Source organism: Streptomonospora sp. PA3 (assembly GCF_009728995.1).
GTDB lineage: Bacteria > Actinomycetota > Actinomycetes > Streptosporangiales > Streptosporangiaceae > Streptomonospora.
In genome coordinates this window covers 173,015-230,685 of the sequence record NZ_VTZW01000008.1, presented here as the reverse complement: position 1 = coordinate 230,685, position 57,671 = coordinate 173,015, and the positions used below count along the sequence as shown (strand labels likewise).

51 protein-coding genes and 2 riboswitches (2 of these 53 running past the window's edge) are annotated in these 57,671 nt (G+C 74.0%); of the genes, 35 read left to right on the top strand and 16 right to left on the bottom strand.

All coding sequences use genetic code 11. From position 1 onward, the window contains the following. Window positions 1–642, bottom strand: the 5' portion of a protein-coding gene (locus FZ103_RS06910) for a 6-phosphofructokinase (RefSeq protein WP_155999712.1). 384 nt of this gene lie to the left of the window's left edge; only the first 642 of its 1,026 coding nucleotides appear in the window; its start codon is at window positions 640–642; its stop codon lies off the left edge, out of view. A 279-nt stretch (window positions 643–921) separates the two neighbouring features. On the opposite strand from FZ103_RS06910, the gene glpK reads away from it, so the two are divergent. Further along, window positions 922–2,400: a glycerol kinase GlpK gene (gene glpK / locus FZ103_RS06905; RefSeq protein WP_155999710.1), complete on the top strand. Its 1,479-nt coding sequence runs from the start codon at window positions 922–924 to the stop codon at window positions 2,398–2,400. A gap of 80 nt (window positions 2,401–2,480) precedes the next feature. Here glpK and FZ103_RS06900 read toward each other — a convergent pair whose 3' ends face one another. From FZ103_RS06900 to thiO, 5 genes are all read right to left on the bottom strand, one after another. Then, window positions 2,481–3,185 (bottom strand): response regulator transcription factor, encoded by a 705-nt coding sequence (locus FZ103_RS06900; RefSeq protein WP_155999709.1) that lies wholly within the window; start codon window positions 3,183–3,185, stop codon window positions 2,481–2,483. 37 nt (window positions 3,186–3,222) lie between these two features. Then, on the bottom strand, window positions 3,223–5,178 hold the full coding sequence (gene pknB, locus FZ103_RS06895) for a Stk1 family PASTA domain-containing Ser/Thr kinase (RefSeq protein ID WP_186355931.1): 1,956 nt from the start codon (window positions 5,176–5,178) through the stop codon (window positions 3,223–3,225). 353 nt (window positions 5,179–5,531) lie between these two features. Beyond that, the gene (locus tag FZ103_RS06890; protein WP_155999708.1) at window positions 5,532–6,362 is read right to left on the bottom strand and encodes a thiazole synthase; all 831 of its coding nucleotides are present in this window, start codon (window positions 6,360–6,362) and stop codon (window positions 5,532–5,534) included. Between the two features lies 1 nt (window position 6,363). After that, window positions 6,364–6,564: a sulfur carrier protein ThiS gene (gene thiS / locus FZ103_RS06885; protein WP_186355930.1), complete on the bottom strand. Its 201-nt coding sequence runs from the start codon at window positions 6,562–6,564 to the stop codon at window positions 6,364–6,366. Continuing rightward, entirely contained in the window at window positions 6,555–7,772 is a 1,218-nt protein-coding gene (gene thiO / locus FZ103_RS06880) for a glycine oxidase ThiO (protein ID WP_186355929.1), read from the bottom strand. The genes thiS and thiO overlap by 10 nt, the downstream gene beginning before the upstream one ends. Then, a riboswitch (TPP riboswitch) is annotated at window positions 7,770–7,882 on the bottom strand. Its footprint overlaps the gene before it by 3 nt. 113 nt (window positions 7,883–7,995) lie before the next feature. Between thiO and FZ103_RS06875 the strand changes: the two genes are divergently transcribed. The 3 genes from FZ103_RS06875 (at window position 7,996) to FZ103_RS06865 (ending at window position 10,859) form a co-directional block, all read left to right on the top strand. Continuing rightward, window positions 7,996–8,355 carry a helix-turn-helix domain-containing protein gene (locus FZ103_RS06875; protein WP_186355928.1) on the top strand — a complete coding sequence of 120 codons (360 nt, stop codon included), beginning with the start codon at window positions 7,996–7,998 and terminating at the stop codon, window positions 8,353–8,355. Window positions 8,356–8,434: 79 nt separating this feature from the next. Further along, window positions 8,435–9,085: a thiamine phosphate synthase gene (gene thiE / locus FZ103_RS06870; RefSeq protein ID WP_186355927.1), complete on the top strand. Its 651-nt coding sequence runs from the start codon at window positions 8,435–8,437 to the stop codon at window positions 9,083–9,085. A 148-nt stretch (window positions 9,086–9,233) separates the two neighbouring features. Continuing rightward, window positions 9,234–10,859 carry a long-chain fatty acid--CoA ligase gene (locus tag FZ103_RS06865; RefSeq protein ID WP_155999707.1) on the top strand — a complete coding sequence of 542 codons (1,626 nt, stop codon included), beginning with the start codon at window positions 9,234–9,236 and terminating at the stop codon, window positions 10,857–10,859. A gap of 37 nt (window positions 10,860–10,896) precedes the next feature. Here FZ103_RS06865 and FZ103_RS25990 read toward each other — a convergent pair whose 3' ends face one another. Beyond that, window positions 10,897–12,171, bottom strand: a complete 1,275-nt coding sequence (locus tag FZ103_RS25990; protein ID WP_343233418.1) for a DUF418 domain-containing protein — start codon at window positions 12,169–12,171, stop codon at window positions 10,897–10,899. Window positions 12,172–12,325: 154 nt separating this feature from the next. After that, window positions 12,326–13,396 (bottom strand): polyprenyl synthetase family protein, encoded by a 1,071-nt coding sequence (locus FZ103_RS06855; protein WP_155999706.1) that lies wholly within the window; start codon window positions 13,394–13,396, stop codon window positions 12,326–12,328. Window positions 13,397–13,468: 72 nt separating this feature from the next. On the opposite strand from FZ103_RS06855, the gene metF reads away from it, so the two are divergent. After that, window positions 13,469–14,422: a methylenetetrahydrofolate reductase [NAD(P)H] gene (gene metF, locus FZ103_RS06850; protein ID WP_155999705.1), complete on the top strand. Its 954-nt coding sequence runs from the start codon at window positions 13,469–13,471 to the stop codon at window positions 14,420–14,422. On the opposite strand, the gene FZ103_RS06845 is transcribed toward metF, so the two are convergent. Then, window positions 14,340–14,954, bottom strand: coding sequence for a GNAT family N-acetyltransferase (locus FZ103_RS06845; RefSeq protein ID WP_343233417.1), 615 nt, complete (start codon window positions 14,952–14,954; stop codon window positions 14,340–14,342). The two genes, metF and FZ103_RS06845, sit on opposite strands and share 83 nt — an antisense overlap. Window positions 14,955–15,429: 475 nt before the next feature. Continuing rightward, a complete protein-coding gene (locus FZ103_RS06840; RefSeq protein WP_155999704.1) occupies window positions 15,430–15,924 on the bottom strand; it encodes a transcriptional regulator in 495 nt (164 codons plus the stop codon). Window positions 15,925–16,445: 521 nt separating this feature from the next. Between FZ103_RS06840 and pyrR the strand changes: the two genes are divergently transcribed. The 15 genes from pyrR (at window position 16,446) to FZ103_RS06765 (ending at window position 34,674) form a co-directional block, all read left to right on the top strand. Continuing rightward, window positions 16,446–17,090, top strand: coding sequence for a bifunctional pyr operon transcriptional regulator/uracil phosphoribosyltransferase PyrR (gene pyrR / locus FZ103_RS06835; protein WP_186355926.1), 645 nt, complete (start codon window positions 16,446–16,448; stop codon window positions 17,088–17,090). Then, the gene (locus tag FZ103_RS06830; RefSeq protein WP_155999702.1) at window positions 17,090–17,998 is read left to right on the top strand and encodes an aspartate carbamoyltransferase catalytic subunit; all 909 of its coding nucleotides are present in this window, start codon (window positions 17,090–17,092) and stop codon (window positions 17,996–17,998) included. Before pyrR ends, FZ103_RS06830 begins: the two co-directional genes overlap by 1 nt. Before the next feature lie 84 nt (window positions 17,999–18,082). Continuing rightward, window positions 18,083–19,381, top strand: coding sequence for a dihydroorotase (locus tag FZ103_RS06825; RefSeq protein WP_156000048.1), 1,299 nt, complete (start codon window positions 18,083–18,085; stop codon window positions 19,379–19,381). Beyond that, the gene (gene carA / locus FZ103_RS06820) at window positions 19,378–20,562 is read left to right on the top strand and encodes a glutamine-hydrolyzing carbamoyl-phosphate synthase small subunit (protein ID WP_186355925.1); all 1,185 of its coding nucleotides are present in this window, start codon (window positions 19,378–19,380) and stop codon (window positions 20,560–20,562) included. The genes FZ103_RS06825 and carA overlap by 4 nt, the downstream gene beginning before the upstream one ends. 15 nt (window positions 20,563–20,577) lie before the next feature. Continuing rightward, window positions 20,578–23,877 (top strand): carbamoyl-phosphate synthase large subunit, encoded by a 3,300-nt coding sequence (gene carB, locus FZ103_RS06815; protein WP_155999700.1) that lies wholly within the window; start codon window positions 20,578–20,580, stop codon window positions 23,875–23,877. Window positions 23,878–23,998: 121 nt separating this feature from the next. Then, window positions 23,999–24,910 carry a dihydroorotate dehydrogenase electron transfer subunit gene (locus FZ103_RS06810; protein WP_155999698.1) on the top strand — a complete coding sequence of 304 codons (912 nt, stop codon included), beginning with the start codon at window positions 23,999–24,001 and terminating at the stop codon, window positions 24,908–24,910. Next, on the top strand, window positions 24,907–25,854 hold the full coding sequence (locus tag FZ103_RS06805) for a dihydroorotate dehydrogenase (protein WP_186356009.1): 948 nt from the start codon (window positions 24,907–24,909) through the stop codon (window positions 25,852–25,854). The genes FZ103_RS06810 and FZ103_RS06805 overlap by 4 nt, the downstream gene beginning before the upstream one ends. 434 nt (window positions 25,855–26,288) lie before the next feature. Next, window positions 26,289–26,990 (top strand): orotidine-5'-phosphate decarboxylase, encoded by a 702-nt coding sequence (gene pyrF, locus FZ103_RS06800; protein ID WP_186355924.1) that lies wholly within the window; start codon window positions 26,289–26,291, stop codon window positions 26,988–26,990. 326 nt (window positions 26,991–27,316) lie between these two features. Beyond that, entirely contained in the window at window positions 27,317–27,637 is a 321-nt protein-coding gene (gene mihF / locus FZ103_RS06795; protein WP_131098131.1) for an integration host factor, actinobacterial type, read from the top strand. Between the two features lie 378 nt (window positions 27,638–28,015). Then, window positions 28,016–28,648 (top strand): guanylate kinase, encoded by a 633-nt coding sequence (gene gmk, locus FZ103_RS06790; RefSeq protein WP_186355923.1) that lies wholly within the window; start codon window positions 28,016–28,018, stop codon window positions 28,646–28,648. Window positions 28,649–28,772: 124 nt separating this feature from the next. Beyond that, window positions 28,773–29,039, top strand: a complete 267-nt coding sequence (gene rpoZ / locus FZ103_RS06785; RefSeq protein ID WP_186355922.1) for a DNA-directed RNA polymerase subunit omega — start codon at window positions 28,773–28,775, stop codon at window positions 29,037–29,039. A gap of 113 nt (window positions 29,040–29,152) precedes the next feature. Continuing rightward, complete coding sequence (coaBC, locus tag FZ103_RS06780) at window positions 29,153–30,379, top strand: bifunctional phosphopantothenoylcysteine decarboxylase/phosphopantothenate--cysteine ligase CoaBC (RefSeq protein ID WP_343233416.1); 1,227 nt, start codon at window positions 29,153–29,155, stop codon at window positions 30,377–30,379. 428 nt (window positions 30,380–30,807) lie between these two features. Next, window positions 30,808–32,001, top strand: coding sequence for a methionine adenosyltransferase (metK, locus tag FZ103_RS06775; RefSeq protein ID WP_186355921.1), 1,194 nt, complete (start codon window positions 30,808–30,810; stop codon window positions 31,999–32,001). Window positions 32,002–32,245: 244 nt separating this feature from the next. Further along, window positions 32,246–32,878 (top strand): Uma2 family endonuclease, encoded by a 633-nt coding sequence (locus FZ103_RS06770; protein WP_155999694.1) that lies wholly within the window; start codon window positions 32,246–32,248, stop codon window positions 32,876–32,878. Between the two features lie 224 nt (window positions 32,879–33,102). Next, complete coding sequence (locus FZ103_RS06765; protein WP_255429823.1) at window positions 33,103–34,674, top strand: OFA family MFS transporter; 1,572 nt, start codon at window positions 33,103–33,105, stop codon at window positions 34,672–34,674. Here FZ103_RS06765 and FZ103_RS06760 read toward each other — a convergent pair. From FZ103_RS06760 to FZ103_RS06745, 4 genes are all read right to left on the bottom strand, one after another. Beyond that, entirely contained in the window at window positions 34,671–35,933 is a 1,263-nt protein-coding gene (locus FZ103_RS06760; protein WP_155999690.1) for a DUF418 domain-containing protein, read from the bottom strand. The two genes, FZ103_RS06765 and FZ103_RS06760, sit on opposite strands and share 4 nt — an antisense overlap. Before the next feature lie 147 nt (window positions 35,934–36,080). Continuing rightward, a complete protein-coding gene (locus FZ103_RS06755; RefSeq protein ID WP_155999688.1) occupies window positions 36,081–36,545 on the bottom strand; it encodes a nitroreductase/quinone reductase family protein in 465 nt (154 codons plus the stop codon). Between the two features lie 95 nt (window positions 36,546–36,640). After that, a complete protein-coding gene (locus FZ103_RS06750; protein ID WP_186355920.1) occupies window positions 36,641–37,831 on the bottom strand; it encodes an acyl-CoA dehydrogenase family protein in 1,191 nt (396 codons plus the stop codon). A 91-nt stretch (window positions 37,832–37,922) separates the two neighbouring features. Next, window positions 37,923–39,200, bottom strand: coding sequence for a CoA transferase (locus FZ103_RS06745; protein ID WP_343233415.1), 1,278 nt, complete (start codon window positions 39,198–39,200; stop codon window positions 37,923–37,925). A 410-nt stretch (window positions 39,201–39,610) separates the two neighbouring features. Here FZ103_RS06745 and FZ103_RS06740 point away from each other — a divergent pair, with 410 nt between their 5' ends. The 3 genes from FZ103_RS06740 (at window position 39,611) to FZ103_RS06730 (ending at window position 42,459) form a co-directional block, all read left to right on the top strand. Then, window positions 39,611–40,423 (top strand): SAM-dependent methyltransferase, encoded by an 813-nt coding sequence (locus FZ103_RS06740; protein ID WP_155999686.1) that lies wholly within the window; start codon window positions 39,611–39,613, stop codon window positions 40,421–40,423. Between the two features lie 96 nt (window positions 40,424–40,519). Beyond that, the gene (locus tag FZ103_RS06735; RefSeq protein WP_155999684.1) at window positions 40,520–41,077 is read left to right on the top strand and encodes a DinB family protein; all 558 of its coding nucleotides are present in this window, start codon (window positions 40,520–40,522) and stop codon (window positions 41,075–41,077) included. Window positions 41,078–41,229: 152 nt separating this feature from the next. Then, window positions 41,230–42,459, top strand: a complete 1,230-nt coding sequence (locus FZ103_RS06730) for an aromatic acid exporter family protein (RefSeq protein WP_155999682.1) — start codon at window positions 41,230–41,232, stop codon at window positions 42,457–42,459. A 90-nt stretch (window positions 42,460–42,549) separates the two neighbouring features. Here FZ103_RS06730 and FZ103_RS06725 read toward each other — a convergent pair whose 3' ends face one another. Together FZ103_RS06725 and FZ103_RS06720 are read right to left on the bottom strand one after the other, a co-directional pair. Next, entirely contained in the window at window positions 42,550–43,164 is a 615-nt protein-coding gene (locus tag FZ103_RS06725; protein ID WP_186355919.1) for a Uma2 family endonuclease, read from the bottom strand. Between the two features lie 124 nt (window positions 43,165–43,288). Further along, window positions 43,289–45,724 carry a primosomal protein N' gene (locus FZ103_RS06720; protein ID WP_155999678.1) on the bottom strand — a complete coding sequence of 812 codons (2,436 nt, stop codon included), beginning with the start codon at window positions 45,722–45,724 and terminating at the stop codon, window positions 43,289–43,291. Between the two features lie 145 nt (window positions 45,725–45,869). Here FZ103_RS06720 and fmt point away from each other — a divergent pair, with 145 nt between their 5' ends. The 12 genes from fmt to FZ103_RS06665 form a co-directional block, all read left to right on the top strand. Then, the gene (fmt, locus tag FZ103_RS06715; protein WP_155999675.1) at window positions 45,870–46,802 is read left to right on the top strand and encodes a methionyl-tRNA formyltransferase; all 933 of its coding nucleotides are present in this window, start codon (window positions 45,870–45,872) and stop codon (window positions 46,800–46,802) included. A gap of 432 nt (window positions 46,803–47,234) precedes the next feature. After that, window positions 47,235–48,725 (top strand): transcription antitermination factor NusB, encoded by a 1,491-nt coding sequence (locus tag FZ103_RS06710; protein ID WP_186355918.1) that lies wholly within the window; start codon window positions 47,235–47,237, stop codon window positions 48,723–48,725. 97 nt (window positions 48,726–48,822) lie between these two features. Further along, the gene (gene rpe, locus FZ103_RS06705) at window positions 48,823–49,488 is read left to right on the top strand and encodes a ribulose-phosphate 3-epimerase (protein WP_186355917.1); all 666 of its coding nucleotides are present in this window, start codon (window positions 48,823–48,825) and stop codon (window positions 49,486–49,488) included. A gap of 298 nt (window positions 49,489–49,786) precedes the next feature. Next, on the top strand, window positions 49,787–50,815 hold the full coding sequence (locus FZ103_RS06700) for a phosphatase PAP2 family protein (RefSeq protein ID WP_155999672.1): 1,029 nt from the start codon (window positions 49,787–49,789) through the stop codon (window positions 50,813–50,815). 37 nt (window positions 50,816–50,852) lie between these two features. Then, window positions 50,853–50,983, top strand: a riboswitch (FMN riboswitch). Window positions 50,984–51,095: 112 nt separating this feature from the next. After that, on the top strand, window positions 51,096–51,710 hold the full coding sequence (locus tag FZ103_RS06695; RefSeq protein WP_186356007.1) for a riboflavin synthase: 615 nt from the start codon (window positions 51,096–51,098) through the stop codon (window positions 51,708–51,710). Window positions 51,711–51,817: 107 nt separating this feature from the next. After that, on the top strand, window positions 51,818–53,137 hold the full coding sequence (locus tag FZ103_RS06690) for a bifunctional 3,4-dihydroxy-2-butanone-4-phosphate synthase/GTP cyclohydrolase II (protein ID WP_155999667.1): 1,320 nt from the start codon (window positions 51,818–51,820) through the stop codon (window positions 53,135–53,137). A 75-nt stretch (window positions 53,138–53,212) separates the two neighbouring features. Further along, window positions 53,213–53,701, top strand: coding sequence for a 6,7-dimethyl-8-ribityllumazine synthase (gene ribH / locus FZ103_RS06685; RefSeq protein ID WP_155999664.1), 489 nt, complete (start codon window positions 53,213–53,215; stop codon window positions 53,699–53,701). Window positions 53,702–53,817: 116 nt separating this feature from the next. Further along, on the top strand, window positions 53,818–54,228 hold the full coding sequence (locus tag FZ103_RS06680; RefSeq protein ID WP_156000039.1) for a PH domain-containing protein: 411 nt from the start codon (window positions 53,818–53,820) through the stop codon (window positions 54,226–54,228). Window positions 54,229–54,286: 58 nt separating this feature from the next. Then, window positions 54,287–54,418, top strand: coding sequence for a hypothetical protein (locus FZ103_RS25370; RefSeq protein WP_255429802.1), 132 nt, complete (start codon window positions 54,287–54,289; stop codon window positions 54,416–54,418). A 194-nt stretch (window positions 54,419–54,612) separates the two neighbouring features. After that, window positions 54,613–55,554 carry a MoxR family ATPase gene (locus FZ103_RS06675; RefSeq protein WP_155999660.1) on the top strand — a complete coding sequence of 314 codons (942 nt, stop codon included), beginning with the start codon at window positions 54,613–54,615 and terminating at the stop codon, window positions 55,552–55,554. Between the two features lie 4 nt (window positions 55,555–55,558). Further along, complete coding sequence (locus FZ103_RS06670; RefSeq protein ID WP_186355916.1) at window positions 55,559–56,689, top strand: VWA domain-containing protein; 1,131 nt, start codon at window positions 55,559–55,561, stop codon at window positions 56,687–56,689. Continuing rightward, window positions 56,682–57,671, top strand: partial view of an XdhC/CoxI family protein gene (locus FZ103_RS06665; RefSeq protein ID WP_186355915.1) — the 5' portion only. 174 nt of this gene lie beyond the right edge of the window; 990 of the gene's 1,164 nt are visible here — the first part of the coding sequence; its start codon is at window positions 56,682–56,684; the stop codon falls past the right edge of the window. The genes FZ103_RS06670 and FZ103_RS06665 overlap by 8 nt, the downstream gene beginning before the upstream one ends.

Here is a 57,671-nt window from a genome sequence, read left to right as displayed (position 1 = left end):
CGCGTAGTTGGTGCGGAACCGGCTCTCGACGTGGGCGACGACCTCGTCGATGTCGAAGGGGCGCTCGGGGATGAGGATGACGTTGGCGCCGGCGGCCATGCCCGAGTGCAGCGCGATCCAGCCCGCGTGGCGGCCCATGACCTCGACGACCAGCGCGCGGTGGTGGGACTCGGCGGTGGTGTGCAGCCGGTCGATCGCCTCGGTGGCGATGTTGACGGCCGTGTCGAAGCCGAAGGTGTAGTCGGTGGCGTTGAGGTCGTTGTCGATGGTCTTGGGCACGCCCACGACGTTGACGCCGCGGTCGTGCAGCTGCGTGGCCACGCCCAGGGTGTCCTCGCCGCCGATGGCCACCAGCGCGTCGATGCCCAGTTCGGCCATGTTCTGCTTGACCCGCTCGACGCCGCCCTCGATCTTCATCAGGTTGGTGCGCGAGGACCCCAGGATCGTTCCGCCGCGCGGCAGGATCCCGCTGACGGCAGCCCGGTCCAGGGGCATCGTCTCGCCCTCCAGCGGTCCGCGCCAGCCGTCCCGGAACCCGACGAACTCGTAGCCGTAGTCCTTGATGCCCTTGCGGACCACTGCGCGGATGACCGCGTTCAGCCCTGGGCAGTCGCCGCCACCGGTCAGCACTCCGACTCGCATGCGTGCACTCCTCGAATTCCTGTGGACAAACTGACCGCCCGGACCGGCGCGGGTGGCGCCTCCGGGCGGTGCGGACCGGATGCGGACCGGCGGTCGTGCGCCGCCATGCCGGCAGGCGACAATGTGACCGGTGTCACCGAAGGCGCCTGCCGAGCGTTGGAAGCCGCTTGCCGGGGGGTAAGTCCCCCAGGGCGGATCGGAAGCTGGGGGCGGCGCCTTCAGTCCCACACCGTCCGCATGGTCTAGACCATAGTCGCCCAACGTGCTGGAGGCCAACCCATGTCCGTCCTCGCGCTCGACGCCGGCACAACCGGCGTGACCGCACTCGTCGTCGATGAGAACGGCGGAGTACTCTCCCGCGGTTACCAGGAGTTCGCCCAGCATTACCCCCAGACCGGCTGGGTCGAGCACGTCCCCGAAGAGATCTGGCAGGCGACCCTGGCCGCGTGCCAGACCGCCCTGGACGGCACCGACCAGCAGCCCACCTGCGTGGGCATCACCAACCAGCGCGAGACCGCGGTGCTGTGGAACCGCAAGCGCGGCAGCGCGCCGCGCAGAGCCATCGTCTGGCAGGACCGGCGCACCGCCGGGATCTGCTCGGAGCTGCGCGATGCCGGGCACGAGGACCGCGTCACCCGGCTCACCGGGCTGCGGCTGGATCCCTACTTCACCGGCACCAAGCTCACCTGGATGCGCCGCAACGACCAGCGGGCCTGGAGCGGCGTCGAGGCCGGCGACACCGTCATCGGCACCGTCGACTCCTACATCATCAGCCGCATGACCGCCGGCGTGCGGCATGTGACCGACGCCTCCAACGCCTCCCGCACCCTCCTCTACGACATCAACGAGGGCGCCTGGTCGCCGGAGATGTGCGAACTGCTCGGAGTGCCGATGTCCTCCCTGCCCGAGGTCGTGCCCTCCTACGGCGTCGTCGGCGACACCGACCCCGAGGAGTTCCTCGGGCTGCGGCTGCCCATCGCCGGCATCGCCGGCGACCAGCAGGCCGCGATGTTCGGCCAGAACTGCTACACCCCCGGCACCTCCAAGTGCACCTACGGCACCGGTTCCTTCGTCCTGGTCAACACCGGCGACCGCCCCGTGGCCCCCGAGCACGGCCTGCTGAGCACGGTGCTGTGGCAGCACCCCGACGGCCGCCTGGACTACGCGCTGGAGGGCTCGATCTTCGTGACCGGCGCGGCCGTGCAGTGGCTGCGCGACGGCCTCGGGCTCATCGACAGCGCCCCCCAGTCCGAGGGGCTGGCCGCGACCGTGCGCGACTCCGGCGGCGTGGTGTTCGTGCCGGCGCTGACCGGGCTGGGCGCCCCGCACTGGGACCCCCACGCCCGCGGCGCCATCTTCGGCATCACCCGAGGCACCCAGCGGGCCCACATCGCCCGCGCCACCCTGGAGGCCATCGCCTTCGAGGTCCGCGACGTCGCCGAGTCCATGGCGGCCGCCTCCGGCACCGAGCTGCCCGAGCTGCGGGTCGACGGCGGTGCCTCGACCAACAACCTGCTCTGCCAGATCCAGGCCGACCAACTGCAGGTCAGCGTGGCCCGGCCCGAGGTGCAGGAGACCACCGCGCTGGGTGCCGCCTTCCTGGCGGGGCTGGCCACCGGGGTCTGGTCCTCCACCGACGAGCTTGCGCGCACCTGGAACCTGGACCGCCGCTTCGAGCCGGGCGCCCGCGACGACGCCGCCCACACGCGCTGGCGCGAGGCCGTGGAGCGCTCCAAGGGCTGGGCCGAGCTGGGCTGAGCCCGGTCGCCCCCGCCGCCGCCTCGGCAGCCGCCGAGGCGGCGGCGGAGTGCGGGGGCGCGGGCCCCGGCGCCCCCGCCTCACTCGTCGCCGTCGAGTCCCCGGTCGATGGCGTAGCGGGCCAGCTCCACCCGGTTGTGCAGGTGCAGCTTGCTCAGCGTGTTCTGCACGTGGTTCTGCACGGTGCGGTGGGACAGCGTCAGGCGCTCGGCGATCTGCTTGTAGCCCAGCCCCTTGGCCACCAGCCGCAGCACCTCGGTCTCGCGAGGGGTCAGCGACGGCGCGGCCGGGTCGCGACCCGGCCGCGGCTCGGCGGCCATGCGCCGGTACTCGCCCAGCACCAGCCCGGCCAGCCCGGGGGTGTAGACGGCCTCGCCGTCGTGGACCCGGCGCACCGCCTCCAGCAGCTCCTCGCGCCCGGCCGACTTGACCAGGTAACCGGTCGCCCCGGCCTTGACCGCCTCCAGGACGTCGGTCTGCTCGCCGCTGGCCGAGAGCACCAGCACGCGCGGCGGATCGGCGCCCTCCAGCAGTCGGCGGGTGACCTCCACGCCCCCGATGTCGGGCAGCTGCAGGTCCAGGACCGCCACCGTGGGCCGGGCCGCCGGGGCCACGCGCACCGCCTTGGCGCCGTCGCCCGCCGTGGCCACCACCTCCAGGCCGGCCTCGGCGAGGTCGCGCGCCACGGCGTCGCGCCACATCGGGTGGTCGTCGACGACCATCACGCGGATGGGCCGCTGCGGCGGCGCTGCGGCCGATCCACCGGCCGGGGGCTGCTCTGCCATGGGGCGACCCTAGCGGACCGGGCGCGGCGCCGGCCGATCAGTCGTCGTTGCCGTTGCCGTTCCCGTTGCCCGGACGGCCGCCGCCACCGCCGTCGTCGCCGCCCTGGGGCGCGAACGGGCTGGCGATCAGCTCGATCTCGGTGCCTTCGGTCGCCGAGCCCTGCGGGCTGTAGCGGGTGACGCGGTCGCCCCCGAACAGGCGGGAGACCTTTACCTTGAAGCCCAGCTCCTCCAGGTGCTTCTTGGCGTCGTCGACCTTCCACCCGGTCACGTCGGGGATCTCGATCTCCTCGGGGCCCGAGGAGACCGTGATCGTGACGCTGTCGCCGGAGCTGACGGTGCCGCCCGCAGCGGGGTCCTGGGAGATGACCTCGCCCTCGGGCACGTCCTCGCTGGGCTGCTCGGTGACCGAGACCTGCAGCCCCGCCTCCTGCAGCGTGCTCTGCGCCTGGTCCTGCTGCAGCCCCTCGACGTCGGGGACCTCGAAGCCCTCGCTGACGGTGAGCGTGACCGGGGCCTCGCGGTCGGCGTCGGCGCCCGGCTCGGGGTCGGTGCTGATCACCGTTCCCGCGGGGTGGTCCTGGGAGGTGGTCTCCTCCTCGACGATCTCGGCGAAGCCGTCGTCCTCCAGCGCCGCGCGGGCGTCCTGGGCGCTCTGGCCCACCAGGTCGGGCATCTCGACGGTCTGGGGGCCCTTGGACAGGAACACGGTCACCGTGTCCTCGGGCAGGATGCGCTCGCCGACGGCGGGTTCGACCTTGGCCACCGATCCGGGGTCCTCCTGGGAGTAGACGCGCTTGTCGCCGACCTCCACCTGCACCGGGATGTCGCCCAGCACCGCGCGGGCGTCCTGCTGGTGCATGCCGACCACGTCGGGCACGGGCTCGTAGCGGCCCACCAGGAACCACCAGCCGAACCCCAGCATCAGCACCGCGAGCACACCGGCGACCACGATCACCGGGAGGCTGCGGTAGTCCAGGTCCAGCCGCCGGTTCCGGCCGCGGTCGCCGTAGTCGGGCTCCACCGGTGCGGCGTCGGGCAGCCCGCCGGTCTCGACGACCAGGGTGTCGTTGCCGTCGCCGCCCGCGGGCGCCGCGCCGATCGCCTGCGGCCCGGCAGTGGGGCCCGCCGCGGCGCCGGCGGGCAGCGCCGACTTCACGTTAAGCACCAGCGCGAGGTACTGCCCGGCGTCGCCGGGACGGTAGCGCGGGTCGCGCTCGGTGGCGCGGGTGACCAGCGTGTCGACCTGCGGCGGCAGGCCGGGGACGGCGCGCGAGGGCCGCGGCACGTCCTCGTTGACATGCTGGTAGGCGATGGAGATGGGGGTGTCGCCGGTGTGCGGCTGCGAACCGGTCAGCAGCTCGTACAGCATGATCCCGGCAGCGTAGACGTCGGTGCGCGCGTCGGCGGCGCCGCGCTCGATCTGCTCGGGAGCCAGGTAGGCGGCGGTACCCATGACCGTGCCGGTCTTGGTGGTGCCCTGCTGGGCGGACTCGACCGCGCGCGCCAGGCCGAAGTCGGCGACCTTGACGCGCCCGTCCTCGGTGAGCAGCACGTTCTCGGGCTTGACGTCGCGGTGGACCAGCCCGGCCTGGTGGGCGGCGCCCAGAGCGGCCAGCACCGGCGAGATGACCTCCAGCGCGTCGGCGGGGGCGAGCCGGCCGCGGGCGTTGAGCATGTCGCGCAGGGTCTGGCCGGGCACGTACTCCATGGCCAGGTAGACGTGGCCCTGGTCGGTGCCCTGGTCGTAGACCTGTACGACGTTGGGGTGGGAGAGCTTGGCCACCGAGTGCGCCTCGTTGATGAACCGGCGCACGAAGGAAGGGTCCTGGGCCAGCGAGGGGTGCATGACCTTGCACGCCAGGCGGCGGTCCAGCCGCCGGTCGTGCGCGACATAGACCGTGGCCATGCCGCCGCTGGCCACCCGTGCCTCGACGTGGTAGCGCTGATCGAGTGTCGTGCCCACCAGAGGGTCGGCAGTCGTCATGTCCACACACGGGAGTGTAAGGCGTCCAACGCTTCGCGACTGCGCCGACGGCCGCCCGGGGGCGTAGACTACCGGCGCGTAACCCGCTGGCCTGGGGGTTTGTCGGCTTCCGGGGTGATGTTGCCAACCCCGGTCCACCAGGCTTCGCGCAACGGTTCGATCACCCTGGGTGACGAAACGCCGGATACGCGCGCCCGGGGATCGCCGCCGCCCGCGCGGAGCCGGGCCCGCCGCCCGCGCGGAGCCGGGCCCGCCGCCCGGGCCGGTCGCCGGGGCCGCCCGGGTGCGGGGCCTGGAGCCTGTCCTGCGCACCCGGGCGCATCCCGCCCGGGGCGCGACGGGCCCCCGCGGAACGGGACTCAGTCCACCGCCGGGGAGGACGCCTGGGCGTAGCGCCGCACCGGGATGCGGCCGGCGCGGCGGGCGGCGCGGCCGGCGGCGACGGCGTCGCGCATGGCGCGGGCCATCAGCACCGGGTCCTGCGCGCGGGTGACCGCCGTGGCCAGCATCACCGCGTCACACCCCAGCTCCATGGCCAGCGCGGCCTCGCTGGCGGTGCCGATGCCGGCGTCGATGACCACCGGGACGCCCGCCTGCTCCACGATCAGCTCGATGTTGTGCGGGTTGCGGATGCCCAGGCCCGAGCCGATCGGCGCGCCCAGCGGCATGACCGCGGCGCAGCCCACCTGCTCCAGGCGGCGGGCCAGGACCGGGTCGTCGTTGGTGTAGGGCAGGACGGTGAAGCCCTCGTCGACGAGGCGCTCGGCGGCGTCCAGCAGTTCGACGGGGTCGGGCAGCAGGGTGCGGTCGTCGGCGACGACCTCCAGCTTGATCCAGTCGGTCTCCAGCGCCTCGCGGGCCAGGCGGGCGGTGCGCAGCGCGTCGCCCGCGGTGAAGCAGCCCGCGGTGTTGGGCAGCGGCCGGATTCCGTTGCGGCGCAGCAGGTCCCACACCGAGCCCTCGGCGTCGGGGGAGACGCGGCGCAGCGCGACGGTGGTCAGCTCGGTGCCCGAGGCGACCAGCGCGTCCTCCAGGATGCGCAGCGACGGGGCGCCGCCGGTGCCGGTGATCAGCCGGGAGGTGAACGAGCGCCCGGCGATGACCAGCGGGTCGCCGCCGGCGGCCTGACGGGGCGCCCCGGCCGGTTCGGCGGGGGAGTCGGGCAGCGCCGGGCTGTGCGTGGATGTCATGTCAGCCTCCTTGGACCGCGGTGAGCACGTCGATGCGGTCGTTCTCGCCGACCTCGGTGGTGGCCCAGCCGGCCTTGGGCACGACCTCGTCGTTGAGCGCGACGGCCACGCCGCCGGGCTCCCGCGTCAGCGACCGCACGACCTCCTCCACGGTGGTCCGGGGTGAGACCGCGCGGCGCTCGCCGTTGATGATCACGTCCACTGGTCCTGCTCGCCTCCCTCGATGGGGCCGCCGCCCGCTGCGCCGGCCGGGATCCGGTCCGCGACGCGGGTGGCGGCGAACCGGCGCGCGTAGTCGGGGAGCGCGCCGGTGGTCAGTGCCTCGGCCATGGCGTCGCCGGTGGCCGGTGTGAACAGCACCCCGTGCCGGAAGTGGCCGGCGGCCAGGTGCAGGCCGGGAACCGCGGTGGGTCCCAGCAGCGGCTCGTTGTCGGGGGAGCCGGGCCGCAGCCCCACGCAGGTCTCGGCGACCTCCAGTTCGCTGACGCCGGGCACCAGCTCGTGGGCGTCGCGCAGCACCTCCCACAGCCCGCCGGCCGTCAGCCTGGTGTCGAATCCCTGCTCCTCCTGGGTCGCGCCGAGCACGATCTCGCCGGTGCCGCGCGGCACGAGGTAGACGGGGGAGCCCTTGACCAGGCCCCGCACGGTGCGGGCGACGATGGGCGGCTCGCCTTCGGCCATGCGCAGGCGCAGCAGCTGGCCCTTGACCGGGCGCAGCGGCGGAACCACGCCCTCGGGAACCCCCTCGACGGCCGGGGTGGCCACCCCCGCGGCCAGCACCACCTGCCCGGCGCTGATCTCGCCGCCGGAGTCGAGCACCACGCCGCGGGCGCGGCCGTCCTCGACGACGAGCCGGCGGACCCGGTCGCGCACGCCCACGGCCCCGCGGCGCTCGGCGGCGGCCCGCAGCGCCCCCAGCAGCGCGCGCGGGTCCACCGAATGGTCCTCGGCGGCCAGGTAGCCGCCGCGCACCGACGGCGCGAGCATCGGTTCCAGCCTGCGGCACTCGCGGCCGGTGAGCCGCTCGGTGGTCAGCCCCAGCCGCGCCCGCAGTTCGCTGAGGTGGCCCAGCCGCGCCATGTCGTCGGAGTCGAAGGCGACCTGGAGGGTGCCCTCGGCGCGGTAGCCCGCCGAGACCCCGCTCTCCTCCTCCAGTTCGGCCACGAAGGCGGGATAGCGGTCGCGGGAGAGGATGCCGAAGCGCATCAGCGCCTCCTCGCCGAAGGACGCCTCGGTCGCGGGGGTGAGCATGCCCGCGGCCACGGTGGAGGCGGCGCCGTCGAGGTGCTCGGCCACCACGGTGACGCTCAGCCCGGCGCAGGCGGCCCGCCAGGCGGTGACCAGGCCGATGAGCCCGGCGCCGACCACGACCACGTCGGTCGGCGATTGCGAAGAGGGGTTTGCGCGCACGGGTCTGCTGCCACTTCCTTCGCCGGTATGACCCGGATCAGGTTCATGCGGTCGGAGACTGCCAGCCTCCCTCTCAGCCGGGTTCCGACCCGGCTCCCGCGGGGTGTTCTCGTCCACCTACCATTCTATGACCCCGATCCCGCGAGCGCTCGGGCAGTACGCCTAGAGCGATACGGCGCCGCGCGGGCGTTTGGCGCGGGGGCGCGTGTGGCACATTGGCAGCGTGAACGAGAACGACCGCGACACCGACGCCCTCGTCGGCGAATGGATGACGCTGAAGGACGCGGCCAAGGCGCTCAACGTCAGCCCGAACCGGATCAAGCAGTTCATCGCCGACCACAAGCTGCTGGGCGTGCGGCGCGACGGCGAACTGTGCATCCCGGCCGCCTTCATCTCCGGCGGCGACATCGTCAAGGGCCTGCCCGGCACGCTCACCGTCCTGGCCGACTCCGGGTTCAGCACCGACGAGGCGCTGCAGTGGATGTTCACCCCCGACGACACGCTTCCGGGGGCACCCATCCAGGCGCTCTCGGAGAACCGCGGCACGGAGGTCCGCCGCCGCGCCCAGGCCATGGCCTTCTGAGCGGCCGGCCCGGGCGGCGGGCGCGTCCGATGCCCGGTGCGCTCGCAGGCGCCCGGACCCCGGCGGCTACCCTGGCCCCGTGAACGCGAGCTTGCGAGAGCGCCTGGACCGGGCGCGCCTGTACCTGTGCACCGACGCCCGCGCCGAGCAGGGCGACCTGGCCGAGTTCCTCGACGCCGCGCTGGCCGGCGGCGTCGACATCGTGCAGCTGCGCGACAAGTCCCTGGAGGCGCGCCAGGAGCTCGCCGCCCTGGAGACCGTGCGGGCCGCCTGCGAGCGGCACGGCGCCCTGATGTCGGTCAACGACCGCGCCGACATCGCGCTGGCGGCCGGCGCCGACGTGCTGCACCTGGGCCAGAACGACCTCCCGGTGCGCCACGCCCGCTCCGTGGTCGGCCCCGGGCCGCTGATCGGCCGCTCCAACAGCGACGCCGCGATGGCCGCGGCCTCCGCCGAGGAGGAGGGCGTCGACTACTTCTGCGTGGGCCCCACCTGGACCACCCCCACCAAGCCGGGCCGCCCGGCCGCCGGACTGGAGCTGGTGGAGCGCACGGCCGCGATGGCGCCCGAGCGCCCCTGGTTCGCCATCGGCGGCATCGACCTGGCCAACCTCGACCGGGTGCTCGCCGCCGGCGCCCGGCGCGTCGTGGTCGTGCGCGCCATCACCCGGGCCGACGACCCGCGTGCCGCCGCTGCGGAGTTCCAGCGCCGCCTCGCCGCCGCGGACTGAGCCGGCTGCGCCGACCGCGCCGGTCGGGGCCGCCACCCGCCTGACAGTGTCGGGTAACGATGCCCCCCGCCCTCTTTCCCGCGGCATCCTCAGCCCTCTAGCGTCAGTGGAACACGCCACGTCCGATCAGCGCGAAGGGTGAGGGCGAATGCGCAGCACCATGCAGGACGTCCCGCTGTCCGTCGGCAACCTCGTCCGCTACGGCGTCTCGGTGCACAGCCGGGCCCGCATCACCACCTGGACCGGCGGCGAACCCCGCCGCGCCACCCTCGGCGAGGTCGGCGCCCGCGCCGCCCGGCTCGCCCACGCCCTGCGCGACCTCGGGGTCACCGGCGACCAGCGCGTGGCCACCTTCCAGTGGAACAACCAGGAGCACCTGGAGGCCTACCTCGCCGTGCCGGCCATGGGCGCCGTGCTGCACACCCTCAACATCCGGCTGCACGCCGACCAGGTCGCCTACATCGCCGACCACGCCGAGGACCACGCCGTCATCGTCGACGCCTCCCTGCTGCCGCTGTTCGCGCCGATCCTGCCGCGGCTGCGCACCGTGCGCCACGTGATCGTCGCCGGGGGAGACCCCGGCGACCTGGCGGCCGAGGGGGTCGCCGTGCACGCCTACGAGGACCTCATCGCCGGCCGGCCCGAGACCTTCGACTGGCCCGAGACCGACGAGCGCGACGCCGCCGCCATGTGCTACACCTCCGGCACCACCGGCGCGCCCAAGGGCGTCGCCTACAGCCACCGGTCCATCTACCTGCACTCGATGCAGGGGTGCATGACCGACGGCGAGGCCCTCGCCCAGAGCGACACCGCGCTGGCCGTCGTGCCGATGTTCCACGCGATGAGCTGGGGACTGCCCTACTCCGCGCTGCTCGTCGGCGCCTCGCTGCTGCTGCCCGACCGCTTCCTGCAGCCGGGACCCATCGCCGACATGATCGAGGCCGAACGCCCCACCGTCGCCGCCGCCGTGCCCACCATCTGGCAGGGCCTGCTGGAGGAGCTGGAGTCGTCGCCTCGCGACCTCTCCTCGCTGCACAGCGTCGTGGTCGGCGGCTCGGCCTGCCCGCCCGCGCTGATGCAGCGCTTCGAGGAGCGCTACGGCATCCCGCTGCTGCACGCCTGGGGCATGACCGAGACCTCCCCGGTGGGCAGCGTCGCCCGCCCGCCGGCCGGATCCTCCGGCGACGAGCGCTGGGCCTACCGCCTGAGCCAGGGCCGGCTGCTGGCGCCCGTGCAGGGGCGGCTCATCGGCCCCGGCGGCGAGCCGGTGCCCCACGACGGAACCAGCGTGGGCGAGCTGGAGGTGCGCGGCCCCTGGGTGACCGGCTCCTACTACGGCGACGAGGACCCGGAGAAGTTCCACGACGGCTGGCTGCGCACCGGCGACGTCGGCACCCTCACCCCCGACGGCTTCCTGCGCCTGACCGACCGCGCCAAGGACGTCATCAAGTCCGGCGGCGAGTGGATCTCCTCGGTCGAGCTGGAGAACGCCGTCATGGCCCACCCGGCGGTCGCCGAGGCCGCCGTCGTGGCCGTGCCCGATCCCAAGTGGGACGAGCGGCCCATGGTCGCCGTCGTCCTCAAGGAGGGCGCCACCGCCGAGGCCGCGGAGCTGCGCGCGTTCCTGGCCGACCGGCTGGCGCGCTGGCAGCTGCCCGAGTTCTGGGCCTTCGTCGACGAGGTGCCCAAGACCAGCGTCGGCAAGTTCGACAAGAAGACCCTGCGCAGCAAGCAGTCCGCGGGTGACCTCAAGGTCGTCGAGGTCCGCGGCTGACCCGCGCGGGGGCGGGGCCGGCCCGGGCGCGCGGCCTTCAGCGGGCCGGCGCCTCCGCCCCGCTGCCCTCGCCGCCGCGCCCGGCCGCCGACCGGTAGCTCAGCCGGCGCAGCAGCACCTCGGCCGGTCCGCGCCGGCCGGCCCGCTCCAGCGCGTAGGCGCCGGCGAGCGTCACCAGCCACACGCCGGCGGCGAAGAGGGCCATCGTGGCGCTGCCCAGGTGCGCGCCCAGCCCCAGGCCCCAGGCCGCCAGCAGCGGCGCGCAGATCACCGACTGGGCCAGGTAGCACGACAGGGACCGCTTGCCGACCGCCGCGACGGCCGCCGCACCCGCGCCCATCCGCGCCCGGCGCGCGAGCGCGCCGCCGACCAGCCCGAACAGGGCGACGTAGCCGGCGCCGCCGAACACCCCGCTCAGCTGCCGGACGCCGCCCAGGGCGGAGGCGACCGGGCCGGAGACCTCGACCAGGCCCACGTGCACCAGCGCCTCGGGCAGCCCGGACGCCCAGGCCAGGCCGATCCCGCCCGCGGCGGTCCAGATCAGCACGCCGCGGTACCGGTCGGTCCGCTCCAGCACGCGGCGGCGGCCGATCAGCATGCCCAGCACCACCATGGCGGGCAGCACCAGGGACAGCGCCTGCAGCGGCGCCATGAGCGCCCACCCGGCGATCCGGTCGGCCATGGCGTCGACGTAGCCGGGTTCGCTGAAGGAGGACCGCAGGAAGCCGGGAATCGCCATGGCCGCCTGCCCGCCGCGCACGGCCGGGGCCGAGGCGGCCACCACCGCGCCCAGGATGCACATCAGCCACAGCGCCATCACCAGACCGATCAGCACCGAGGCGGTCACCCGCATCGCCGCCTCGCCGCGGCGCAGCAGCAGCCGGCCCGCCACCAGCCCGATCAGGCCGTAGGCCCCAAGGATGTCGCCGAAGAACAGCAGCGCCGCATGGGCGAACCCGAACACCAGCAGCCACAGGTTGCGCCGGCGCACCACCGCGGCGGCCTCGCGCGCCGAGGCGCCGGCGTCGCGCTGGCGGTCGTAGATGCGGATCAGCCCGTAGCCGAACAGGCACGCGAACATCGGGTACACCCGCCCGTCCACCGCGGTGAGCATGGCGAACTGGACGACGCGGTCGGCCGCCGACCCGTCCGCGGGATGGGCGCCGGTGGCCGCCTGGTCGGCGGTGTAGAGGTACCAGGGCGTGTTGGCCAGCGCGATCAGCAGCAGCATGAACCCGCGGGCGAGATCGGGCCCCGGGGCGCGCTCGCCGGGGCGGACGGGCCCGCGTGCGGGGGCCGGTGTGGGATCCACGGTGGTGCCTTTCAGACCGGGGCGAAGCGCCGCGAATCGGGCTCGTACCCCAGCCTGCCCCAGGTTCGGGCACCGGCGGAATCCGCCGCGGGCACGATCCGCATCCGCCGCGCGGGGGAGGCGCGCGCCGGCCGGCCGAGAGCAGCGCCGGTGCTCAGTGCTTGCGGGCGGTGGCGGCCACGACGAGGTCGGCCAGGGGGGAGCGGGCCGTGTCGTCGAGGCGGCCGGTCTCCAGCGCCGCGGTGGCCTGGGCGGCGTAGTCGTCGATGCGCCGCTCGCAGGCCGCCAGGGCGCCGCAGTCCTCGGCCACGCCGCGCATCCACTCCACCTGCTCGGCGCCCAGGGCGGGGTCGCCCAGGCGGCGCAGGAACTCCGCGCGGTCGGCGGCGCCGGCGCGCTCCAAAGTCTCGGCCACGATCAGCGTGCGCTTGCCCTCGCGCAGGTCGTCGCCCGCCGGCTTGCCGGTCTGCTCGGGGTCGCCGAAGACCCCCAGGATGTCGTCGCGCAGCTGGAAGGCCACCCCCAGCGGCAGGCCGTAGGCGGTGTAGACGGGGGCGAGGTCGCCGTAGCGGCCCGCCAGCGCCGCCCCCAGGTGCAGCGGCCGCTCGACGGTGTACTTGGCGGCCTTGTAGTGCATGACCCGCAGCGTCGCCTCGACTCCGCCGCCCTCGCGCACCTGCTCCAGCATGTCCAGGTACTGGCCGGCCATCACCTCGGTGCGCATGGCGTCGAAGGGCGTGCGCCCGGCTCTCAGCGCCTCCAGACCCAGCCCGCTGGACTGGTAGAGGTCCTCGCTCCAGGCCAGGCACAGATCGCCGATGAGGATCGCCGCGCCGCGGCCGAACGCCTCGGCCGACCCGCTCCAGCCCGAGCGCTCGTGCAGCGCCTCCAGGCGCTTGTGGGTGGCGGGCAGGCCGCGGCGGGTGTCGCTGTTGTCGATGACGTCGTCGTGGATGAGCGCGCAGGCCTGCAGGAACTCCAGCGAGGCCGCGGCGGCGTGGATGCCGGGGACGTCGTCGCCGCCCGCGCCGCGCCAGCCCCAGTAGCAGAACGCCGGGCGCAGCCGCTTGCCGCCGGCGAGCATGGCCTCCAGCGCGTCGACGATCGGCGCCAGCTCGGAGCCGATCTCCAGCAGCTGGGCGCGCCGGCGGGCGACGAAGCCGGCGATCTCGCCGTCGACGGCCGTGCGCACGAAGGAGATCGGGGAGGAGGCGGAGAAGGTCATGGGCTGCAGGTTATCGGGTAGTGGGCACCCACCCTCCCGGCGCTGGACAGGGAGTCGCCTAAGGTGGACCGTATGGTTGGGTCAACGACACGCAACGGGAGCGCGCCGGCCGCAGCGCCGCGGCCGCGCGACATCCGCGAACTGCTCAAGACCGGCGAACCGACATTCTCCTTCGAGTTCTTCCCCCCGAAGACGGACGAAGGGCTGCGCAAGCTCTGGCGGGTCATCCGCCAGATCGAGGCGCTGCAGCCGTCGTTCATCTCGGTCACCTACGGCGCCGGCGGCGGTACCCGTGATCTCACCGTCGAGATCACCGAGCAGGTCGCCACAGACACCACCCTGCTCCCCGTCGCCCACATGACCGCCGTGAACCACTCCGTGCGCGAACTGCGCCACCTCATCGGGCGCTTCGCCGGCGTGGGGGTGGGCAACTTCCTCGCGCTGCGCGGGGACCCCCCGGGCGATCCGCTGGGCGAGTGGGTCAAGCACCCCGAGGGACTGGAGTACGCCGAGGACCTGGTCCGGCTGCTCAAGGAGACCGGCGACTTCAGCGTCGGCGTCGCCGCCTTCCCCTACAAGCACCCCCGCTCGCCCGACATCGAGTCCGACACGAAGTACCTCGTCCAGAAGTGCCGTGCGGGCGCCGACTACGCCGTCACCCAGATGTTCTTCGACCCCGAGGACTACCTGCGCCTGCGCGACCGCGTGGCGGCCGCGGGCTGCGAAACTCCGATCATCCCCGAGATCATGCCGGTGGTGAAGTACTCCACCATCGACATGTCCGAGCAGCTGTCCGGCGCGCCCTTCCCGCGCCACCTCGCCGCGGAGTTCGACAAGGTCAAGGACGATCCCGAGGCGGTGCGCAAGCTGGGAATCGAGCAGGCGCAGCGCATGTGCGAGCGGCTGCTGGACGAGGGCGCCCCCGGCATCCACTTCATCACCTTCAACCAGTCCACTGCCACACGGGAGATCTACGAGCAGGTCGCCGCTGACCGCCTCCCGGCAATGGCAGGGGCGCGGCCATGATGGTGAAGGGCCGGTGAGGGCTGCCGGGGAAGTGGAACTCCGGTAGAACGTCGACGAAACCGCATGAGCGGTACAGGCCCCGGGCGGCCGTCCGGCCGGTCGGGGTCGACAGGACGGCGGTGCGCTCTTTGCGCGCCGCCGTCACCGCTTCCAGCAGTCCGCGGCCGATGCCGCGCCCCTGCTGGGCGGGATGCACGTGCAGCTCGGCCACCTCGAAGGAGTCGGCGAACCAGCGCCGGTCGGCGCCGGGATCGCGCTCGCGCAGCTCGGCCGTGACGACGTCGTGCCACCACTGCCCCCCGGAGCCGTGGAAGCCGTAGGCGAACCCGGCGGCGCCCGTGCCCGACCGGGGCAGGGCGACCACCGAGCGGAACCGCGGCTGGCGGGCGTGCTCGCGCATGATGGAGTGGCGCCCGGGGATCTGCTCCGGGGGCGGATCCATCGCCGCGGTGTAGATCTCCAGCAGTGCGGGCAGGGCGTGCAGGAAGGCCGGAGCGGCCAGTTCCCACAGCTCGATGTCGGTGGTCTGCACAGGGCCACGGTATGCGACGGGCGCTTGCGCGCGGAGCTGTTGACGAGGGCGGCCGGGGTACGCTTAACTGGTTCTGTTCGTACTCACGTTCGAATCCCCGGTGTCCGAGAGACGGGGGTGTCCGAGAGTACGTCGATGACTCGCGCTCGCCGCCGCGCTCCGCGCGGACACGCGAGTGCGGGAAGCGGCCGGGCGGGGGGAGGGGAAGCCTCTTGCCCGGCCGCGGCCTTCCCCGGGCGTTCAGGCGCGCTCGTCCGGGGCCGGGCGCCGCGTCCGGCGCGGCGCCCGCGCACTGCGAACGGCCACGTCCCGCGGGGGGATCCGCGTGGGACGTGGCCGTCGTCGTCCGGGCTCGGGGCCGCGCCCGGGCCGGCGGGGCGCCGGGCAGGGCCGGTCCGTGCGGCACCGGCGCGGCGCAGCGGCGGCACCGCTGTGCGGCCCCGGTGCAAGGGGGCTGACGAAGGGTCTCCCGGCGCTAGAAGGCGTCGACCGCGCGGCGCGCTTCGGGATCGAGGACGCCCCAGTTGATCAGCTCCTCGGTCAGGTCGCCGGGCGAGCGGTCGTAGATGACCGCCAGCGAGCGCAGGTCCTCCTGGCGGATGGACAGCACTCGCCCGTTGTAGTCGCCGCGCTGGCTCTGGATGGTGGCCACGTAGCGGGCGAGCGGACCGGCCTTCTCCTGCGGCAGCTGCTGCATGCGCTCCAGGTCGATGACCAGCTTGGGCGTAGGCCCCAGCGGTGCGGGCGCCGCGCCGCCGGGCAGCAGTTCCGACATGGGGACGCCGTAGAAGTCGGCCAGTTCGGCGAGCTTCTGGACGGTCACAGCGCGGTCGCCGCGCTCGTAGGAGCCCACGACGACGGCCTTCCAGCGGCCGTGGGACTTCTCCTCCACTCCGTGCAGGGAAAGCCCTTGCTGGGTGCGGATGGCGCGCAGCCGCGCACCGAGGGACTTGGCGTATTCGGATGGCATCTTCTTCGTCGCTCCCCGGCCGTGAAGGTGGCTGGTGTGGGCGGTGGGGCCCCGAAGTCGCCCGTGGGTGACCGCGCCCGGCCGAAGGCGCCCGGTGGGCTCCTGCCGCAGGGCCCGGACGGAGCGGCCCCGCCCGAGATTGGTTACGGACAGTGACGGTAGGGCTGTTCGGTTGCCAGGTCAAGCCGTTGGGTGGAAAAGCGACGATTCAGTGGCCAAACCGTGTGTAAGTGAGAGGGCTCTCATTTCCGGACCGATGCGGACATCCCGCCTCGCCGTCGGTGGCGGAAAGCCCGATGGCGCAGGGTTTTCGCTGCTCTGTCCGAGAAGCGGGCCCGGCGTTGCGCCCTTTTCACCGATCTATGGGGCAATATGTCAATAACTTCGGTTGTGGCGAGAGTCACATTCCTCCGGGTTTCGCTGTTCGCGCCGACCGGCGCGCCCGCTTCCCGCTGGTAGCGTGAAGCCGATCGACATCCTTTAACGGCCTGTCCTGTGAGGCAGGGAAGGGGGTCACTACTGTGTGTGCGCAATCGCGCGCCGAACGTGATTCGGATGCGCCGGGCGGCTCCGCCGCCGAACGCGTCCCCGAGCCCGCGCGGACGGTCCTGGACGGTCCCGAGATGCAGCGGGCGCTCACCCGCATCGCCCACGAGGTCCTGGAGCGCACCAAGGGCGGCGCCGACGTCACCCTGCTGGGCATCCCCTCCCGCGGCGTACCGCTGGCCGCGCGCCTGGCCGAGCGCATCGAGCGCGTCGAGGGCCGCACCGTCCCCCAGGGCTCACTCGACATCACCATGTACCGCGACGACCTGCGGCTGGCCCCGGCCCGCGCCCTGGGGCGCACCGAGATCCCGCCCGAGGGGGTCGACGGCCGCCTCGTCGTCCTCGTCGACGACGTGCTCTTCTCCGGCCGCACGGTGCGCGCCGCGCTCGACGCCCTCAACGACATCGGCCGCCCCCGCGCGGTGCAGCTGGCCATCCTCGTCGACCGCGGCCACCGCGAGCTGCCGATCCGGGCCGACTACGTGGGCAAGAACCTGCCCACCTCCCTGCGCGAGACCGTCACCGTGCAGCTGAGCGAGTACGACGGCACCGACGCCGTCCTGCTCGGCCCGGCCAAGCCGCGCGCCGGCGCGGAGAGCCCCGCGGCGGAGGAGGCCTGATGCGCCACCTGCTCTCCGCCGGCGACCTCACCCGCGACGAGGCCCTGCTGGTGCTCGACACCGCCGCCGAGCTCGCCCAGGTCAGCGGCCGCTCGGTGAAGAAGCTGCCCACCCTGCGCGGCCGCACCGTGGTCAACCTCTTCTACGAGGACTCCACCCGTACGCGCACCTCCTTCGAACTCGCCGCCAAGCGCCTCTCGGCCGACGTCGTCAACTTCTCCGCCAAGGGCTCCAGCGTGTCCAAGGGCGAGAGCCTCAAGGACACCGCGCTGACGCTGCAGGCCATGGGTGCCGACGGCGTGGTCGTGCGCCACAGCGCCTCGGGGGCCGCCCACCGGCTCGCCGAGTGGGTCGACGGCTCGGTGCTCAACGCCGGCGACGGCACCCACGAGCACCCCACGCAGGCGCTGCTGGACGTCTACACCATGCGCGAGCGCCTGGGCCGGCTCGACGGCCTGCGCGTGGCCATCGTGGGCGACGTGCTGCACAGCCGGGTCGCCAGGTCCAACGTGCTGCTGCTGCACACCCTGGGGGCCGAGGTCACCCTGGTCGCGCCGCCGACCCTGGTCCCGGTCTCGGTGCACACCTGGCCCTGCTCGGTCTCCTACGACCTCGACGCCGTGCTGCCCAAGAGCGACGTGGTCATGCTGCTGCGGGTGCAGGCCGAGCGCATGCACGACGCGTTCTTTCCCACCGCGCGCGAGTACAGCCGCCGCTACGGGCTCGACGGCGAGCGCTTCGCGCGGATGCAGGACGACGCCATCGTCATGCACCCCGGGCCCATGGTCCGCGGCATGGAGATCTCCGCCGAGGTCGCCGACTCCGCCCGCAGCACCGTCAACGAGCAGGTCGCCAACGGCGTCAGCGTGCGCATGGCGGTGCTCTACCTGCTCCTGGGCGGCTCCTAGCCGCGGCTCGGCCCCCGACCCGCCGGGGGCGCCGCCGCACCGCCGCGCCGCACCGCAACGACTGACACAGAAGCGATGACAGACATGACCCACAGCAGCGCCGCCTACCTGATCCGCGGCGCCCGCATCGCCGGGGGAGACCCGGCCGACATCCTCATCCGCGACGGCGCGATCGCCGAGATCGGCACCGGGCTCGGCGCCGCCGGCGCCGCCGTGGTCGAGGCCGACGGGCTCATCGCCCTGCCCGGCCTGGTCGACCTGCACACCCACCTGCGCGAACCCGGCCGCGAGGACGCCGAGACCGTCGCCAGCGGCACCCGCGCCGCGGCCGCCGGCGGCTACACCGCCGTGCACGCCATGGCCAACACCGACCCCGTCGCCGACACCGCCGGCGTCGTCGAGCAGGTCTGGCGGCTGGGGCGCGAGTCGGGCCGCTGCGACGTCCAACCCGTCGGCGCGGTCACCCGCGACCTGGCAGGCGCCCAACTGGCGGAACTGGGCGCCATGGCCGACTCCGCCGCCGGGGTGCGCGTCTTCTCCGACGACGGCCACTGCGTCTCCGACGCGCTGCTGATGCGCCGCGCCCTGGAGTACGTCAAGGCGTTCGACGGCGTGGTCGCCCAGCACGCCCAGGAGCCCCGGCTGACCGAGAACGCCCAGATGAACGAGGGCGTGGTCTCCGACCGCCTGGGCCTGGCCGGCTGGCCGGCCGTGGCCGAGGAGGCGGTCATCGCCCGCGACTGCCTGCTCACCGAGCACGTCGGCTCCCGGCTGCACGTCTGCCACGTCTCCACCAAGGGCTCGGTGCAGATCCTGCGCTGGGCCAAGAGCCGCGGCTGCGACGTCACCGCCGAGGTCACCCCGCACCACCTGCTGCTCACCGACGACCTCGCCGAGAGCTACGACCCGGTCTACAAGGTCAACCCGCCGCTGCGCACGGCCGAGGACGTGCAGGCGCTGCGCGAGGGCCTGGCCGACGGCACCATCGACTGCGTCGCCACCGACCACGCGCCCCACCCCGCCGAGGCCAAGGAGACCGAGTGGGCCACGGCCGCGATGGGCATGCTCGGACTGGAGACCGCGCTGTCGGTCGTCCAGCACACCATGGTCGACACCGGCCTGCTCGACTGGGCCGGACTGGCCCGGCGGATGTCGGCCGAACCGGCTCGCATCGGGCGCCTCGCAGGTCACGGGCGCCCGATCGCCCCCGGCGAGCCCGCCAACGTTACGCTGTACGACGCGGACACCGCCTCGGACATCGACCCGGCGGCCCTGGCCTCCAAGAGCGCGAACACCCCCTTCCGGGGCATGCGCCTGCCCGGCAGCATCCAGGCGACGTTCCTGCGCGGCGTCCCCACGGTCCTCGATGGGAAGATCCAGTGACTCCACAAGCACCGACCGGCGGCTCCGTACCCGCCGTCCTCGTCCTCGAAGACGGGCGCGCCTTCCACGGCAGGTCCTTCGGCGCCCAGGGCGAGACCCTCGGCGAGATCGTCTTCAACACCGGCATGACCGGCTACCAGGAGACCCTCACCGACCCCTCCTACCACCGCCAGATCGTCGTGATGACCGCCCCGCACATCGGCAACACCGGCGTCAACGACGACGACCCCGAATCCGGGCGGATCTGGGTCTCGGGCTACGTGGTGCGCGAGCCCGCCCGCATCTCCTCCAACTGGCGCTCCCAGCGCACCCTGGAGGAGGAGCTGGTGCGCCAGAACGTGGTGGGCATCGCGCTGGACGGCACCCGCGCCCTCACCCGCCACCTGCGCGACCGCGGGGCCATGCGCGCCGCCATCAGCACCGTCGAGACCGACCCCGAGCGGCTGCGCGAGCGGGTGCTGGCCAGCCCGCAGATGGCGGGCGCCGACCTGGCCGGCGAGGTCACCACCACAGAGCCCTACACCGTGCGCCCGCCCGAAGGGGTGCCCACCCGCTTCCGCGTCGCGGCGGTGGACCTGGGCATCAAGGCGATGACCCCCCAGCGCCTGGCCGAGCGCGGCTGCGAGGTCACCGTCCTGCCGGCCGGCGCCGGCGCCGAGGAGATCCTCGGCCTGCGCCCCGACGGCGTGTTCTTCAGCAACGGCCCCGGCGACCCGGCCACCGCCGACGCGCCGGTGGCCGCGATGCGCGCCGTGCTGGAGTCGCGCACGCCGCTGTTCGGCATCTGCTTCGGCAACCAGATCCTGGGCCGCGCGCTGGAGCTGGGCACCTTCAAGCTGCCGTTCGGCCACCGCGGGGTGAACCAGCCGGTCCAGGACGTGCACACCGGGCGGGTCTACATCACCAGCCACAACCACGGCTTCGCCGTCGACGCGCCCACCGGCGGCCCCTTCGAGACCCCCTTCGGCCGCGCCGAGGTCAGCCACGTCGACCTCAACGACGGCGTGGTCGAGGGCCTGCGGCTGCTCGACCGGCCCGCCTTCAGCGTCCAGTACCACCCCGAGGCCGCCGCCGGCCCGCACGACGCCGCCGAGCACTTCGACGCCTTCTGCGACCTCATGGCCGCCTCCACCGATCCGTCCAGCAGCTCCGGCCGGCCGGCCGAGCCCGCACAGTCGTAAGCCAGGGGACCACACATGCCGCGCCGTAATGACCTGAAGTCCGTCCTCGTGGTCGGCTCGGGGCCGATCGTGATCGGGCAGGCCGCGGAGTTCGACTACTCCGGCACCCAGGCCTGCCGCGTGCTCAAGGCCGAGGGCCTGCGCGTCATCCTGGTGAACTCCAACCCGGCCACGATCATGACCGATCCCGAGATCGCCGACGCCACCTACGTCGAGCCGATCACCGCGGAGATGGTCGAGAAGATCATCGCCAAGGAGCGCCCGGACGCGCTGCTGCCGACCCTGGGCGGCCAGACCGCGCTCAACACCGCCGTCGCGCTGCACGACTCCGGCGTGCTGGCCAAGTACAACGTCGAGCTGATCGGCGCCAACGTCGAGGCCATCCAGTCGGGCGAGGACCGCGAGACCTTCAAGGGCATCGTCGAGCGCATCGGCGGGGAGTCCGCCCGCTCGCGCATCTGCCACACCCTCCAGGAGTGCCTGGACGCCGCCGAGGAGCTGAACTACCCGGTGGTGGTCCGCCCCTCCTTCACCATGGGCGGGTCCGGCTCGGGCTTCGCCCACGACGAGAAGGAGCTGCGCCGCATCGCCGGCCAGGGGCTCGCGCTTTCGCCCGTCACCGAGGTCCTGCTTGAGGAGTCCATCCTCGGCTGGAAGGAGTACGAGCTGGAGCTGATGCGCGACGGCAACGACAACGTGGTCGTCGTCTGCTCCATCGAGAACTTCGACCCGATGGGCGTGCACACCGGCGACTCGATCACCGTGGCCCCGGCCATGACGCTGACCGACCGCGAATACCAGCACATGCGCGACCTCGGCATCGCGGTCATCCGCGAGGTCGGCGTCGACACCGGCGGCTGCAACATCCAGTTCGCCGTGCACCCCGGCACCGGGCGCATCATCGTCATCGAGATGAACCCGCGCGTCTCGCGCTCCTCGGCGCTGGCCTCCAAGGCCACCGGGTTCCCCATCGCCAAGATCGCCGCCAAGCTGGCCGTGGGCTACACCCTCGACGAGATCCCCAACGACATCACCGCAGAGACCCCGGCCAGCTTCGAGCCGAGCCTGGACTACGTCGTGGTCAAGGTGCCCCGGTTCGCCTTCGAGAAGTTCCCCGGCGCCGACCCGGCCCTGACCACCACGATGAAGTCGGTCGGCGAGGCCATGGCCATCGGCCGCTCCTTCCCCGAGGCGCTGCAGAAGGCCATGCGGTCGGTGGAGAAGAACGGCGTCGGCCTCACCTGGGCGGGCGAGCCCGGCGACGCCGCCGAGCTGCTGCAGGCCGTGCGGACCCCCGGCGAGCTGCGGCTGCGCCGCATCCAGCAGGCCCTGCGCGCCGGCGCCTCCGTCACCGAGCTCCACGAGGCCACCGGCATCGACCCCTGGTTCCTGGACCAGATGCTGCTGCTGGAGGAGACCGCCCGCGACCTCGCGCAGGGCCGGCTGGACACCCGGCGGCTGCGCGGCGCCAAGCGCCTGGGCTTCTCCGACGCCCAGATCGGCGAGATCACCGGCAAGACCGAGGAGGTGGTGCGCGAACTGCGCTATGCGCTGGGCATCCACCCGGTCTACCTGACCGTCGACACCTGCGCCGCGGAGTTCGCCGCCAAGACGCCCTACCTCTACTCCAGCTACGACGAGGAGACCGAGGTCCCCCCGGGCGAGCGCCCCAAGGTGATCATCCTGGGCTCGGGTCCCAACCGCATCGGCCAGGGCGTGGAGTTCGACTACAGCTGCGTGCACGCCGCCTTCGCCCTGTCGGAGGCCGGCTACGAGACGGTCATGGTCAACTGCAACCCCGAGACCGTCTCCACCGACTACGACACCAGCGACCGCCTCTACTTCGAGCCGCTCACCCTGGAGGACGTGCTGGAGGTGGTGCGCGCCGAGCGCGCCACCGGCGAGCTGGTGGGGGTGGTCGTCCAGCTCGGCGGGCAGACCCCGCTGGGCCTGGCGCGCGGCCTCAAGGAGGCCGGTGTGCCCATCGTCGGCACCAGCCCCGAGGCCATCGACCTGGCCGAGGACCGCGGCGAGTTCGGCAAGGTGCTGGCCGACGCGGGCCTGCCCGCGCCCAAGCACGGCACCGCCCACTCCTTCGCCGGCGCCCGCGAGGTCGCCGCCGAGATCGGCTACCCGGTGATGGTGCGGCCCTCCTACGTGCTGGGCGGGCGCGGCATGGAGATCGTCTACGACGAGCGCATGCTGGCCGACTACATCGAGCGCAACGCCGAGGTCAGCCCCGACTACCCCGTGCTGATCGACCGGTTCCTCGACGACGCCATCGAGATCGACGTCGACGCCATCTACGACGGCACCGACCTCTACCTCGGCGGCATCATGGAGCACATCGAGGAGGCCGGCATCCACTCCGGCGACTCCGCCTGCGCGCTGCCGGCGGTGACGCTGGGCAAGGAGGACTTCGAGCGCATCCGCTACTCCACCGAGGCCATCGCCCGCGGCACGGGCGTGCGCGGGCTGCTCAATGTGCAGTACGCCCTGGCCTCGGGGGTGCTGTACGTGCTGGAGGCCAATCCGCGCGCCTCGCGCACCGCGCCCTTCGTCTCCAAGGCGACCGCGGTGCCGCTGGCCAAGGCCGCCGCGCGGGTGATGCTGGGCGCGAGCGTGCGCGAACTGCGGGCCGAGGGGCTGCTGCCCGCCGAGGGCGACGGCGGCACCCTGCCCATGGACGCCCCCGTGTCGGTCAAGGAGGCGGTGCTGCCCTTCAACCGGTTCATCGACCGCCAGGGCGAGGGCGTGGACACCGTGCTGGGCCCGGAGATGCGCTCCACCGGCGAGGTGATGGGCCTGGACGCCGACTTCGGCGCCGCCTACGCCAAGTCGCAGCTGGCCGCCTACGGGTCGCTGCCGACCTCGGGCTCGGTGTTCGTCTCGGTGGCCAACCGCGACAAGCGCAACCTCGTCTTCCCGGTCAAGCGGCTGGCCGACCTGGGCTTCGAGATCCTGGCGACCGAGGGGACCGCCGGAGTGCTGCGGCGCCACGGCGTGGCCGCCCGGGTGGTGCGCAAGCACAGCGAAGGTCCCGGACCGGCCGGTGAACCCACTATCGTGCAACTCATCCACCGCGGCGATGTGGACCTCATCGTCAACACGCCCTTCGGCAGCGCCGGCCAGTCCGGTCCGCGGCTGGACGGCTACGAGATCCGCACCGCGGCGGTCGTGCGGGCCGTGCCCAGCGTGACCACCGTGCAGGGGTTGGCAGCGGCCGTACAGGGCATCGAGGCCCTGGTACGCGGCGACATCGGCGTGCGCTCCCTGCAGGAGCACGCCGCCGCCCTGCGCGGGGAGGCCGGCTAGAGCGCCCGCGCGGGGGCGCCGGGGCGGCTGGAGGAGGCGGCCGCCGGCAGGGGCGGCCGGTAGGGGGCCGGGCGCGGGGCACCAGGCCGCGCCGCCGAGCGGATCGAGGCAGGTCAGCGCGATGAGTGAGAACGGGCCGGTGCAGACACGCAGCCCCGTGCTGACCGTGCGCCGGGTCGACGCCTACCACGCCATCACGGTCGTGGCGCCGCAGATCGCCGAGCGGTTCCGCTCGGGGCAGTTCCTGTCTGTGGGAGTGGGCGGCGAGCACTCCAGCATGCTGCTTCGCCGCCCCTTCGCCATCCACGACGTCAAACCCGACTACGGCGGCACCGTGGAGTTCCTCTTCGCGGTGCGCGGAGCCGGCACCGCGTGGCTGGCCGAGCGGCGCTCGCGCGACCTCATCGACATCGTGGGGCCGCTGGGCCGCCCCTTCCCGCTGCCGCGCGACCCCGTCAACTGCGTCCTGGTCGGCGGGGGATCGGGCGCGGCCCCGCTGTTCCCGCTGGCCCACGCGCTGCGGCGGCGGGGCTGCCGGGTCGACTTCGTGCTGGGGGCGGCCTCGGCCGACCGCGTCTTCAGCGCCATCAGCGCCCGCCGCATCGCCGAGACGGCGACCTTCACCACCGACGACGGCTCCTTCGGGGTGCGCGGGCGCGTCACCGACGCGCTGGAGCGTGTCGTCGCCGACGCGCGCTCGGACGTTGTCTACGCCTGCGGACCCATGCCGATGCTGGGCCGGGTCGCCGCCGCGGCCGCGCGCATGGACATCCCCGTGCAGGTCGCGGTGGAGGAGGACATGGCCTGCGGCACCGGCCTGTGCATGAGCTGCGTCGTCCCGGTGGTCGGCGAGGACGGCATCACCCGCATGGCGCGCGCCTGCCTGGACGGGCCGGTCTTCCGCGGCGAGCGGGTCCGCTTCGACGATGTGGGCACCATCCCCTTCGACGCGCTGGGGGCGCCCGGCTGGAAGGCCCGCGCCGACGAGCAGGGCGCCACCGGAGCCGCCGACAGGGAGGCCGGGTGCGCGTGACTTGCGACCTGCGCACCCGCCTGGGCGGGCTGGAACTGGCCAACCCCGTGGTGGCGGCGGCCGGCTGCGCCGGAACCGGGCGGGAGCTGGCCCGCTTCTACGACATCGCGCGGCTGGGCGCCGTGGCGACCAAGTCGGTGATGCTCCAGCCGCGAGCCGGGCGGCCGGCGCCGCGCATGGCCGAGAGCCCATCGGGCATGGTCAGCGCCGTCGGGCTGCAGGGGCCGGGGGTCGAGGTGTTCGTCCAGCGCGACCTGCCCTGGCTGCAGTCGCGCGGGGGGACGACCGTGGTGTCGGTGGCCGGGTCGAGCGCCGAGGAGTACGCGGAGGTGGCCCGGCGGCTGCCCGCCGCGGCGGGGGTGGCGATGATCGAACTCAACCTCTCGTGCGTCGACTCCGCGGGGCGGGGCAGCCACTTCGTCGACGACGCGGGAGAGGCCGCGCGGGTCGTGCGGGCGGTGCGCGGCGCCGCCGACCCGGACGTGCCCGTCTTCGCCAAGCTGGCGGCCGACGTGCCCGACCCGGTCGCACTGGCCGGCGCGTGCGTGGAGGCCGGCGCCGACGGGCTGTCCATGGTGAACTGCCTGCGTGGCATGGCCATCGACCCGGCCACGCTGCGGCCCGCCCTGGCCGGCGGCATGGGCGGCGTGTCCGGGCCGGCGATCCGCCCGATCGCGGTGGGCTGCGTATACCGGACCCACGCGGCGCTGCCGGAGGTGCCCATCATCGGGATGGGCGGGGTGGGCACCGGCGCCGACGCGCTGGAGTTCATCGCCGCGGGCGCCTCGGCGGTGGCGGTGGGCACGGTGAACTTCGCCGACCCCTCGGCGTGCGTGCGCATCCTGCGCGAGCTGGAGGAACTGCTGGAGGAGCGCGGAGTGGACCGGATCACCGACGTGGTCGGCGCCGCCCACCGGCCGATGGGGGCTGTGCAGGGACGATGACGCCAGAAGCGCTCAGATCGCCGTCAGGGGCCCGGAGTCGCTGGGGTAGGTCTGCCCTACCCTCGGGGGCGGAAAGCGGCGCTGGGGGCGTCTCAGTGGCGCCGACGTGCCCGCCCGTCACCCACCACCACCCCAACGGAGGCGCTTCGCGTCGCGTGTTCTCCCCGTGTCACCCACCACCACCCCAACGGAGGCGCTTCGCGCCGCGTGCTTTGCCATTTCACTCGCCGGCCGCAACGGAGGTGCTCGGCGCAACGCTGTTCTGCACGCATGAACCGGCCGCATGGGGGAACCGCTCGGGACAGCGCATCCGCGCTGATCAGCCGAACGGCCCGCCCGCACCGTGCTGCGGCCGCGCGGGCCGCCGGCGGCCCGCCGCGCACCGCACACCGAGATCCGTCCTGCCCACCCCACTGAGCCGAAGGAGAACCACCGTGGCAGCGCCCATCGCCGTCGCCATCGACGCACCCGACATCGACACCGCCGCACGCTGGGCCTCCGAGGTCGCCCCCCACGTCAGCACGGTGAAGGTGGGGCTGGAGCTCTACCTGCGCTACGGCCCCGAGGTCGTGGGCACGCTGCGCGGCGGGAACAAGACCTCGGTCTTCCTCGACCTGAAGCTCCACGACATCCCGGCCACCGTGGCCGGCGCCGCGCGCAGCCTCGCGCGGTTCAAGCCCTCGATCCTGACCGTGCACGCGGCCGGGGGCCGCGAGATGATCTCCGCGGCGGTCGAGGCGGCTCCCCAGACCACCATCGCCGCTGTGACGATCCTGACATCGCTGGACGACGCCGCCCTGGCCGACATCGGCATCAGCGGGCCCTCGGGCGACGCCGCGCGGCGCCTGGCGGTGCTGGCGGTGGAGTCGGGCGCCCGCGCGCTGGTGTGCTCGCCGCACGAGGTGGCCTCGCTGCGCGCGGAGGTCGGCCCCGACGTGACCCTGATCACGCCGGGCGTGCGGCCGCTGGGCGCCGACCACGGCGACCAGGCGCGTGTGGCCACGCCCGAGGCCGCCTACGAGGCGGGGGCCGACCTGCTCGTCATCGGGCGGCCGATCACCCGGGCCCCCGATCCCGGTGCCGCCGCCGCGTCGATCGCGGCCGCGCTGCGGCGGGTGCAGGCCGCCTCGGCGTGAGCCGCGGGCCCCGGTGACCCCGAAAATGACCGATTGCGGCCACTTCGTCACCCGAGAAAGTTCGTGACCGAAACCCGCCGGACGCCGCACCGCCGTGACCTGCGCGGTCCGGGTGGGCGTCCGGTGGCGGTAGCGTCGCACCGGTCGTCAACCGGGCCGAAAGTCCTGATTTTCATGCCTCTTCGCAGTCGATCAATTACGAAGAGTAATTACTTTGACGAAATGGCGTTTGAAAGGCCACTTTGCGTTGCCGAACAGGGTCGGAACCTACTAACTTGCGCAGGCGTCCGCCCTCTACAAACGAGAGAAAACCGAGGTGACCCGGCGTGGCCCTTCCTCCCCTCACACCCGAACAGCGCGCCGCGGCTCTGGAGAAAGCCGCGAAGGCCAGAAAAGAGCGCGCAGAAGTCAAGAACCGCCTCAAGCACGGCGGCGTGTCGCTGTCCGAGGTTCTCGCCGACGGACAGACCGACGACGTCATCGGCAAGATGAAGGTCTCGGCTCTGCTCGAATCCCTCCCGGGCGTCGGCAAAGTCCGCGCCAAGCAGATCATGGAGCGGCTGAACATCGCCGAGTCCCGCCGCGTCCGAGGGCTGGGCGCCAACCAGCGCTCGGCGCTGGAGCGCGAATTCGGCGGAGCCGAGTAGCGCTCGAAGGCGGATGTGCCGTTTTTCACGACGGCTTGGGGCCGCCCTGCGGTAGCGGGTCGGCCTGAGCGCGACCGCCGGTGCCGCACCGCCCGCAGCCCCGCGGGCGGCGGCGCCGGCGGCGCGCCGAACCTCCGCAGTCCGCTCTGCCGGCTCGGCCGCCGGGCCCGGTAGCGCAGCGGCCGGTTCCGGCTCGGCACGGTGGTATAAAAGACCAATCGCCACCGGCGCAGGCGGGCGGCGCCCGGTCCGCACACGGCATGCGCAGGGCGCTCGGCGCGGTGAGCCGGCGGCGACAGTGCCCGACCCGCTCCCCGCCGCGAGCCGCCGCCGTCCGCGCCGCGGCCCGGCCTCCCCGTCCGAGAGTTAGATCCGCCCGTGTCCAACGACTCCGCCTCCGCCGAAGGAGGCCGGCGCTGCGGCCCCGCTCAGCGGCTCACCGTCCTGTCCGGACCCTCCGGGGTGGGCAAGAGCACCGTGGTCCGGGAGATCCGGGCGCTGCACCCCGAGGTGTGGCTCTCGGTGTCGGCGACCACCCGCGCCCCCCGGCCGGGCGAGACCGACGGGGTGGAGTATCACTTCACCGACGACTCCGGCTTCGACCGGATGATCGAGCGCGGCGAGCTGCTGGAGTGGGCCCGGTTCGCCGGCAACCGCTACGGCACGCCCCGCGCTCCCGTCGAGGAGCGCCTGCGCAGCGGCCGGCCGGTGCTGCTGGAGATCGACCTGCAGGGCGCCCGCCAGGTGCGCGAGACCATGCCCGAGGCGCTGCAGGTCTTCCTCGCCCCGCCCTCGTGGGAGGAACTGGTGCGCCGGCTTACCGGGCGCGGCACCGAGCCCGCCGAGGTCGTCCAGCGCCGCCTGGACGCCGCCCGCGTCGAGCTGGCGGCGGAGAAGGAGTTCGACACCACCCTCGTCAACACCTCGGTGCGCGAGGTGCGCGAAGAACTGCTCAAGCTCATCGGGATCGCCGGCGGCGGCCCGGGCGGGACCTGCTCCCCGGCCCCGTAGCTGCCACCGCGGCCCGAACCGCCCCGCGCGGCGGCCGGAGCGGCGTCCGCAGTCGACTATCCTGGCAGCCGAGAACGATTCCGCAGGTCCCGCAGGGACCGTCCGACCCTCCAGGGGGACGCACGTGGCAGGCACCGAGCCCGTCGCCGAAGGCATCACCAACCCGCCGATCGACGACCTCCTCGAATGCGTCGACAGCAAGTACAGCCTGGTGACCATGAGCGCCAAGCGCGCCCGCCAGATCAACGCCTACTACGCCCAGCTCGGCGAGGGCCTGCTGGAGTACGTGGGCCCGCTGGTCGAGACCCAGGTCCAGGAGAAGGCCCTGTCCATCGCCCTGCGCGAGGTCAAGGGCGGACTGCTCACCGCCGAGCCCTACGAGGGCGCCTGACCCGAACCCGGGGCGTGTTCCGCCGCCGGCCGCCCGCTGCGCGGCGGCCCGCGGAACGCGGCCCGGCCGGGGCGGCGTGCGGGCACCGCGGCCGCATCTGCTGAGATCATCCCGTGAACACCGACAGCCGGCCCGAGATCGTCCTCGGCGTCGGGGCAGGGATCGCCGCCTACAAGGTGTGCGAGCTGCTCCGCCGCCTCACCGAGTCCGGGCACAGCGTCCAAGTCGTCCCCACCGCCGATGCGCTGCGGTTCGTAGGCGAGCCCACCTGGGCCGCGCTCTCCGGCCGCCCGGTCGCCACCGGGGTCTGGGACTCCGTCCACGAGGTCCCGCACGTGCGCATCGGCCGGCGCGCCGATCTCGTCCTCGTCGCCCCGGCGACCGCCGACCTGCTGGCCAAGGCCGCAGGGGGCCTCGCCGACGACCTGCTCACCAACACACTGCTCACCGCGCGCTGCCCCGTCGTCTTCGCGCCGGCGATGCACACCGAGATGTGGGAGCACCCGGCCACCCGCGCCAACGTCGCCACGCTGCGCTCGCGCGGCGCCGTCGTCATCGACCCGGCCGTGGGGCGGCTCACCGGCGCCGACACCGGCCCCGGGCGGCTGCCCGAGCCCGGCGACATCCTCGCCGCGGCCCGCCGCGTCCTGGCCCGCGGGAGCCTGCCCGCCGACCTGGCCGGACGCCGCATCCTCATCACCGCCGGCGGCACCCGCGAGCCGATCGACCCGGTGCGCTTCATCGGCAACCGCTCCTCGGGCCGCCAGGGCTACGCGCTCGCCGCCACCGCTCTGGCCCGCGGTGCGCAGGTGAGCCTCGTCTCCGCCAACGTCGCGCTGCCCGCGCCCGCCGGTGCCGACCTCGTGCGTGTCGAGTCGGCCCGCGAGCTGCGCGAAGCCGTCCTCGCCCGCACCGCCCAGGCCGACGCCGTCGTCATGGCCGCGGCCGTCGCCGACTTCCGGCCGGCCGAAACCGCGACCGGAAAGATCAAGAAGACGGGGGAGGGCCCGGCGCCCGTCGAGCTGGTCGAGAACCCCGACGTCCTGCTGGAGATCTCCACCCGGCGCGCCCGCCCCGACCAGGTCGTCGTCGGCTTCGCCGCCGAGACCGACGACGTGCTGGAGCACGGCCGCGCCAAGCTCCGGCGCAAGGGCTGCGACCTGCTGGTGGTCAACCAGGTCGGCCCCGACCGGGCGTTCGGCACCGAGGACAACCAGGCGGTGATCCTCGGCGCCGACGGGTCGGCCGCCGACATCCCCAACGGGCCCAAGGAGGATCTGGCCGACCGCGTCTGGGACCTCGTGGCGCAGCGGCTCGGCCCCGCCGGAACGGCACCGTAGCGACCCCCGCCGCGGCGATCACCCTGCGTGTTCGCCGATGCCGCGGGCGCGCGCTCGGCGGTTCGGCGCCCGCGGCGGCCGTGTTGCGTGTCTAGCGCTCCGTTTCGCTCTACGCTACGGAAATTCCCAGCACATAGGCATGATCGGGGCGGTATCGGAAATTCGGCTGTGTCGTGTGTCACAGTCCGCGGGTTGCCGCCTGAGTAGGCATTCCGCGGCGACGCGCCGACGCCGCGCCGCCTTGATGGCCGCCGAGACGCGGCCGCTGCGGCGAGGCCGCCCGAGCGTGCCGGGCGCCGCCCCACTACAGTGGTCTTCAGAAACCAACCGCGTCGGTCGGTTTCGCGGAGGAACCCCCCTTCCTCTCCGTGATGGCCGAGCCGAGCCGACAACTGTCAGCCAGCAGCCGCTGCAAGGAGTCACTCAACGTGTCCCGTCGCCTTTTCACCTCCGAGTCGGTCACCGAAGGCCACCCCGACAAGATGGCCGACCAGATCAGTGACGCGATCCTCGACGCGATGCTCAAGGACGACCCGGCCAGCCGGGTCGCCGCAGAGACCCTGATCACCACCGGACAGGTACACGTGGCCGGTGAGGTCACCACCAAGACCTACGTCGACATCCAAGACATCGTCCGCCAGAAGATTCTGGAAATCGGATACGACTCCTCCGCCAAGGGCTTCGACGGCCAGTCCTGCGGCGTTTCGGTCTCCATCGACGCCCAGTCCCCCGACATCGCCCAGGGCGTCGACACCGCCTACGAGGCCCGGGTCGAGAAGGAGGACGACGACCTCGACAAGCAGGGCGCGGGCGACCAGGGCCTGATGTTCGGCTACGCGAACAACGAGACCCCCGAGCTCATGCCGCTGCCGATCAAGCTCGCCCACGCGCTGGCCGAGCGCCTGTCGGAGGTCCGCCACAACGGGACGGTGCCCTACCTGCGCCCCGACGGCAAGACCCAGGTCACCGTGGAGTACGACGGCCAGACCCCGGTCCGCCTGGACACCGTCGTCGTCTCCAGCCAGCACGCTCCCGACATCGACATGGACGAGCTCCTGACTCCGGACATCAAGGAGCACGTCATCGCCCCGGTCGTCGCGAGCTACGGCCTTGAGGCCGACGACTACCGCCTCCTGGTCAACCCGACCGGCCGCTTCGAGATCGGCGGCCCGATGGGCGACGCCGGCCTGACCGGCCGCAAGATCATCGTCGACACCTACGGCGGCTACGCCCGCCACGGCGGCGGCGCCTTCTCCGGCAAGGACCCGTCCAAGGTCGACCGCTCGGCCGCCTACGCCACCCGGTGGGTCGCCAAGAACATCGTGGCCGCCGGCCTGGCCGACCGCGCCGAGGTCCAGGTCGCCTACGCGATCGGCAAGGCGCACCCGGTCGGTGTCTTCATCGAGACCTTCGGCACCGAGAAGGTCGCCCCCGAGGTCATCGAGAAGGCGGTCGACGAGGTCTTCGACCTGCGTCCGGCGGCGATCGTGCGCGACCTCGACCTGCTGCGCCCGATCTACTCCAGCACCGCGGCCTACGGCCACTTCGGCCGTCAGGACGCCAAGTTCACCTGGGAGCAGACCAACCGCGCCGCCGCGCTGAAGTCCGCCGCGGGGGCCTGACCCCCGATCCCGAGTCCGAGTGCTCCGATCCGGGGCACCCGGCACTGACGCACGCCCGGCCGCGGCCCCGCACGGGGTCGCGGCCGGGCGTTTTCGCGTGCGCGTTGCGCGGCCCGTGGACCACGGGTGGTCGACGGGCCGGGCGCTATCATGGTCGCGGGCGCGATGATGGCGAAACGTCGATAATTGCCGTATCCGGGCAGTCGCCCCGAGTAGTCTCCGATGGTCGGGCAGCCTCGCTAGCGTGAACGGGAAGAAGAAGGGAATGCCCGTGACTATGGAACTATGCGAGCGTCCGCACACGGTCGAAGTCGACCCGGTTCGCGTGATCGCTGAGCAGATGGTCGTTCCCGAGGGCTCAAAGGTGGAGATTCTCGGAGGACGCATCTACGTGAGTGCAGCGCCCATGCCGAAGCACGTTCTCATCGCCCATGAGATCATGGAGCAGTTGATGAAGCGGTTCTCCGGCACAGACCGCTGCGCGACGACGGCTGGCGCGGCCGTTGGAGTGGACATTAGAAAAGGGGACTTCGTGATCCCCGATGTCGTGCTTACAACCCGTAGCGCCCTCCGCGTGGATCGGCCGATGCTGCCCGTAGAGGATGTCGAATTCGTCGCCGAGGTGGTTTCCAAGGGGAGCATCGAGAAGGATGTCGAAATCCTCCCGACGCTGTACGCCGAGTGGGGGATGCCGATCTACTTGCTTGTCGACTCGCGAACGGGAGACATCATCCTGTACTCCGAACCTGTTGCCGGGGTCTATCGCCAGCAGGTTCCCTTCCACTTCGGGGATACCGTTGCGTTGCCTTCGCCACTGGCGGACATTCAGATCGAGACCGCGGAGTTTCCCCGTTACGCCAGTATTCGCGGCGTCTGACGGGTCCGTCGACCTCTAGCGGTCTGGAAGCCGGGGCGCCTCCAGGCCGCGTCCTCCTGCAAGGCCCGGATGCGGGTTCCCTCGGTGATCGGATCGTGGCATCATGTCGCCGGTCGGCTGTATGCGGTATGCGAACCAGTGTGCGCCACATGCACCGGCGACAGTGCCCATCCCCCCGGGCCGCGACGGCCCGAGGCCGTGCGAAGGGGAATCGCTTGTCCGCGTTGAGCGTGCTGGACCGGGAAAGATCCGTTGCTCCCCGCAGCTACAACCGCTGGCTGATCCCGCCGGCCGCGCTGGCGGTGCACCTGTCGATCGGGCAGGCCTATGCCACCAGCGTCTACAAGAACTCGCTGGTTCAGCACTTCGACGCCAGCCAGACCCAGATCGGCATCATCTTCTCCATCGCCATCGTCATGCTGGGCCTGTCCGCGGCGCTGGGCGGTACGTGGGTCGAGCGCAACGGGCCCCGCAAGGCCATGCTGGTCGCCGCGGTGTTCTGGAGCGGCGGGTTCCTCGTCGGCGCGCTGGGTATCGCCACCTCGCAGCTGTGGCTGCTCTACCTGGGCTACGGCTTCCTCGGCGGCATCGGCCTGGGCATCGGCTACATCTCGCCCGTCTCCACGCTCATGAAGTGGTTCCCCGACCGCCCCGGGCTGGCCACGGGGATGGCGATCATGGGCTTCGGCGGGGGAGCGCTCGTCGCCTCGCCGGTGTCCAACCAGCTCATGGCGCTCTACGACCCCGCCTACGACTCCACGGTCCCCGGCTCGGTGGCCTCCGGCGGCGCGCTGGTCGGGCTGTTCGCCACCCTGGGGCTGGGCTACCTCGCCCTGATGATGATGGGGGTGCTGCTCATCCGCGTGCCCCCGCCCGGCTGGCGGCCCGCAGGCTACGACCCCGCCGCCGACGACCGCGCGCCCGTGGCCGGGTCGGAGGGCGTCTCGGCCGACAACGCGCTGCGCACCCCGCAGTTCTGGTTGCTGTGGACGGTGCTGTTCACCAACGTCACCGCCGGTATCGGCATCCTGGAGCACGCCAGCCCCCTGCTGCAGGACTTCTTCCGCGACGCGTCGGGCACCTCGGCCGTCACCGCCGCGGCGGCCGGAGGCTTCGTCGGGGTGCTGTCCCTGTTCAACATGGCCGGCCGGTTCGTGTGGTCCTCGACCTCCGACATCGTGGGGCGCAAGCCCATCTACAGCTTCTACCTGGGCGTCGGGGCGATCCTCTACATCCTGATGGCGACCGTCGGCGGCACCTCCACCGTCGTCTTCGTCGCCACGGCCGGCATCATCATCTCCTTCTACGGCGGCGGGTTCGCGACCGTGCCCGCCTATCTGCGCGACCTCTTCGGCACCTACGAGGTCGGGGCGATCCACGGCCGGCTGCTCACCGCGTGGTCGGCCGCGGGCATCGCCGGGCCGCTGATCATCAACGCCTTCCTCGACGCCCAGGGCGAGCCGGGCACCCTGACCCGCGACGCCTACCAGGCGCCGCTGTTCACCATGGTGGGGCTGCTGGCCGTGGGTTTTGCAGCCAACCTGCTGATCCGGCCGGTTGCCGCGCGCTTCTACGAACCCGCCGGCAAGGAGCCAGCCGCGGCGCCGGCGGGGGCCCCGGCGCAGGACACGCCGGCCTCCCCGGTGTCCGCCCCGGCGCCGGCCGAGCCCGCCTCCGCGCCGGCTGCCAAGAGCACCGGCCCGCTCCTGGTGGTGTCCTGGGCGATCGTCGCCGTGCTGCTGGGCTATGCGCTCATCAGCGTCACCGCCACCGCCTCGCGCCTGTTCACCGGCTAGCGGCCGGCAGTCGGCCGCATCCCCTGCGCCTTGCGCTCGCGCTCGGGGATGCGGTCCAGCACCGCCTTCTGCACGGCCTCCAGCGGTCCGCGGCCGAACCGGCGCAGCCACAGCACCGATCCGGCGAGCAGGACCAGGCAGATGCCCGCCCACAGCCCGATCACCCACCACGGCCCCGAGCCCGCCAGGCGCGACGCCAGTCCCAGCCCGAACCCGTAGCACAGGAGCATCGCGAGAACGTTCTGCAGCACGTAGCCCGACATCGCGGTCCGGCCCAGGCACGCCAGCGGTCCGGCGACCGGGCCGGGAGTGTCCGGGCCGCCGAACCGGTCCAGCAGCGTGCCGATCAGCCCCACCAGGCCCAGCGCGACGACCGGTGCGGCGACGTAGCGGTCGACGAGGACGAACGCGTCGCCGGCCAGTGTCGTGGCGACGTTGAGCGGGACGCCCGCGCCCAGGCCCCATGCCAGCAGCCGTAGGCGCAGTGCCGCGCCCGCGGCGCCGGGATCGAACGCGCCGGCCCGCAGCAGCCGCACACCCAGCAGAAACAGGAACACCATCAGCGCGAACGCGAGCACCGGCTCCATCCGCAGCACCGCCGCGTTCTGCAGCCGCTCCGCCACCTGTTCGGTGTAGCCGCCCTCGGCGTAGAGCCGGACGACCTCCGGAGAGGGCCCCGTCTCCGTGCCGCCCGGCAGCGCCGCAAGAGCCAGGGTCAGCAGCCCCATCACCGCGACGTGGAACGCGCCGGCGCACCACATCGCGGCCGCGCGGACGCGCCGGGACCGGGTCAGCAGCCAGGCGACCAGCAGCGAGGTCACGGCGTAGCCCATCAGCACGTCCCAGGCGAAGACCAGGACGAAGTGCGCGGCCCCTTCGGCGAACAGGAACAGCGCGCGCCACGTGTAGCGGCCGGGCCAGCGCCGCCGCCGACGGGCCGCGGAGCCGAACTGCACGGCGAGCCCGGCTCCGAACAGCAGAGCCAGCAGCGCGTAGAACTTGCCGTTGGCGGCGAAGCGCATCACCGCCTCGGCCGCGGCCCCGAGCGAGGGATCCGATACCGGCCCGGGCAGATCGGCGAACTGCGGCGATCCGCTGAGCAGGCCGAACTCGGCGCCGGGCGCGGCGAAGATCCAGATGTTGGTCGCCAGCGTGCCGAGGATGGCCGTGCCGCGCAGCACGTCCAGCAGCGGCAGCCGCGCCCGGGGCCCGTCCGGTGCCGGGGCGGCGCGCCCGGCCTCGGCGGCGGTGATGTTCATCGTCGAGTGCTCCGTTTCCAAGGCCGCGGATACGTCCGGGTGGGGGCGCGTGCCCCCGGACGCTCAGCCTGGCGAAACGGAGTCTCCGGCACATCCTGCCGGATGCCCGGCCGGTGTGCTGCTTTGGTTGTACACCCCCGCGGGCGGCTACAGGCGCACGGTGGTGCTGCGGACGATCTCGAAGACCGGGTGGGTGTCGACCTCCTGCTCGAAGGCGTCGACCGAGGAGTCCGGGGCGGCGGTGAACTGGTCGGCCACCACCGCCGCGCGCGGGTGGTCCAGGTACTGCTTGAGCACCGGGGCCGCGCGCTCGCGGTCTGCCTCCAGGACGCTGATCAGTTCGATCCACCCGCCGTGGCGCAGCGTGCCGAAGCCGTCGCGGCGGAGGTTGCGCACCCACCCGGTCTCGCCGTAGACCCCGACGAGGAACCTGCCGGACTCGTTCTCCACCAGGCTGACGGGCGTGGTGCGCAGGAACCCGGTCCGGCTGCCGCGCGTGGTCAGCAGCCGCATGTCGCCGGGGCTGATGCCGTACCTGATGAAGCCCGCGATGACGGCGTTGGCGGTGCGCCGCAGCCGTGTGCGGGGAAAGCGGCCGACCTGGTCTGGCATCGACGTCTCCCTTGCTCGGTTGCCACCCATTGTGGTGCTTGTGCGCACCGGCCGCACCCCGGAGCGCGCCGGGGGCGCGCTCGGCGGGTGTCCGGCTACCGGAAGGCCGGGATTCCCGTCACCGCCTGCCCGATGCTCAGCGCGTGGATCTCCTCGGTGCCCTCGTAGGTGGCCACCGTCTCCAGGTTCACCATGTGCCGCATGACCGGGTACTCCAGGGTGATGCCGTTGGCGCCGTGCAGCGAGCGTGCGGCGCGGGCCACGCGCTGGGCGGCGGCGACGTTGCCGAACTTGCCCAGGCTGATGTGGTTGCGGTGGCAGGCGCCGGCCTCCTTGAGGCGGCCGATCTGCAGGGCCGTCAGCCCGGCCTGGTTGACGTCGAGCACCATGTCGGCGAGCTTGCGCTGGGTGAGCTGGAAGCCGGCGATGGGGCCGCCGAACTGCTCGCGGGTGGCCGCGTAGTCCAGCGCGGCGCTGTAGCAGGCGCGTGCCGCGCCGGCCGCGCCCCACACGATGCCGAAGCGGGCCTCGTTGAGGCAGGACAGCGGCGAGCCCAGCCCCGAGGAGCCGGGCAGCAGCGCGTCGCCCGGCAGCCGCACGCCCTCCAGCACCAGCTCGGAGGTGATCGAGGCGCGCAGGGAGAGCTTGCGGTGGATCGTGTTGGCGGTGAAGCCGGGGGTGTCGGTGGGCACCAGGAACCCGCGGACCCCCTCGTCGGTGGCGGCCCACACGACGGCGACGTCGGCGACCGACCCGTTGGTGATCCACATCTTGGTGCCGTCCAGCACCCAGTCCGAGCCGTCGCGCCGGGCGCGGGTGCGCATCGACCCGGGGTCGCTGCCGGAGTCGGGCTCGGTCAGGCCGAAGCAGCCGATCGCCTCGCCCGCGGCCATCCGCGGCAGCCAGGCGGCCTTCTGCTCCTCGGAGCCGAACCGGTGGATGGCGAACATGGCCAGCGACCCCTGCACCGAAACGAAGCTGCGCAGCCCGGAGTCCACCGCCTCCAACTCGCGGCAGGCCAGGCCGTAGGAGACCGCACCGGCCCCGGCGCACCCGTAGCCCTGCAGGTGCATGCCCAGCACGCCCAGCCCGCCGAACGCCCGGGCCAGCCCGCGCGGGTCGGGCAGCGTGCCGGCCTCGAACCACTCGGCGACGTGGGGGCGCAGCTCGCGGTCGGCGAATGCGCGGACCGTGTCGCGGATGTCGGCCTCCTCCGCCGACAGCGTCGAGTCGACCGCGAGGAAGTCCTGCGGATCGGGAGCCTGGGGCCGGTGCTGGTCGCTCACTGCTGGGTTCCTCCTCGGGGTTCGCCGGCGGTCCTGCGGCGGGCCGGTCGGCGCGGTGCCGCGCCGACCGGTGCGGATGCTGCGGTGGATGTCAGTCGGCGGGCGGCGCGTGCGCGGGGGCGGCGCCGCCGCCCTGCCCGGCCTGGTGCACCGCGCCGCGCGCGATCAGCCGGGCCACGCGGTCGGCGGGCACGCCTGACTCCTCCAGCACGCGCGCCGAGTGCTCGCCCAGCAGCGGGGGAGGGGCGGTGGTGCCCGCGCCCCGCGCCGCGGAGTCCAGCCGGAAGCCGGCGCGCACCAGCTCCAGTTCGCCGGCGGCGGGATGCCGGGTGCTCAGCAGCACGTCGTCGCCGGCCGCGTCGGCACTGCGCAGCGCGTCGAGGACACCGCGCACCCGCCCCACCGGTACGCCGGCCTCCAGCAGCAGCTCCAGCCACTCCTCGGCCGGGCGCCGGCGCAGCTCCGCGGAGATCTGGGCGACGAGTTCGGCACGGTGCGCGACCCGGTCGGGGTTGGTGGCGAACCGCGGGTCGGCGGCGAGGTCGCCGCGGCCGAGGACCTCGCACAGCCGCCGGTAGAGCGCGTCGTTGCCGGCGGCGACGACGATGTCGGAGTCGGCGGTGGGAAACGCCTGATACGGCACGATCGATCCGTGGGCGTTGCCCACGCGCGGGGGTTCCGCGCCGGTGAGCAGCGCCTGCTGGGTGACGTTGGCCAGTCCCGACAGCGCCGAATTGACCAGGGAGACGCTGATGTGCTCACCGCGGCCGGCCGCGCGCGCCCGCACCAGCGCGCCCAGGATCGACACCGCGGCGTTGAGGCCGGTGAGCACGTCGGTGATGGCCACCCCGGCCTTGGTGGGCGGCCCGTCCGCGTCGCCGGTGGCGGCCATGAACCCGCTCTCGGCCTGGACGATGAGGTCGAAGCCGGGGCGCTCGGCCGGTTCGTGCTCGGGGCCGAATCCGCTGATCGAGCAGTAGACGACGGCGGGGTTGCGCGCGCTCACGGCGGCGTGGCCCAGGCCCAGCCGGTCGGCGACGCCGGGGCGGAAGTTCTGTACGACGACGTCGGCGCTCGCGCAGATGTCCTGCACCGCCTCCAGGCCCTCGGGATCCTTGAGGTCCACGGCCAGGCTGCGCTTGTTGCGGTTGACCGCGAGGAAGTAGCCGGCTTCGCCGCCCGCCCACGGCGGCCCCCAGGCGCGGGTGTCGTCACCGCGCTCGGGGTGCTCGATCTTGACCACGTCGGCGCCCATGTCGGCCAGCAGCATGGTCGCGTACGGTCCGGCCAGCACGCGGGACAGGTCGGCCACGCGGACCCCCTCCAGGGGGCGTCCCGGCGTGCCGCCGCCGTGCGCCGCCTCGGTCACGTCCGCTCCCTTCGAATCCCGGGTCCTCCCGCCGGGCAGGCGAACGCCCCCGGATCGTGCTGGGGGACCGCGGCAGCCGGGACCAGCGGGATCCGGCGCCCTCGGCGGGAGGTCAGGCGCCTCACAGTATCCACGACCGGCGCAGCCGCCTGTTAATCGGGGTCGCACCGGCGGGGGAGGGGCTGCGGCAGGGGTGCGGAGCCCGGGCGGATGGCAAGGGGAGCATCGGGAGAAGGAGCGGTGAAGTTTTCCGCGGGTGAATGATCTGGCTCACAACCGGTAACATCGGGCGCTAACGAAGGTGCGGCGGCCGACCGGCCACCGCCCCGGAGCCGCGGGCCGTGTCCACCACGCTCCCGTAGCGGCGCCGGGCGACCGCGGCACCGGCCGACGGCTCGGGGAGCGCGACCGTGACTGACCACCGGCGAGCGGTGCACATCGACGACGACCAGCCTGTGGCCGAGGTCCCCGATCAGCGCGTCGTGCACATCGGCGGGCGCCGGGGACGCGTGCCCGCCGCGCCCGGCCGCGCGCGCGGCGCGGCCGCCGGCGCTCCGGGCGAGGCGGGAGAAGGCGGCGGTTCCGCCGCCGCCCGCCCGCGCGCGGACGTGCCGGCGCAGGCGGGCGGCCCCCTGATCGAGGCCCGGCGCGGGTTCCTGCGCCGGGCCGTCGGCTATCTGGCCGCCGACGCCGGGGTGCGCCGGTTCGTCGACCTGGGCTCGCGCCTGCCGGTCGGCGAGGGCATCGGCCGGGCCGCGCGCGAGTACGCCCACGGCGCCCGCGTCGTCTACGTCGACGCCGAGTCCAGCGCCGCCCTGCGCGGCGGCCGCGCGGGCGAGGGCGAGTCGGCCGCGGCCGTGGTCGCCGTGGACCGCATGGATCCGGCGACGCTGCTCGGCGCCCTCGCCGGAAGCGGGCTGGTCGACCTCGCCGAGCCCGTGGGGGTGCTGATCACCGACACCACGGCGCTGCGCCGCGACGGCGTCCCCGTCTGCGACCTGGTCCGCGCGCTGCACGCGCGGATGGGCCCCGGCGGGCACGTCGCCATCGCCCAGGCGGTCTCCCACGCGGGGGATCCGCACCGCCGCGAGGTCGCGGCCGCGGTGTTCGAGCCGTTCACGCTGATCGAGCCCGGTCTCGCCGACATGGCGTGGTGGCCCTATCCCGACGAGGAGGTCAGCGCGGAGCCGACGGGCGTCCTCGCCGGTGTCGGCCGCCGCTGAAGGATGCCGGCGGCCGACAGCGGGGGCGTCCGAGAGAACGGGCGCGGGGCGGGTCCGGACGAAGGGCAGGCGAGCGGCACGGCAGCGGGAGGGGCCATGGCGGCGCCGGAGTGGGGCGCGGAGATCCTCGGCCAACTGGAGCAGCACTGGACCGAGGCGATGCGGCCCCGGCTGCAGGGACTGGACGACGACGAGTACTTCTGGGAGCCGGTCGAGGGCTGCTGGTCGGTGCGTCCGCGCCCGGACGGCTCCTTCGCCGCCGACTTCGCATGGCCCGAGCCCGACCCGCCGCCGGTGACCACGATCGCCTGGCGGCTGAGCCACATCATCGTGGGCGTGCTGGAGACGCGCATCGACCACCACTTCGGCGACCGGACCCTGTCGAGGGAGAACGCCCTGCTGCCCGGGAGCGCGGAGGCCGCCCTCGACCGGCTGGAGCGGGCCTACCACCGCTGGTGCGCACATCTGCGCAGGCTCGGCGACGCCGAGTTCGCCGCGCCGGTGGGCGCCGCAGAACCCCCGCAGTGGTCGCATCTGCCCTTCGCCGCCCTGGCGCTGCACGTCAACCGCGAGATCATCCATCACCACGCCGAGGTCGCCCTGCTGCGCGACCTCTACCGGTCGCACCCGGCGCACCGGGACGACGCGGTCTGACCGCCTGTAACGCGCGGGCGGGTCGGCGGGCAAGGGCGACACGCGGCGGGGCGATCGCGTGAGGCACCGCACGCGTGAGCGCTCGGGTCGGGGGTAGCCGTGCCGAGGTCCGATCCCCACCCCACCCGACCCCGCCTTCCCTGGGGAGCCCCATGTCCGAAACGGCCGAACCGCAGGCCGGCCCATCCGAGAGCCACGCCCCCACCACTCGTTTGGCCCGCGCCGCCGCCGCGCTGCGGCGCGCCCGCAGCCACGCCGGGCCGGAACGCGACACGCTGCTGCTGGTCGGCAAGAGCGCGATCGCGGCCACCGCCGCCTGGGGGACCGCGGCGCCGCTGCTGCACGCCCAGTCGCCGGCGTTCGCGCCGTTCGCGGCGATTCTGATCATCCAGGCCACCGTCCGCGACTCGGTCGTGTCCTCCCTGCGCTTCGTCGCCGCGGCGGTCCTGGGCGTGTCCCTGCAGGGCATGCTGGGGTTCTTCTTCGAGCCCAACCTGCTCACCTTCTTCACGGTGGCGGTGGCGGCGCTGCTGCTGGGCCAGTGGCGCCCGCTGCGCCGGCAGGGCAGCCTGGTGACGACCTCGGCGTTCTTCGCCTACTCCGTCTTCATCACCAGCGGCGAGACCGTCGACCGCATCGCGGTGCTGGCCGAGCTGATCGGACTGGTGCTGCTGGGTTGCGCCATCGGGCTGATCGTCAACGTGCTGCTGCTGCCGCCCATGCGCTACCGCGGCGCGCAGTACGGGCTGTCCAGCGTCGCCGGGTCGCTGCGGGAACTGCTGGGGGACATGGCGGCGTCGATGCGCGACGGCTCCCTGAGCGGTTCGGAGGGCGACGACTGGGCCTACCGGGCGCGGCGGATCGAGTCGCTGGGCAGCCAGGCCCTGGACGCGGTCGGCGGCGCGCAGGAGAGCATGCGCTGGAATCCGCGCCGGCTGCTGGACCGCACTCGGCCCTACCTGGACGTCTACGGTCGGCTCATCGGAGAGGTCTCCAGCGCGGGCGGGCGCCTGCGGTCGGTCACCGACATTCTGCGGCGGGTCACCGACACCTCCAACCCGGCGCAGGTGGCGTTCCTGCAGCGCTACGGCGAGTTCCTGGACCACGTCCGCGCCGCGGTCGGCCTGCTCGCCGACGTCGAACCCGGGCGGCTCGACGACGTGGGCGAGGAGTTCGCCGACAGCGTCGTGCGCGCCCGCGAGCTCCACGACGAGATGACGCGGATCAAGAGCCACGGCGATAGCGGCACCGGGGGCGGCGACGATCTCGGCGACGTCCGCGTCCACGGCGGCCTGCTGGTGGAGGCCGAGCGGATGCTGCTGGAACTGGAGGCGGCGAGCGACACACTGGCCGGGACCCCGGAGCCGGCAAGACCGGAGTGAGGGTGCGGGCGGCCGCGGCGCGCGCCCGGTGCGCCGCGCCCGCCTTCACATGCGGACGCACCCGAATCGTTCGGTGCGGTCTAAGAGCCGTCAGGAGTCGTCGGTCGTCTCGCTGCCGTCGATGTGGTCGACCCAGTCGTCGCTGTCAGCCAGCAGCCAGTAGGGGACCAGACTCACGGGAAAGGGATGTTCCGTCTTGAAGATCTGCCGCCCGAAAGTCTGCGACTCCTCTCGGTACTGACCGTCTTCCAGGCGGAGCTCCAGTAGCCCGGGTTCCTCTGCGTCGGGGTTGATGATCCAGTAGGACTCGACCCCGAACTTGGCGTACTCGTTGCGCTTGGTGTGGTGATCGCGGAACACGCTCGACTTCGAAACGATCTCCACAGCCAGCAGGGGTGCGCGTGTGAGGTACGGGGTTTCGCGCGCGGTCCGCGGAATCACCGTGAGATCGGGGATCCGGTGATGGGTGCGGTCGGCGTTGAAGTTGATTCCGACTCCGCCTACCACGATGAAGCCCTTCGGGGCCTGCTTGGTGAGGGCGAAGTTCAATCGATCGATGATGAGGTTGTGCAGGAAGGTCGGCGCCGGCGACACGTCAAGCCGCCCTTCGACCAGCTCGTACCGCCTGCCGTCGTCCGGCATGCGCTCCAGGTCCTCGACGGTCAAAGGGCGCGGATCCGTCTCGCCGATGCTCATGACAACCATGATGCCTCCTCGCTTTCATGAGGACCAGTATTCGGATCCGTGTTCGGTTACGGGCGAGTACGCTGCGATTCTCCCGAGCCGCCCTCCGACAATTGGCCCGGAATGCCGCAAGGCGACCTGTGGCCTACACCACTTCCAGCGGATCCATCCGGATCTGGGCCAGATGCTCGTCCTTGCGGGCGCTGCGGGCCGAGGCCGCGGACTTCAGGGCGGCGGCCAGGGCCGGGGTGTCGGTGCGCGGGACGCGCAGCAGGGCGCGCTCGGCCGGGGGGTCGCCGGCGTCCCCGCCCGTGCCGCCCCCCACCGGCACGGGACCCAGCAGCTCGGCCGATGCGGGCAGCGCGACCTGGTCGAGCAGTTCGCGCACGTGGGCCGGGTCGCCGGTGACCGACGCCATCGTCACCGCCGGTGGGAATCCCAGCTCGCGCCGCTCGGCGAGCTCGCGCTCGGCGAAGCCGCCCGGGTCCCAGCGGACCAGGGCCTGCGTCGCCGGGATCTGCGTGTCGGCGACGACCACCACGCGGCCGCCCTCGGCCGCCGGGCGGACCAGGGCCGCCGCGTTGCACCAGCGCCGCAGCGCCTCCTCGGAGGCGCGCAGATCGGCGCGCCCCAGCAGCGCCCACCCGTCCAGCAGCACCGCCGCGGCGTAGCCGCCCCGGGCCGCGGGCTCGGCACCGGGCGTGGCCACCACCAGCGCGGGCCGCTCGCCGACCTCGGTCAGCACCTCCTCCCGGCCGGAGGTGCGCACGGTCAGAGCGGGGAACGCCCGCCCCAGCTCCTCGGCGGTGCGGCGCGCGCCGACCACGCCCGCGCGCAGCCCGGCCCCACCGCACGACGCGCAGCTCCACTCGCCCGCGATCCGGCCGCACCAGCGGCAGTAGGGCATCGCGTGCGCCCCGCGCACCGCCAGCGGCCCCTGGCAGGACCCGCACCGCGCCGGGGTCCGGCAGGACGCGCAGGCCAGCGAGGCCAGGTAGCCGCGGCGGGGCACCTGGATGAGCACCGGCCCGCTGTGGGCGGCCTCGCGGGCGACGCGCAGTGCGAGGCTGGGGATCCGGGCGGTGCGGGCGGCCTCGTCGCGGGCGAGTTCGCTGTCGTCGCCCGAGGCCTGCACGCGCGGGGCCCGTGCGCGCACCGTCGCCCGGTCGGCCGCCAGCGGGTGCGCCCAGCCGGACTCGATGAGCTGGGCGGTCTCGCTGGTGCACGTGAAGCCGCCGATCAGCGCCGCCGCGCCCGCCCGGTGCGCGCGCAGGGACAGCACCGTGCGCGCGTGCGGGTAGGGCGCGTGCGGGTCGGCGTGCACGTCGTCGCCGTCGTCCCAGAGGACCGCCAGGCCGAGATCGGCGACCGGCGCGAAGGCGGCCGCCCGCGTGCCCACGACGACGCGGACGCGGCCCCGCAGCACCGCCAGCCACCGGCGGTAGCGCTCGGCCGGGCCGAGACCGGCCGTCAGCGCGACGTGGCGGCCCTCGCCCAGCCGCCGGGACAGGGCGGCGTCGACGGCGCCGACGTCGCGGCCGTCGGGCACGACGACGACCGCCCCCCGGCCGGCGGCGTCGGCGGTGGCGGCCGCGACGGCGATCGCGTCGGCCCAGTCGGGGCCCGGCAGCGCCGTCCACACGGCCCGCGGCGCCGATCCCGCGTACAGGGCGGCCAGGAAGGAGCGCCCGGCCGGATAGTCCGCCCACGGACCGGGCTCGGGAGCGGCGTCCACGCCTGATGCGGCGGACGGGGCAGGGGCGGTTGCGGTGGAGGGCCGCGGCCCTTCGGGCGGCGGGGTCCCCTCGGAGTCCGCCGTGCCGGCGGGGGACCCGGCAGCGGGCGGCGCGGTCGGCTCGCAGGGACGCGAGACCTCCGCTTCGGCGGCGGATCGGGCACCGCGGGACCGCCCCGGCTCCCGACCGGCGCCGGGGTCGGCGGCCGGCTCGGCCGCGCGCTGCTCCGGCGCTTCGTGCTCTCCGCCGTCGGAGCCCGGAGCCGCGCCGTGTGCGCCGCCGGGTTCCGGCCAAGCCGGGTCCTCCTTCTCGACGCGGGCGTGGCGTGGCGGCACCGCCAGCCGCAGCACGTCGCTGAGCGTGCCCGCGTAGCGGTCGGCGACCGCGCGGGCGAGCCCGCTGATCTCGGGGGTGAGGACCGGTTCGGGGGAGACCACCTGGTGCAGATAGGCCAGCCGGCCCTGGAAGTCCGAATCGGCGCGGCGCTCGATCAAAAACCCGGCGAGCAGCTGCCCGTTGAACCGCACCCGTACCCGGCAGCCGGGCACGGCGGCGGCGTCCATGGTCTCGGGCACCCGGTAGTCGAAGAGGCGGTCGAGGTGGGGGAGCGGAGTGTCGACGGCGACGCGCGCGACGGGCAGGTGCTCGGCGGGGCGCTGCTGCTTGGGCCGCTTGGCGCCCGCGGCGCTCGCGGCGGCCTTGCCGCGGCTGCGCCGGCCGCCCGGTGCCCGGCCCGGTTCCGCCGCCTCCGCGCCCTGTCCCGCCGAGCCCGCCGCCCGCTCGGATGCCGCGCCCGGCGGCACGTCGAACAGCAGCCCCTCGTCGGGATCGGGTGGCCCAGTCATCGTCACTCAGGTTTACCAGAACCCGCCGACACCCCCGCCGCGCTGCGCCGATGCGGCGCGACCGGCGAGCACCGCCCGCGCCGGCGGGCGGACTGGTAGACAAGAGGCCAGGTCGAAACGAGATCGGTGAGAAAGAGCGGTCCGGATGAAACTCGTCTTCGCAGGAACCCCCGAAGCAGCGGTGCCCTCGCTCACGACGCTGCTGGGATCCCGCCACGAGGTGGCGGCGGTGGCGACCCGGCCCGACGCGCGCTCAGGGCGCGGCCGGCGGCTGTCGCCGAGCCCCGTCGCCCAGGCGGCCGAAGAGGCCGGCGTGGAGGTGCTCAAGCCGGAGAAGGCCAGTGACCCGGATTTCCTGGACCGGCTGCGGGCCATCGCACCCGACTGCTGCCCCGTTGTGGCCTACGGCGCGCTGCTGCGCCAGGAGGCGCTGGACATCCCCGAGCACGGCTGGGTCAACCTGCACTTCTCGCTGCTGCCGCAGTGGCGCGGCGCGGCGCCGGTGCAGCACGCGGTGCTGCACGGCGACGACCTCACCGGCGCGGCGACCTTCCGCATCGAACCCGACCTCGACTCCGGCCCCGTCTTCGGCACGGTGGTCGAGCGGATCGGCCCGCGCGACACCAGCGGCGACCTGCTCGCACGCCTCGCCGAGTCGGGGGCGGACCTGCTGCTGCGCACCCTGGACGGCATCGAGTCCGGCGAACTCCAGCCGCGCCCGCAGGGCGACGACGGGGTCACCTACGCGCCGAAGCTCACCGCCGCCGACGCCGAGGTCGACTTCACCGCGCCCGCCATGCGGGTCGACCGCCTCATCCGGGCCTGCACCCCGGCGCCCGGCGCCTGGACGACCTTCCGCGGCGAGCGCCTGAAGCTCGGCCCCGTGCGCCCGGTCACCGACGCCGACGCCCTGCCGCCCGGCCGCCTGGGTGTCGCCAAGGACCGCGTGTTCGCCGGCACCGCCACCCATCCCGTGGAGCTGGGCGAGGTCCAGCCCCAGGGCAAGCGCCCCATGCCCGCGGTCGACTGGGCGCGGGGCGTGCGCCCCACCGACGAGGACGTGCTCAGCGCCACCTGATCCGCCCGCCCGCGATCCGCGCGCGGGTTTTCCACGGGTGTGCAGGGCCTTGCTGTCTCGCTCGTCGGTCCGGACGGCGCCGCACCCCTTCGGCCCGCACTGTGCTTTCCGCTGGCCTGCGGGGTGCTTCGACGCGCCGTCTTCCCTCCTCGCTCGGTCGCTCGTGCTTTTCCGCGGGTGTGCGGGGCCTCGCTCGTCAGTCCAGACGCACCGCCCCTCCCGCCCGCTCGTTCGGGGGCCGCGTCCCCCCGGCCCCGCGCCTGCGGTCGCGCCGAATCCCGGCGATACGCGGCATCGGGTACGCAGAGTGAGTATCCTCGGAACCCGGTCCGAACGAGATTCGAGTCGCGAATCCGGCGCCTGCCCGTGTCCAGGGGCCGAGCGCGCGGACCCCGTGCAGATCCCCCGGTGACGCTGAAGGCGGAGTTCCCTGTGAGTGACCGTTCCAGTTCGCCCTCCCCTTCCCCCCGCAGGAACCGGGGGAAGGGCGGCAAGAACACGCCGCCCGCCCCCAAGGACCCCGCCCGCCGGACCGCCTACGACGTGCTGCGGGCCGTGCAGGACCGCGACGCCTACGCCAACCTCCTGCTGCCCTCGATGCTGCGCGAACGCGGCCTGCAGGGGCGCGACGCGGCACTCGCCACCGAGCTGACCTACGGCGCCCTGCGCCGCCAGGGCACCTACGACGCGATCTTGGACGCCTGCATCGACCGCTCGCTGCAGTCGGTGGACAGCGAGGTGCTGCCGGTGCTGCGGCTGGGCGCCCACCAGCTCCTCTCCACCGCCATCCCGCCCCACGCCGCCGTAAGCGCGACCGTCGACCTGGCCCGCCGGGTGGTCGGCCACCACCGCAGTCGGTTCGCCAACGCCGTCCTGCGCAAGGTGGGCCGCCGCAGCATGCGGGACTGGACGGCGGTCGTGGCCCCCGACCGCGCCGCCGACCCCGTCGGCCATCTCAGCGTGGTCCACAGCCACCCGCGCTGGATCGTCGAGGCCCTGGCCGCGGCTCTGGGCGAAGACCCCGGCGCCCCCGGCGCCCCCGGCGGCGCCGACACCGACGCGGCCGAGGCCGCGCCCCTCGCCGAGACCGAGCAGCTGCTGGCCGCCCACAACGAGCGGCCGCGGGTGACGCTGGTGGCCAAGCCCGGGCGGGCCGCGGTGGCCGACCTCGTCGCCGGCGGAGCCACGGCCGCGCAGTACTCGCCCTACGGCGCCTACCTGTCCGAAGGCGACCCCGCGCTGCTGCGCGAGGTCCGCCAGCGGCGCGCCGCCGTCCAGGACGAGGCCAGCCAGCTCGTCGCCCTGGCGCTGACCCGGGTCGGTGTCGAGGGCCCCGACGCCCGCTGGCTGGACGCCTGCGCGGGGCCCGGCGGCAAGGCCGCCCTGCTGGGCGGGCTCGCCGGCAAGCGGGACGCCCGCCTGCTGGCGGCCGAGGTGCAGGCGGCCCGCGCCGGCCTGGTCGCCGGTGCCGTGGAGCGCTCGGTGCGCGACGCCGCCCGCACGGTGGTGGCCGACTCCACGCGCCCCGCCTGGCGTGCGGGCTCCTTCGACCGGGTGCTCGTCGACGCCCCCTGCACCGGTCTGGGTGCGCTGCGCCGCCGCCCCGAGGCGCGCTGGCGGCGAACCCCCGAGACCGCCGAAGGGCTCGCGCCGCTGCAGCGCGACCTGCTGCGCAGCGCGCTGGACTCCGCGCGCTCGGGCGGTGCGGTGGCGTATGTGACCTGCTCGCCGCATCTGGCCGAGACCCGCGGCATCGTCGAGGCGGTGCTGGCCGAGCGCTCCGACGCCGAGCCGCTGCGCGCCGCCGACTACCTCGACGAGGTCCCCGGTATCGCGGCCGGCCCGCGCGGGGAGTACGTGCAGTTCTGGCCGCACCGGCACGGCACCGACGCCATGTTCCTCGCGCTGCTGCGCAAGCGCTGACCCGCCGCGCCGGCCCCGCCCGCGGCCGCGGCGCTCGCCGGCGGGGCCCGGCGCGGGGGCCGCCGGGCGGCGGCGATGCGCTAATAGACTCGGCGGCGTGGCAATCCAAATCTCACCCAGCATCCTCTCCGCCGACTTCGCCCGCCTGGCCGACGAGGCCGCGGCGGTGTCCGGCGCGGCCGACTGGCTGCACGTCGACGTGATGGACAACCACTTCGTGCCCAACCTGACCCTGGGCCTACCGGTCGTGGAGTCGCTGCTCAAGGCGGTGACCGTGCCGATGGACTGCCACCTGATGATCGAGGACCCCGACCGCTGGGCGCCCGCCTACGCCGAAGCCGGGGCCGGCAGCGTCACCGTGCACGCCGAGGCGGCGCGCTCCCCGGTGCGGACCCTGCGCGAGATCCGCGGGCAGGGGGCGCGGGCCGGGCTGGCGCTGAACCCCGGCACCGCTCTGGAGTCCTACGCCGACCTGGTGCCCGAGGTCGACATGCTGCTGCTGATGACCGTCGAACCGGGGTTCGGCGGGCAGCGGTTCCTCGACATCGTGCTGCCCAAGATCCGCCGCGCCCGTGAACTGATCGCGGCCACCGGGGGATCGATCTGGCTGCAGGTGGACGGCGGTATCACCGACGAGACCGTCGAGCGGGCCGCCGAGGCCGGCGCCGACGTCTTCGTCGCCGGTTCCTCGGTGTACAAGGCCGAGGATCCGGCGGCGGCGGTCCAGGCCCTGCGCGCCCAGGCGGAGAAGGCCGCCGGTTAGGTCGTGTTCGACAACGGCGGGGGCCGCCCGCCGGTCAGCCCACCGCCACCCCAGCAAAAGACGCTGCGCATCACAGCCCCATCGCCGCAACCCTTGTGGTGTCCGGCTTCTCGAACAGGACGCAGCCCGTCCCCGGCACCCGGCGCGGCCGGCCCGCGGCGGTGTCCGCCCCGTGCTCGAGTTGGGGAAACGCCGGGCGGACGTCTACGATCACCCTTCGACCCGAGGTCTGGAATTCGGTGGCGGAACGCACCGGTAAGGCGCGCTCCAGACTCTGAGTTCTCCACGCGAGGTGTGCATGGACGCGGTGTGGGACGCCGAGGCGGGCGTCGTCGAGTGGTTCCAGAGCTGGGGCGGGTGGCTGCAAGCTCCCATGGAGGCCGTCAGCCTCCTCGGCTCCCAGGCGACGGTTCCGGTGCTGGTGGCGCTCGTCTTCTGGAGTCTGCATGCGGGCCTGGGCGCCCGGCTCTTCGTCGTGGTGACCGGCGCCGGCCTGGTCAACGACCTGTTCAAGGTCCTCCTGCACACCCCGCGCCCCTCCTGGTACGTCCACTCGGTGCGCCCGCTGGCCACCCCGACGACCTTCGGTGCCCCCTCCGCCCACGCGACCACCTCCCTGGCGCTGTGGGGCTACGCGGCCATGCTGGCCCGCAGGCGCTGGGTGTGGGGCACGGTCGCCGCGATCGTGGCGGCGGTCGCCGTGAGCCGGATCTACCTGGGCGCGCACTTCGTCACCGACATCCTGGCAGGCTGGGCAGTGGGCGCCGTGGTGCTGTGGGCGGCCCTGCGCCACGAGGACGCGGTGCTGGCCCGCTGGCGCCGCCTCGGCCTGCCCGCGCAGGCCGGCGCCGCGCTGGCGCTGTCGCTGGCCGTGCTGCTGTTCGCCGCCGGCTGGCAGGCGCTCTTTCACGCCGACTGGAGCCCGCCCGAGGAGTGGACCGGGTCGGTGCCGCCCGGGCTCGCCGGAGCGTCGCTGGAGTACACGGCCGGCCTGGCGGGCGCCTTCTTCGGCGGCGTGGCCGGACTGTCGGCGCTGCGGGCCCGCGGCTGGTACAGCGCCGCGGGATCGGCGGTCTCGCGCGCGGCGCGCTATGTGATCGGCCTCTCCGGCACCGTGCTGATCCTCGCGGCGGTGAACGTGGCCGTCCCCGAGGCCTCCGGTGCGGCGGGCGTGCTGCGCGAGTACCTGCTCACCGCGGTGCTGGGCGTCTGGAGCGCGCTGGGCGCCCCGGAGCTGTTCCTGCGGATGGGGCTGGCCGAGCGCCCCGAAGGCGCCGCCGGCACCGAGGACGCGCCGCTGGGCGGACCCGGTGCGGGGCGGGAATGAGCGGGCATGGCAGACTGTTGCCAGATACGTTGACACAACGCGTGCTCCGGGGTCGGTGAAAGTCCGAACCGGCGGTGACAGTCCGCGACCCGGCCGAGGCCATCGGCCGGTTGAACCGGTGGAATTCCGGTACCGACGGTGAAAGTCCGGATGGGAGGCAGTACGCGTGGGATCGACCGCAGTGCGGGCTTGGGGCCCGTACCCGCCGGCGGTCCCGAGGCGGACCTGACCGCCTGCACGCCATCCCCGGAGCCTGAGCCGGGTGAGGGGATGGACCAGAGTGTTCACCGGAATCGTCGAAGAGCTCGGTGAGGTCACCGGGATCGAGCAGGCGGGGGACTTCGCGGGCGACGCGGTGCGGCTGACCGTACGCGGCCCGGTCGTCACCGCCGACGCCGCGCACGGCGACTCCATCGCCGTCAACGGAGTGTGCCTGACCGTCACCGCCGCCTCCGGCGAGACCTTCAGCGCCGATGTGATGAAGGAGACGCTGGACCGCTCCAGCCTCGGCGCCCTCACCGCGGGATCGCGGGTGAACCTGGAGCGCGCCGCCAAGGTCTCCGACCGCCTGGGCGGCCACATCGTCCAGGGCCACGTCGACGCCAAGGCCGAGGTCGTCGAGCGCACCAGCGGCTCCCGGTGGGAGACGGTGCGCTTCTCGCTGCCGGCCGGCCTGGCGCGCTACGTCGTCGAGAAGGGCTCTATCACCGTCGACGGCGTGAGCCTGACCGTCGCCTCGGTCGGCGCCGACAGCTTCACCGTCGGCCTCATCCCCACCACGCTCGACCTCACCACGCTGGGCGCAAAAGGCATCGGCGCCCCGGTGAACCTGGAGGCCGACGTCATCGCCAAGTACGTCGAGAGCCTGATGACCCACGTCCAGGCGGGCGCCTGATGGCCGGGCCCGCCGGCGCCGGGCGCCCGCCGAGCGCAGCGCCCCGGCCGGCAGCCCCCGCAGCCGCCACACGCACCCCCGGCCACGGCCAAGGAGTTTCCGCAGCGATGACCAGCATCACCACCGAGCAGCCCGCCCCCGCCGAGGGGCTCCCCGCCCCGGAGGCCGCGGCCGGCGCACCGCTCCTCGACGACATCGCCGGCGCCGTCGCCGACATCGCCGCCGGACGGCCGGTGATCGTGGTCGACGACGAGGACCGCGAGAACGAGGGCGACATCGTCTTCGCCGCCGAGGCGGCCACCCCCGAACTGCTCGCCTTCACCGTCCGCCACACCTCGGGACTGGTGTGCGTGCCCATGCTCGGCGAGGACCTGGACCGCCTCGAGCTGCCGCTGATGACCGCCCGCAACCAGGACGGCCTGGGCACCGCCTACACCGTCACCGTCGACGCCCGCACGGGTGTCACCACCGGGATCTCCGCCGCCGACCGGGCCCGCACGATCAGCCTGCTGGCCGCGGCCGGCACCGAGCCCGGCGACCTCTCCCGGCCCGGCCATGTGCTGCCGCTGCGCTACCGTCCGGGCGGGGTGCTCGCCCGCCGCGGCCACACCGAGGCCTCGGTCGACCTGGCCCGGCTGGCGGGCATGCGGCCCGCCGCTGTCATCGCCGAGGTCGTCGACGACGACGGGTCCATGGCCCGCCTGCCGCGGCTGCGGGAGTTCGCCGACGAGCACGGGCTGCGCCTGGTCTCCATCGACCAGCTGGTCCACCACATCCGTTCCGCGAGCGCCCCGGCCGGGCCGCCCGCCTCCGCCGCCCCGCCGGTCCGGCGCGTGGTGGAGACTCGCATCCCCAACAGCCACGGCGAATGGCGCGCGGTGGGCTACCGCGGCGCCGCCGACGGCGCCGAGCACGTCGCCCTGGTCTACGGCGACCCCGCCGAGGGCCCCGACCCGCTGGTGCGCCTGCACTCCGAGTGCCTGACCGGCGACGCGTTCGGCTCCCACCGCTGCGACTGCGGCACGCAGCTGGAGGCCGCCATGGCGGCCATCGCCGCCGAGGGGCGCGGCATCATCGTCTACCTGCGCGGCCACGAGGGACGCGGCATCGGCCTGCTGCACAAGCTGCGGGCCTACCGGCTGCAGGACTCCGGCGCCGACACCGTGGACGCCAACCTGGAGCTGGGGCTGCCCGCCGACGCCCGCGACTTCGGCGCCGGCGCGGCCGTCCTCGCCGACCTGGGCATGCACTCGGTGCGGCTGCTCAGCAACAACCCCGGAAAGTCCGAGAGCCTGCGCGCGCACGGCATCACCGTCACCGAGCGCATCCCCATGCCCAGCGCCGTGACCCCCCACAACCTGCGCTACCTGCAGACCAAGCGCGACAGGATGGGCCACGACCTGCCGGGGATCGTCGCCGCCAACTGACCGGGCGGGCCGGCCGGCCCGCGCCCCGGGCCGGCCGGCGGCCGCCGCAGCAGCCCAGCCGAGAAGGAAGCACCGATGAGCGGAACAGGACGCCCCGAGGAGCACGCGGTCGACGCCGCCGGCCTGCGCGTGGGCATCGTCGCCACCCGCTGGAACGCCGACGTCGTCGAGCCCATGCTCGCCCGCGCCCGCGAGGCGCTGGCGCACTGGGGCGCCGAGGAGCCCGACGTCGTCCGCGTGGCCGGGGCGATCGAGATCCCCGTCGTGGCCCAGCAGTTCGCCCGCACCCACGACGCGGTCGTCGCGCTGGGCGCGGTGATCCGCGGCGGAACCCCCCACTTCGACTACGTCTGCCAGTCGCTGACCCAGGGCCTGACCGAGGTGGCGCTGGCCGAGTCCACCCCCGTCGCCAACGGGGTGCTCACCTGTGATACCCATGAGCAGGCCCGCGAGCGCGCCGGTCTGCCCGGCAGCCGCGAGGACAAGGGGTGGGAGGCCGCCACGGCGGCCGCCGACACCGCCGCCGTCCTGCGCGGCCTGCGCGCCGCCGCCGACCGGGTTTAGCGCCGGTGCCGGCGGAGCGGACGGAGCCGACGGAGCAAGGAGAAGCACACACCGTGGACGAGGACGCGGCACGAGAGCAGCTCCCCCCACTGCCGGTGACGTGGCGGCCGCGGAACATGCGCATCGTCGGCTACGGCCTGGCCGCGCTCATCGTGGCGACGATGGTGGTACTGGCCGTGGTGCTGCCGCCGGACTGGCGGCTGTCGGACCGCCTGGGCCTGGTCGGCCTCGGCGCGGTGGGCGCGGGCGTGCTGCACCTGCTGGCCCGGCCCCGCCTGGTGGCGGCCGAGGACCGCGTGACCGTGGTCAACTGCATCCGCACCCACGTGCTGGAGTGGCCCGAGATCATCGACGCCCGCATGCCGGTGGGCGAGCCCTGGCCCACCATCGACCTCGCCGACGGCTCGACCCTGGCGGTCCTGGGCATCCAGAGCAACGACGGCGACCACGCCCGCACGGCGCTGGCGGACTTCCGGCGCCTGCTGCACACCCGCGGCGAGGCCGAGGAGCCCGGCCGCCCCGGGTGACGCCGCTTGCGCCGGGGGCGGGCTGGACACGGGCGGGCAGCGGTGCTTGCCTGGGTGTATGGGCACCGACACCCGCAGGCACGCGGGTCGCCGCCCGCGGCCGCGCAACACGCGCGCCAAGGCGCTGCTGTGGACCGCCGTCGCCGGGATCGCGGCCGCCGACGGCCTGCTGGACCGGCTCGCGATCTGAAGCCGATCGCCGGCCCCCGCCGACCGCCGGAGCGAACCGGCCTTCCGGCGGCCGGGCGGACACGCGCGGTCGCAACCCCCACCGACCGATCCGCCGTCGGCCGCCGCGTTCCGCCGGCCCTTGCCGCCGCGGCGGCTCCCCCCATACCCTGCCGAGCGCATAGCCTGGGCCCAGGAGGAGGGGAGGCTCGGCCGATGGCTGATGCACCGCGGACCGCCGAGGCGATCACCGGCCCGGAGGAGTTCGCCCGCCGGCTCGACGAGCACGACTACCTGGCCGACGACGGCGCGGCCACCGCCTGCTTCCTGGCCGTGCGCATGGGCCGCCCGCTGTTCCTGGAGGGCGACGCCGGGGTGGGCAAGACCGAGCTCGCCAAGGCGCTGGCCTCCGTCCTGGGCGCACCCCTGATCCGGCTGCAGTGCTACGAGGGCATCGACGCCGCCCAGGCGCTCTACGACTGGGACTACCCGCGCCAGCTGCTGCACCTGCGCGCCGCCCAGGCCGCCGGCGGCGGCACCGATCCCGACCGGCTCGAATCCGGCCTCTACGACCGCCGCTTCCTGCTGGCGCGTCCGCTGCTGCGCGCGCTGGAGGCCAGCAGGGAGGGACCCGGAGTCCTGCTCGTCGACGAGATCGACCGCGCTGACGACGAGTTCGAGGCGTTCCTGCTGGAGTTCCTCTCCGACTTCACCATCTCCATCCCCGAGCTGGGCACCGTCAGCACCGCCGCCCCGCCGGTGGTCGTGCTGACCTCCAACCGCACCCGCGAGGTCCACGACGCGCTCAAGCGCCGCTGCCTCTACCACTGGATGCCCAACCCCGGCTTCGAGCGCGAGGTCGCCATCATCCGCCGCCGGCTGCCCGAGGCCGCCGACCGCCTCGTCCGCCAGGTCGCCGCCGCCGGGCAGCGGCTGCGCGGCACCGCAGCCGACGGCCCCGACCTGATCAAGCCGCCCGGCGTGGCCGAGACCATCGACTGGACCGCGGCGCTGGTGGCCCTGGGCGCACGCGAGCTCGACCCCGACTCCGCGGCCCGCAGCCTCGGCGCGCTGATCAAGCACCGCGAGGACCACGAGGCCGTCCGGCTCACGCTGGCGTCGCTGCTCAACGGGCACGACACGGCCGCGGTGGGGTGAGGGTGTGCACACCGCCGGCCGCGACGCCACCGAAACCCTCCTCGGGTTCGTGCGCACCCTGCGCGCGGCCGGAGTCGGCGCCGACACCGGCCGCGCCGCGGCCTTCCTGCGCGCCGTCGACACCCTCGACGTCACCCGCCCCGGACCCGTCTACTGGGCCGGGCGCCTGACCCTGTGCTCCAGCGGCGCCGAGCTGGCCCGCTACGACGCCTGCTTCGCCCACTACTTCGGCGGCGCCCGCCCCGCTCCCGCCCCCCTCGGCCGCACCCTGGCCACCACCGCCCCGGCAATGTGGAACCCGCCCGCCCCCGGCGATGGGGACGCCGACACCACCGGGCTGCTCGCGGCCGGCGACACCGAGGTGCTGCGCTCGGCCGACATGGCCGCCCTCACCCGCGAAGAGCGCGCGGCGGTCGCCCGGCTGGTCTCGCGCATCAGCGCCGACCGCCCGCGGCGCCGCACCCGCCGGCTGCGGCCGGCCGCGCACGGGCGGTTGGACCACCGCCGGATGCTGCGCGCCGCGCTGCGCACCGGCGGCGATCCCGTGCGGCTGCCGCGCCGCCACCGCTCCACCCGGCCCCGCCGCGTCGTGCTGCTCATCGACATCAGCGGCTCCATGGCGCCCTATGCCGACGCCCTGCTGCGCCTGGCCCACGTCGTGGTGCGCGGGCACCCCGGCCACACCGAGGCCTTCAGCGTGGGCACCCGGCTGACCCGCCTCACGCCCCAGATGCGCATGCGCGACCCCGCCGCCGCGCTGGCCGCCGTCGCCGAGGCGATCCCCGACTGGAGCGGGGGCACCCGCCTGGGCACCGAACTCAAGGAGTTCCTGGACCTCTACGGCCGCCGCGGTGCCGCCCGCGGCGCGCTGGCCGTCATCGCCTCCGACGGCTGGGAGCGCGGCGACGCCGCCCTGCTGGGCACCCAGATGGCCCGGCTGGCGCGGCTCGCCCACCGGATCGTGTGGGTCAACCCGCACAAGGCCCAGCCCGGCTATGCTCCGCTCACCGCGGGAATGCGGGCCGCCTGGCCGCACATCGACGACTTCGTGTCCGGCCACAGCCTGGATGCGCTGGAAGAGCTCGCCACCGCCGTCATCGGCGGTCGGCGCGAGGGAGGAGGGCCCCGTGCGTGACATCCGCACCGCCGTCGCCGACATGTACGCCGCAGGCGACACGTTCGCGCTGGCCACGGTCATCGACACCTACCGCAGCGCCCCGCGCGAGGCGGGGGCGGCCATGGCCGTGGGAGCCGGAGGCGAGGTGGCCGGCAGCGTCTCCGGCGGCTGCGTCGAAGGCGCCGTCTACGAGCTGGCCCAGCAGGTCATCTCCACCGGCGAACCCGCCCGCGCCACCTACGGCGTCAGCGACGACGACGCCTTCGCCGTCGGACTGACCTGCGGCGGCACCCTGCACGTGCTGGTCGAGCCGGTCGATCCGGCCCGCCATCCGCACCTGGGCGCGATCATCGCCGACATCGAGTCCCACCGCCCGGTCGCCGTGGCCACCGTCGCCGGCGGCCCCGGCCGCCTCGGTGCCCGGCGCGTGATCCGGCCCGACGGCGCCGAGGGCGACCTGGGCGGGCGCCGCCTGGAGGCCGCCGTCGACGACGACGCCCGCGGCATGCTCGCCCAGGGCAGCACCGGCATCCTGCGCTACGGCGCCGACGGCCAGCGGCGCGGCGACGAGCTGGAGGTGTTCGTGCAGTCCTTCGCGCCGGCGCCGCGGATGCTGGTCTTCGGGGCCATCGACTTCGCGGCGGCCGTCGCCGAGATCGGCGCCTACCTGGGCTACCGCGTCACCGTGTGCGACGCCCGCCCGGTGTTCGCCACCGCCCGGCGCTTCCCGCGAGCCGACGAGGTGGTGGTCAAGTGGCCGCACGTCTTCCTCGCCGAGATCGAGGCGCAGATCGACGAGCGCACCGCCATCTGCGTGCTCACCCACGACCCCAAGTTCGACGTGCCGGTGCTGGAGGTGGCACTGCGCACCCCCGCCGGCTACATCGGTGCGATGGGCAGCCGGCGCACCCACGAGGACCGCATGGCCCGGCTGCGCGAGGCGGGCCTGGACGAGGCGCGGCTCGCCCGCGTGCGCTCGCCCATCGGGCTCGACCTGGGT

Coding starts and splice junctions, on each gene's coding strand:
- glpK (WP_155999710.1), top strand. CDS start 922: ATGTCCGTCCTCGCGCTCGACGCCGGCACAACCGGCGTGACCGCACTC.
- FZ103_RS06900 (WP_155999709.1), bottom strand. CDS start 3,185: ATGGCAGAGCAGCCCCCGGCCGGTGGATCGGCCGCAGCGCCGCCGCAG.
- FZ103_RS06890 (WP_155999708.1), bottom strand. CDS start 6,362: ATGACATCCACGCACAGCCCGGCGCTGCCCGACTCCCCCGCCGAACCG.
- FZ103_RS06865 (WP_155999707.1), top strand. CDS start 9,234: ATGCGCAGCACCATGCAGGACGTCCCGCTGTCCGTCGGCAACCTCGTC.
- FZ103_RS06855 (WP_155999706.1), bottom strand. CDS start 13,396: ATGACCTTCTCCGCCTCCTCCCCGATCTCCTTCGTGCGCACGGCCGTC.
- metF (WP_155999705.1), top strand. CDS start 13,469: ATGGTTGGGTCAACGACACGCAACGGGAGCGCGCCGGCCGCAGCGCCG.
- FZ103_RS06840 (WP_155999704.1), bottom strand. CDS start 15,924: ATGCCATCCGAATACGCCAAGTCCCTCGGTGCGCGGCTGCGCGCCATC.
- FZ103_RS06830 (WP_155999702.1), top strand. CDS start 17,090: ATGCGCCACCTGCTCTCCGCCGGCGACCTCACCCGCGACGAGGCCCTG.
- FZ103_RS06825 (WP_156000048.1), top strand. CDS start 18,083: ATGACCCACAGCAGCGCCGCCTACCTGATCCGCGGCGCCCGCATCGCC.
- carB (WP_155999700.1), top strand. CDS start 20,578: ATGCCGCGCCGTAATGACCTGAAGTCCGTCCTCGTGGTCGGCTCGGGG.
- FZ103_RS06810 (WP_155999698.1), top strand. CDS start 23,999: ATGAGTGAGAACGGGCCGGTGCAGACACGCAGCCCCGTGCTGACCGTG.
- FZ103_RS06760 (WP_155999690.1), bottom strand. CDS start 35,933: ATGAACATCACCGCCGCCGAGGCCGGGCGCGCCGCCCCGGCACCGGAC.
- FZ103_RS06755 (WP_155999688.1), bottom strand. CDS start 36,545: ATGCCAGACCAGGTCGGCCGCTTTCCCCGCACACGGCTGCGGCGCACC.
- FZ103_RS06735 (WP_155999684.1), top strand. CDS start 40,520: ATGGCGGCGCCGGAGTGGGGCGCGGAGATCCTCGGCCAACTGGAGCAG.
- FZ103_RS06730 (WP_155999682.1), top strand. CDS start 41,230: ATGTCCGAAACGGCCGAACCGCAGGCCGGCCCATCCGAGAGCCACGCC.
- FZ103_RS06725 (WP_186355919.1), bottom strand. CDS start 43,164: ATGGTTGTCATGAGCATCGGCGAGACGGATCCGCGCCCTTTGACCGTC.
- FZ103_RS06720 (WP_155999678.1), bottom strand. CDS start 45,724: ATGACTGGGCCACCCGATCCCGACGAGGGGCTGCTGTTCGACGTGCCG.
- fmt (WP_155999675.1), top strand. CDS start 45,870: ATGAAACTCGTCTTCGCAGGAACCCCCGAAGCAGCGGTGCCCTCGCTC.
- FZ103_RS06700 (WP_155999672.1), top strand. CDS start 49,787: ATGGACGCGGTGTGGGACGCCGAGGCGGGCGTCGTCGAGTGGTTCCAG.
- FZ103_RS06690 (WP_155999667.1), top strand. CDS start 51,818: ATGACCAGCATCACCACCGAGCAGCCCGCCCCCGCCGAGGGGCTCCCC.
- ribH (WP_155999664.1), top strand. CDS start 53,213: ATGAGCGGAACAGGACGCCCCGAGGAGCACGCGGTCGACGCCGCCGGC.
- FZ103_RS06680 (WP_156000039.1), top strand. CDS start 53,818: ATGCGCATCGTCGGCTACGGCCTGGCCGCGCTCATCGTGGCGACGATG.
- FZ103_RS25370 (WP_255429802.1), top strand. CDS start 54,287: ATGGGCACCGACACCCGCAGGCACGCGGGTCGCCGCCCGCGGCCGCGC.
- FZ103_RS06675 (WP_155999660.1), top strand. CDS start 54,613: ATGGCTGATGCACCGCGGACCGCCGAGGCGATCACCGGCCCGGAGGAG.